Annotated in this window: 41 protein-coding genes and 2 tRNA genes; 23 read left to right on the top strand and 20 right to left on the bottom strand. The window is 42.3% G+C overall.

Annotated elements, in window-relative coordinates; genetic code table 11:
- Positions 1-174 precede the first annotated feature (174 nt).
- Positions 175-1,377, top strand: a complete 1,203-nt coding sequence (locus D6D85_RS08350) for a saccharopine dehydrogenase family protein (RefSeq protein WP_125671601.1) — start codon at positions 175-177, stop codon at positions 1,375-1,377.
- Between the two features lie 71 nt (positions 1,378-1,448).
- Complete coding sequence (locus D6D85_RS08345) at positions 1,449-1,652, top strand: ribbon-helix-helix domain-containing protein (RefSeq protein WP_125671600.1); 204 nt, start codon at positions 1,449-1,451, stop codon at positions 1,650-1,652.
- A 6-nt stretch (positions 1,653-1,658) separates the two neighbouring features.
- Here the strand turns inward: D6D85_RS08345 and D6D85_RS08340 are convergent, their stop codons facing one another.
- Positions 1,659-2,270: an MBL fold metallo-hydrolase gene (locus D6D85_RS08340; RefSeq protein WP_237558799.1), complete on the bottom strand. Its 612-nt coding sequence runs from the start codon at positions 2,268-2,270 to the stop codon at positions 1,659-1,661.
- A 134-nt stretch (positions 2,271-2,404) separates the two neighbouring features.
- On the opposite strand from D6D85_RS08340, the gene D6D85_RS08335 reads away from it, so the two are divergent.
- The 3 genes from D6D85_RS08335 (at position 2,405) to D6D85_RS08325 (ending at position 6,192) form a co-directional block, all read left to right on the top strand.
- The gene (locus D6D85_RS08335) at positions 2,405-2,845 is read left to right on the top strand and encodes an Lrp/AsnC family transcriptional regulator (RefSeq protein ID WP_125671598.1); all 441 of its coding nucleotides are present in this window, start codon (positions 2,405-2,407) and stop codon (positions 2,843-2,845) included.
- Between the two features lie 9 nt (positions 2,846-2,854).
- Positions 2,855-4,717: an APC family permease gene (locus tag D6D85_RS08330; protein ID WP_125671597.1), complete on the top strand. Its 1,863-nt coding sequence runs from the start codon at positions 2,855-2,857 to the stop codon at positions 4,715-4,717.
- A gap of 107 nt (positions 4,718-4,824) precedes the next feature.
- Positions 4,825-6,192: a RuvB-like helicase gene (locus D6D85_RS08325; protein ID WP_125671596.1), complete on the top strand. Its 1,368-nt coding sequence runs from the start codon at positions 4,825-4,827 to the stop codon at positions 6,190-6,192.
- Here D6D85_RS08325 and D6D85_RS08320 read toward each other — a convergent pair.
- From D6D85_RS08320 to D6D85_RS08310, 3 genes are read right to left on the bottom strand one after another with little or no spacing between them, the layout of a single operon-like run.
- On the bottom strand, positions 6,189-6,611 hold the full coding sequence (locus D6D85_RS08320; protein ID WP_125671595.1) for a universal stress protein: 423 nt from the start codon (positions 6,609-6,611) through the stop codon (positions 6,189-6,191). The genes D6D85_RS08325 and D6D85_RS08320 overlap by 4 nt on opposite strands.
- Entirely contained in the window at positions 6,611-6,880 is a 270-nt protein-coding gene (locus D6D85_RS08315; protein WP_125671594.1) for an Lrp/AsnC family transcriptional regulator, read from the bottom strand. The genes D6D85_RS08320 and D6D85_RS08315 overlap by 1 nt, the downstream gene beginning before the upstream one ends.
- A gap of 41 nt (positions 6,881-6,921) precedes the next feature.
- Positions 6,922-8,055: an RNA-guided endonuclease InsQ/TnpB family protein gene (locus D6D85_RS08310; protein ID WP_125671593.1), complete on the bottom strand. Its 1,134-nt coding sequence runs from the start codon at positions 8,053-8,055 to the stop codon at positions 6,922-6,924.
- A gap of 199 nt (positions 8,056-8,254) precedes the next feature.
- Between D6D85_RS08310 and D6D85_RS08305 the strand changes: the two genes are divergently transcribed.
- Together D6D85_RS08305 and D6D85_RS08300 are read left to right on the top strand one after the other, a co-directional pair.
- Positions 8,255-9,388, top strand: coding sequence for a M24 family metallopeptidase (locus D6D85_RS08305; RefSeq protein ID WP_125671592.1), 1,134 nt, complete (start codon positions 8,255-8,257; stop codon positions 9,386-9,388).
- Positions 9,389-9,398: 10 nt separating this feature from the next.
- Complete coding sequence (locus D6D85_RS08300; RefSeq protein ID WP_125671591.1) at positions 9,399-10,559, top strand: class I SAM-dependent rRNA methyltransferase; 1,161 nt, start codon at positions 9,399-9,401, stop codon at positions 10,557-10,559.
- Between the two features lie 72 nt (positions 10,560-10,631).
- Here D6D85_RS08300 and D6D85_RS08295 read toward each other — a convergent pair whose 3' ends face one another.
- The 6 genes from D6D85_RS08295 to D6D85_RS08270 form a co-directional block, all read right to left on the bottom strand.
- Entirely contained in the window at positions 10,632-13,232 is a 2,601-nt protein-coding gene (locus D6D85_RS08295; protein WP_125671590.1) for an outer membrane protein assembly factor BamB family protein, read from the bottom strand.
- 75 nt (positions 13,233-13,307) lie between these two features.
- On the bottom strand, positions 13,308-15,062 hold the full coding sequence (locus D6D85_RS08290) for a glutamate--tRNA ligase (protein WP_125671589.1): 1,755 nt from the start codon (positions 15,060-15,062) through the stop codon (positions 13,308-13,310).
- A gap of 55 nt (positions 15,063-15,117) precedes the next feature.
- Positions 15,118-16,524 carry an NADPH-dependent glutamate synthase gene (gene gltA, locus D6D85_RS08285; protein WP_125671588.1) on the bottom strand — a complete coding sequence of 469 codons (1,407 nt, stop codon included), beginning with the start codon at positions 16,522-16,524 and terminating at the stop codon, positions 15,118-15,120.
- Entirely contained in the window at positions 16,525-17,445 is a 921-nt protein-coding gene (locus D6D85_RS08280) for a sulfide/dihydroorotate dehydrogenase-like FAD/NAD-binding protein (protein WP_125671587.1), read from the bottom strand.
- A gap of 20 nt (positions 17,446-17,465) precedes the next feature.
- Positions 17,466-18,764, bottom strand: a complete 1,299-nt coding sequence (locus D6D85_RS08275) for an ABC transporter permease (protein ID WP_161969770.1) — start codon at positions 18,762-18,764, stop codon at positions 17,466-17,468.
- Entirely contained in the window at positions 18,748-19,488 is a 741-nt protein-coding gene (locus D6D85_RS08270; RefSeq protein WP_125671585.1) for an ABC transporter ATP-binding protein, read from the bottom strand. Before D6D85_RS08270 ends, D6D85_RS08275 begins: the two co-directional genes overlap by 17 nt.
- Before the next feature lie 48 nt (positions 19,489-19,536).
- On the opposite strand from D6D85_RS08270, the gene D6D85_RS08265 reads away from it, so the two are divergent.
- Both D6D85_RS08265 and D6D85_RS08260 read left to right on the top strand, forming a co-directional pair.
- Positions 19,537-20,748 carry a hypothetical protein gene (locus D6D85_RS08265; RefSeq protein WP_125671584.1) on the top strand — a complete coding sequence of 404 codons (1,212 nt, stop codon included), beginning with the start codon at positions 19,537-19,539 and terminating at the stop codon, positions 20,746-20,748.
- Positions 20,708-21,439 carry a hypothetical protein gene (locus D6D85_RS08260; protein ID WP_125671583.1) on the top strand — a complete coding sequence of 244 codons (732 nt, stop codon included), beginning with the start codon at positions 20,708-20,710 and terminating at the stop codon, positions 21,437-21,439. The genes D6D85_RS08265 and D6D85_RS08260 overlap by 41 nt, the downstream gene beginning before the upstream one ends.
- A 14-nt stretch (positions 21,440-21,453) precedes the next feature.
- Here D6D85_RS08260 and hisD read toward each other — a convergent pair whose 3' ends face one another.
- From hisD to D6D85_RS08240, 4 genes are all read right to left on the bottom strand, one after another.
- Positions 21,454-22,740 carry a histidinol dehydrogenase gene (gene hisD, locus D6D85_RS08255; RefSeq protein ID WP_125671582.1) on the bottom strand — a complete coding sequence of 429 codons (1,287 nt, stop codon included), beginning with the start codon at positions 22,738-22,740 and terminating at the stop codon, positions 21,454-21,456.
- 389 nt (positions 22,741-23,129) lie between these two features.
- Positions 23,130-23,576, bottom strand: coding sequence for an NUDIX hydrolase (locus D6D85_RS08250; RefSeq protein ID WP_125671581.1), 447 nt, complete (start codon positions 23,574-23,576; stop codon positions 23,130-23,132).
- On the bottom strand, positions 23,577-23,978 hold the full coding sequence (locus D6D85_RS08245; protein WP_125671580.1) for a hypothetical protein: 402 nt from the start codon (positions 23,976-23,978) through the stop codon (positions 23,577-23,579).
- A 13-nt stretch (positions 23,979-23,991) separates the two neighbouring features.
- Complete coding sequence (locus tag D6D85_RS08240) at positions 23,992-25,158, bottom strand: DUF1512 domain-containing protein (protein ID WP_125671579.1); 1,167 nt, start codon at positions 25,156-25,158, stop codon at positions 23,992-23,994.
- A gap of 224 nt (positions 25,159-25,382) precedes the next feature.
- On the opposite strand from D6D85_RS08240, the gene D6D85_RS08235 reads away from it, so the two are divergent.
- Both D6D85_RS08235 and D6D85_RS08230 read left to right on the top strand, forming a co-directional pair.
- On the top strand, positions 25,383-26,045 hold the full coding sequence (locus D6D85_RS08235; RefSeq protein WP_125671578.1) for an HAD-IB family phosphatase: 663 nt from the start codon (positions 25,383-25,385) through the stop codon (positions 26,043-26,045).
- 36 nt (positions 26,046-26,081) lie between these two features.
- A complete protein-coding gene (locus D6D85_RS08230; RefSeq protein WP_125671577.1) occupies positions 26,082-26,681 on the top strand; it encodes an ArsR/SmtB family transcription factor in 600 nt (199 codons plus the stop codon).
- On the opposite strand, the gene D6D85_RS08225 is transcribed toward D6D85_RS08230, so the two are convergent.
- The gene (locus D6D85_RS08225) at positions 26,682-26,924 is read right to left on the bottom strand and encodes a hypothetical protein (protein ID WP_125671576.1); all 243 of its coding nucleotides are present in this window, start codon (positions 26,922-26,924) and stop codon (positions 26,682-26,684) included.
- 48 nt (positions 26,925-26,972) lie between these two features.
- On the opposite strand from D6D85_RS08225, the gene D6D85_RS08220 reads away from it, so the two are divergent.
- The 7 genes from D6D85_RS08220 (at position 26,973) to D6D85_RS08190 (ending at position 32,904) form a co-directional block, all read left to right on the top strand.
- Positions 26,973-27,656: an HAD family hydrolase gene (locus D6D85_RS08220; protein WP_125671575.1), complete on the top strand. Its 684-nt coding sequence runs from the start codon at positions 26,973-26,975 to the stop codon at positions 27,654-27,656.
- Positions 27,653-27,952 (top strand): Trm112 family protein, encoded by a 300-nt coding sequence (locus tag D6D85_RS08215; RefSeq protein WP_125671574.1) that lies wholly within the window; start codon positions 27,653-27,655, stop codon positions 27,950-27,952. The genes D6D85_RS08220 and D6D85_RS08215 overlap by 4 nt, the downstream gene beginning before the upstream one ends.
- A 51-nt stretch (positions 27,953-28,003) precedes the next feature.
- A complete protein-coding gene (gene nrdD, locus D6D85_RS08210) occupies positions 28,004-30,025 on the top strand; it encodes an anaerobic ribonucleoside-triphosphate reductase (RefSeq protein WP_125671573.1) in 2,022 nt (673 codons plus the stop codon).
- Positions 30,025-30,645, top strand: a complete 621-nt coding sequence (locus D6D85_RS08205; RefSeq protein WP_161969769.1) for a radical SAM protein — start codon at positions 30,025-30,027, stop codon at positions 30,643-30,645. The genes nrdD and D6D85_RS08205 overlap by 1 nt, the downstream gene beginning before the upstream one ends.
- Before the next feature lie 54 nt (positions 30,646-30,699).
- Positions 30,700-30,813 (top strand) — tRNA-Tyr (locus tag D6D85_RS08200).
- Between the two features lie 24 nt (positions 30,814-30,837).
- Complete coding sequence (locus D6D85_RS08195; protein WP_125671571.1) at positions 30,838-31,851, top strand: transglutaminase-like domain-containing protein; 1,014 nt, start codon at positions 30,838-30,840, stop codon at positions 31,849-31,851.
- Entirely contained in the window at positions 31,852-32,904 is a 1,053-nt protein-coding gene (locus tag D6D85_RS08190) for a hypothetical protein (protein ID WP_125671570.1), read from the top strand. It abuts the gene before it with no gap.
- On the opposite strand, the gene D6D85_RS08185 is transcribed toward D6D85_RS08190, so the two are convergent.
- Positions 32,901-33,842, bottom strand: a complete 942-nt coding sequence (locus D6D85_RS08185; protein ID WP_125671569.1) for a DHHA1 domain-containing protein — start codon at positions 33,840-33,842, stop codon at positions 32,901-32,903. The genes D6D85_RS08190 and D6D85_RS08185 overlap by 4 nt on opposite strands.
- 62 nt (positions 33,843-33,904) lie before the next feature.
- Between D6D85_RS08185 and D6D85_RS08180 the strand changes: the two genes are divergently transcribed.
- Together D6D85_RS08180 and metG are read left to right on the top strand one after the other, a co-directional pair.
- Positions 33,905-34,366, top strand: a complete 462-nt coding sequence (locus D6D85_RS08180) for an adenylyltransferase/cytidyltransferase family protein (RefSeq protein WP_125671568.1) — start codon at positions 33,905-33,907, stop codon at positions 34,364-34,366.
- Positions 34,367-36,052 carry a methionine--tRNA ligase gene (metG, locus tag D6D85_RS08175; RefSeq protein WP_125671567.1) on the top strand — a complete coding sequence of 562 codons (1,686 nt, stop codon included), beginning with the start codon at positions 34,367-34,369 and terminating at the stop codon, positions 36,050-36,052.
- A gap of 1 nt (position 36,053) precedes the next feature.
- Here metG and D6D85_RS08170 read toward each other — a convergent pair whose 3' ends face one another.
- A complete protein-coding gene (locus D6D85_RS08170; RefSeq protein WP_125671566.1) occupies positions 36,054-36,746 on the bottom strand; it encodes a hypothetical protein in 693 nt (230 codons plus the stop codon).
- 133 nt (positions 36,747-36,879) lie between these two features.
- On the opposite strand from D6D85_RS08170, the gene D6D85_RS08165 reads away from it, so the two are divergent.
- The 3 genes from D6D85_RS08165 to D6D85_RS08155 are packed head-to-tail and all read left to right on the top strand — an operon-like array spanning position 36,880 to position 40,817.
- A complete protein-coding gene (locus D6D85_RS08165) occupies positions 36,880-37,992 on the top strand; it encodes a sn-glycerol-1-phosphate dehydrogenase (RefSeq protein WP_237558798.1) in 1,113 nt (370 codons plus the stop codon).
- A 30-nt stretch (positions 37,993-38,022) separates the two neighbouring features.
- Positions 38,023-38,988, top strand: coding sequence for a mevalonate kinase (gene mvk, locus D6D85_RS08160; protein ID WP_125671565.1), 966 nt, complete (start codon positions 38,023-38,025; stop codon positions 38,986-38,988).
- On the top strand, positions 38,985-40,817 hold the full coding sequence (locus tag D6D85_RS08155) for a threonine--tRNA ligase (protein ID WP_125671564.1): 1,833 nt from the start codon (positions 38,985-38,987) through the stop codon (positions 40,815-40,817). Before mvk ends, D6D85_RS08155 begins: the two co-directional genes overlap by 4 nt.
- 25 nt (positions 40,818-40,842) lie before the next feature.
- Here the strand turns inward: D6D85_RS08155 and D6D85_RS08150 are convergent, their stop codons facing one another.
- The 3 genes from D6D85_RS08150 to D6D85_RS08140 all read right to left on the bottom strand — a co-directional run.
- Positions 40,843-42,027: a nicotinate phosphoribosyltransferase gene (locus tag D6D85_RS08150; RefSeq protein ID WP_125671563.1), complete on the bottom strand. Its 1,185-nt coding sequence runs from the start codon at positions 42,025-42,027 to the stop codon at positions 40,843-40,845.
- A 396-nt stretch (positions 42,028-42,423) separates the two neighbouring features.
- A tRNA-Asn gene (locus D6D85_RS08145) sits at positions 42,424-42,497 on the bottom strand.
- A 73-nt stretch (positions 42,498-42,570) separates the two neighbouring features.
- The coding region (locus D6D85_RS08140) for an ATP-binding protein (RefSeq protein ID WP_125671562.1) at positions 42,571-43,363 on the bottom strand (793 nt) is incomplete at its 5' end.

Here is a 43,363-nt window from a genome sequence, read left to right as displayed (position 1 = left end):
ATCTTGCCTCCCTCACGGGCTCGGAACATCCGAACCATTGATTTCAGGGAGGTTTGTATTTAAGCTTTGCCATTCATCCCAAAGCTAAAGCACTGGGTTTTCTGGACATCCATTTTTATAAGGAGAAAGCTTGTGAAAATTAACTTTTTAAGGGATGATTAAAGACGGTAAGCGATGTCAATGAGGGTATTACTTCTCGGAGCAGGCTTAAGTTCATCTTCAGCTGCCCTAGATTTGGCAGATGATAGACTTAGTCCCGATGTGGAGGAGATAGCAATAGCAGATATTTCGATTAAAAGAGCTGAAAAAGTTGCCAGAAAAGCGTTAAGGCTGACCAAGAGGAAGGAGATCAAGACAATGCATGTAGATGCATCCTCCGATGACCTAGTCAGTTTGATAAAGAATTATGATATTGTTATAAATGGCTTACTTTATACATACATACCCAAGGTAATGAATTCTTGTCTAGAAGCAGAAGTCAATTATGTGGATCTGGGAAGCGATGTAGAGACTGTTAAAATGCAGAAAAACCTTGACGAGAAGTTCAGGGACAAGGGAATCACCGCAATAATAGGTATGGGATGCAGCCCTGGGATGATAAATATAATGGCAAAAAAAGCCGCAGAAGAGCTTGATTATGTTGAAAAAATAATAATGAGGGAGGGCTGGGTGGATTTAACCGATTACGGACCGGTGAACATACCTCTGCCTGTTCCTTATTCTTTTGACACAATCGCAGATGAATTTGAAGACAAAGTCGAGATATGGACTGAAAATGGTATTGTCCTGGTGGAAGCGCTCTCAGGGGTTGAAATAGTGGATTTTCCTGAGCCTGTGGGAAGGCAAAAAGTCTATTATGTGGAGCATCCAGAGACATACACAATAGGGGAGTACCTGAGAAACAAGGGCCTCAAGTTAGTTGATTATAAGCTCTCATTTCCTGACGAGCTAGTGATGAAATACAGCATGCTTAGAGATATGGGTCTTCTAAACGAGGAGGAGGTATTTTATAGGGGAAGAAGGATGACGATGAGGGACCTCATTAGAGAAAAAGCCCTCGAAAAAATAGAGGCAATTGATATAACTCCGGATGACTTTGATGCAATAATAGTTTCAGCTTACGGCTTGAAAGGTGGAAGATCTGCTATCTGTAGGGTAATTTCTCTGACAAAAAGCAATAAGAAATGGGGAGTTTCAGCTCAATCCTTAGCTGTTGGAGTTCCTGCTTCCATAGCAGCACAGATGATAGGATATAATAGAATTGAGAAAGGAGTTCACAATCCCGAAGAGGTGATAGAGGCGGATGAGTTCATCAAGCTTGCATCCAGAAGAGGAATAGAGTTCAGGGTTAATCTAGAGATTAAATTAGACAGTTGACGTAAGTTATATAGCTGCTATACTAATGCTTAAATATCTCAGCTTCCTTGGGTTGGTTAAGGCGAGCGAAAATGGCTGAGTTGGCAGTACAACTGGACGACGAGCTTGTATCAACTATAGATGCATTGGTAAAGGAGGGGAGATTTTCAAGCAGATCGGAAGCTATAGAGGCAGCTGTAAAGGGAATGATCAGAAATGAACTTGCCGAGAGATTAAGATTCCTCCTAGATCAAGCTGTAGAAGAGATTGTATCTATCAGGAGATCTGGTAGGTAACCCTACCTACTTTTTTGATATTATTTCCATCATCATGCACCGTTCAGCTCCTATCGTGGTCCCATCACCGTGACCGGGAAAAACCAATGTCTCACTTGGCAAATCGAGCAACTTTCTCATGGATAAAACGAGATCGTCATAGCTGCCTCCCGGGAGATCAACCCTGCCAAAAGCCCCCCTAAACAGAGTATCTCCCGAGAAGAGCTTTCCCTCCCAGAGAAGGCATACACTTCCAGGAGTGTGACCGGGGGTGTGAATCACTTTTATCGGGCTGTCGTTCAATCTCAGCTCATCTCCGTCCTCTATAAACCCATCAGGTTCTATCTCTACATATTCCTCAATTCCAAATCTTGATAACTGATATCTTAGTGACTTTAGCAAATATAAATCCTTCCTGTGAATCAAAATTCTAGCATTCTTTGCTTTTTTAAGCGTATTTGCAGCCATTACATGATCGAAATGTCCATGTGTCAGGATCACTGCGTTCAGTTTTGCATCTCCCACTTTGCCCAGTATTCTCTCTCCTTCCCATCCGGGATCTATAACAACAGCCTCATTCGAGGACATCAGAATGTAGCAATTTGTCTTCAGAGGCCCGACTACAAGCCTTTCCAGCATAAGGAACATCGATTCAGATGTATTAAAATTTAGCTCATGAACTCGATTTAGAGGCTTCTATTTTTATTTGTATCCAAGTAGCTCAAGCACTGCTAATTTTATTAAGAGTGTCTTCTATTGCTGTTGGGTAAAATATGAGAAAGGACCGCTTCATCGATGAGAAGGACATGGAAATACTAAAAATGCTCAAAAAAGATGCAAGAATTCCGCTCACAGAAATATCAAGGATAGTCGGAATAAGCGATGTTGCAGTGAAAAAGAGGATATCAAAGCTCGAGAAGAGAGGGGTAATAAGAGGATACACCGCACTTATCGATCCCTCTCTTTTAGGGTATAACTCCGTCTCCCTCACAGGAATTGATACGATGCCTGAATCTATATTCAAGGTAATAGATATATTAAAGAAGAAAGACTATATAAATACGATTTATGTTACCACGGGCGATCACATGATCATCGTTGAGATATGGGCAAAGGATAATCAGGAGATGAGCGATATATTAAAGGAGATAGAGTCCATTGAAGGTGTTAAGAGGGTTTGCCCTGCAATAGTTCTGGATGTAGTGAGGAAATAGGGGTCCTGTATGGAGAAGAAAGCTGCCCTAAAGAGAGAAGTTGGATTACTTGGCTCCTTTGCAATGGGATATGCTGATGTTGGTGCCGATGTGTACATAGCCTTGGGTGTAGTTGCCCTTTATGCAGGGGGGGCAGCTCCCTTAGCATTCGCTTTTGCTGCTATAGCCTATGTATTCACAGGACTTGCATACGCAGAGCTAGCAAGCACCTACCCTTATGCCGGAGGAGCTCACGTATATTCCATGAGAGCTCTCAACGATTTTTGGGGATTTGTAGCGGGATGGGCCCTTCTTTTTGATTATACCGTGGATATAGCTCTTTTTGCTCTTGCATCTGCTGGATATATGTCATTTTTCTTCCCACAGTTGTTAAGCATAAGCTTCTGCGGAGTAAATGGCCTTTCCCTCTTTGCCTTTTTCATAGTATTATTTCTAATTATTGTAAATATAGTAGGCATAAGGGAGAGCTCAGCCCTCAACATAGCACTCGTGATGCCAGATGTCGTGCTTGAAGGAGCAATTCTGCTGCTTGGCTTTGCTCTTGCATTTAATTTTAATAGTTTTATATCCCAGATATACCAGATTGGGAATCCAGCTATATTGCTTGATGTTGGATATGTAAACTCCTGTAATATAAGTTTGCAAAACTTTATTTATGCTCTTACCCTAGCTATGATGTCGTATGTGGGCATAGAATCCATAGCCCAAGCAGCGGAGGAGACAAGGAGACCGGATAGATGGATCCCCAAGGCGACAAAATTCTCAATACTAGCTGTTGCTGTGTTTGCAATAGGACTTTCCACATTGGCTAACGGTTTAATGAGCTGGAAAGAGCTTGTGGCCAATATGAACAAACCTCTAGTAGCTATTGCATCCAAAATACCTTTTCTAGGGAAGGTATTATCCATAGTGACTGCATTTACCGGATTTATAATAACTCTTGCATCTGCTAACACTGGAGTAGTGGGAGTTTCCAGAGTTGTTTTCTCCATGGGAAAGTTTAAGCTGTTACCTGGATGGTTTTACCACGTCAACAGGAGATTCAGAACTCCAACGAGGACAATAATAACCTTCGGCATGCTGGGAGCCTTAATGTGTCTCTTTCAAGGATTAGAGCAGACTGCAGGAATGTATGCTTTTGGGGCGCTCTTGTCCTATATTTTGGTCAACATATCTCTGATAAAGTTAAGATTCATAGACAGAGATGCTTACAGACCTTGGAAACTTCCAGGATCCATAAAAATCAGGAGAAGGGAGTACCCACTAGCTGGAATTATGGGAACAATAACCACCTTAATAATGTGGATCTTAATAGTAATCTTTCATCCAAGTGCTAGACTTTTGGGTGTAGCTTGGATTCTGTTTGGCATTTCCCTATATGCACTTTTCAGAAGAATGATGAAAATGCCAATAATGGGAAAATTAGGAGGAAAGGATATTTTGCCCGGCGGATTTCACCTTGATGCTTTGATAGTAGTTAAAGAGGGCGATCCTCTGGATCTAGTGGCTGATAAGATAGTAGAATCTCTAGATAATAGATTTAGACTGAATTTCTCAATGCTTATTGAGATTCCAAGAGCAAAGGCTGAAGATATCATAAGGTATAGAGAGGAAAGCATGAAGAGCCTGAGATGGCTTGAGAATAAGTTAAAAGAGGAAGGATATTATGTTAGATACAACATTGTAATAGTCGATCCATTAAAAGAGGGAAGTATAATGGAAAACCTGAGGGAGGAGCTTGATAGAGCAGATGTAATAGTGCTCTTCTCCACTAGGAGGAGGAGATTCGGATTAATGGGAGAAGCTCTTCCTGAGGCACTCTCCGAGAGATACCCCGGAAAGATTATGATCATAACTTTAGGAGAGATCTGAGTAAGGGTTTAAGTGCAAGCGGAATTATAATTTAAATATATTATTTCACAGAAAAGCTTAAATTTTCGCTCGATAAGTTAGATTATCGCTCTTGGGAGGTGGGAATCTTGTCCGAGATAAGAGAGATATCAGGACCCACACCCAAGAGGCTGGAGAGGGTTGGAGCTCATAGCCATATAAGAGGCTTAGGAGTTGATGAAAACCTGAGAGCAAAGCTCGTTGCTGATGGAATGGTGGGACAGACAAGAGCTAGAGAAGCTGCATATCTAGTTGTGAAGATGGCTAAGGAGGGAAAGCTCAGCGGAAAAGGAGTTCTGGTTGCAGGACCACCTGGAACTGGAAAAACAGCACTGGCAGTGGGAATAGCTAGGGAGCTTGGGGAGGATGTCCCCTTCATAGTGCTCTCTGGCTCTGAGATATATAGCGCAGAGAGAAGAAAGACCGATGTTCTAATGGAGGCAATGAGAAAGGCAATAGGTGTTAGGCTGCATGAAATGAGGAAGATCTACGAGGGGGAGGTCACTAAACTTGATGTTAGATATGCTTCAAATCCATATAATCCCTACTATCAGATACCTAGAAGTGCCAGAATAACCTTGGAGACGAAGAAGCAATCCAGAACATTTGAAGTCGGGGAAGGTGTAGCTGCTCAGCTTGTTGAGCTGGGAGTTAGAGAGGGCGATGTGATACAGATAGATGCTGAGACTGGAAGAGTGGCTAGAGTGGGAAGATCCAGCTCAAGCAAGGAGTTATATGAAATAGAGACTGAAAAAACAGTTCCAAAGCCGGATGGAGATGTGATGAAGGAGAAGGAGTTCATATATACGATGACTCTATATGATCTAGACGAGCTTTTCGCAAGGAGAAGAGGATCGGGCATAGCCTCCCTGCTTTTCGGCTTCTCAGCAGAGAAAGAGATAAGTTCGGAGATCAGAGCATCAGTTGATGAGCAGGTCAGTGAGTGGGTGAAGGAGGGAAGAGCTGAGATAATACCAGGGGTGCTATTCATAGATGACGTTCACATGATGGATATAGAGGCGTTGAGCTTCTTAGCAAGGGCTATGGAGGGAGAACTTGTCCCCATAATAGTCATGGCCACAAATAGAGGGATTACCACAATAAGAGGAACTGATGTAAAATCCCCATTCGGCCTTCCTCTAGACCTCTTGGATAGGCTTGTCATAATAACAACAGATAAATACAACGAGGAGGAGATAAGGGAGATTTTGAAAATAAGAGCAGCAGAAGAGAAAATTGAGCTTGAAAAGGAGGCATTTGATTCTCTTGTAAAGATAGGAGCTGAAACATCCCTTAGACATGCTGTTCAGCTTCTCAGCATGGCTGGAGTGAGAGCTAGATCGATGTCAAGAGATAAGGTGCTTCCTGAGGACGTAGAGGAGGTGAAAAAGCTCTATACAGATGTAAAACAGGCAATGGAGCACCTCAGGAAGTATGAATCCGAGTTGTTATCCTAAATTTTATCAACTAATAAAGTTATAACAGGTTTCCTCGAGAGCTCTGATACCTTGGATGAGATGCTCCTCTGAAAAATCCTCTTTAAACTTTTTCTCCTCCTTTTAAGCATGAATATTACGTCATGATTTTCCTCTTCTCCTTCTCTAGCTATTGCCTCAGCTATATCCCTTGACATCACAACTCTTGTCCGAACATTCAGACCTTTATCCATGAGCTCCTTTGCCATCTCCTCAAGCCATTTATTCGCCTCCTCAAGCTCCTTTGAGAAGAGCTCTCTATCCATCGCTGTTGTTATCGGTACCTGAATTACATGAAACAATGTTATCTCATCCTTTTCCGATAATACCGGCATTATCATGTGAAAAAATACATCCAAGTCTATCTTTCTGTACAAAGGCACTAAAATCCTTTTTGCCATTATTCCTCTACTACCTCCCCGTTTCTCTTACTTGTATGGAGTATTACCACAGTGTTAGTTCCTCTTATCCCCTCTAGAGATAGGATCTTCTCCTTGAGGAACTTTCTGAAGCTAGCTGGATCCTCTGTTTTAACGAGGGCAACTAAGTCATAGTCTCCAGTTACCTCATAGAGATCTATCACTTCCTCCATCTCCTGAAGCTTTTTCGATATCTTGTCGATGCTTTTGCTCTCTGTGTATATATTGATCAACGCATATATGCCAGGCATACGAGAAAAATCTCGAGCAAAATTTAACCGTTGTCGGATAGTTATATAACTACCCGTTCCATCTCGGATAGCAATCTGTTGCTATCCTCATTGATGGCTTTCAGGGGCAACGGGGCTCCCCTCATCCTGAGCATATTAATGCCTGCGGTCACATCCCTATCACTTTCATAACCGCACCGCAGGCATCTCACAAGCCTGTGCCCATTCGGAGCTAGTCTTCCCCCACATATCGGGCACAGGCTTGAAGTTCCCCTCGGGTTAACATATATAACTGGCAGACCGTTAAGCTTAGCCTTATAATCAACATAGAACTGAAGCATTCTGAAGTTCCAGTTATGCAACCTTCTGTTCAGCATTCTTCCCCTTTTTATGCGTTTTCTTATCCCCTTCAAGTCCTCCATCAGTATTCCTAGGTTGTGCTGTTTGGCAAAATCCACAATCTTTTTTGAAATTTTGTGGCATAGATCCCTTGTCCTTCTTTTCTCCCTGTCGGAGTACTTCTTCATCAGCCTCTGTGCAGTCTTAGGCTTGTATCTGACAAGCTTCTGAATATTTCTCCTGATGATAAAATAGGTTGTGTGGATCGTTCTTAGCTCATGATCTACCCTTAAAACATGGGGATTTGAACTTACCGCTGTTATGTTAGATTCATTTATATCTATCGCTATCCATTCCTTTGGATTCTGCAGATCCACTTCTTTTCTAAATGGAATTATTATCTTGTCCTCATTTATCGTTACCTCACCGATCTTAAGCTTCCCCTCTTTCCATGCATCTATAAACTTCTTCTGATATTCCCCGAATTTCAGGTTTATGAACAGAAACTGCCTCGGCCTGACCGAGATCCTGATCTTATCTCCATAAAACCTGTAGAGCTGGGGATCTAACTGCATGAATAACTTCTTGGCCTCAGGCTTCCCCTCTCTGTGTTTCTTCCTGTATTTCTTGAGCATAGCTAAAGCTATCTTGCATGCTGAATGGCAGAAATGGGTTGAGTAATCCCATCTCTGCTTCCACTCCTCATAGACACCTTTCCTCAGCTTTGCATAAGATGTTATCCTTCTTTTATAAGCATAATCTATGCAGAAGTTTATCATTTCCCTGAAGTCCTCTAGAAGTTTTTTGAGCTCATCATTAGGCTCATATCCGAAGGGGACTCCTAAAACAACTTCCACAATCTGAATATACACATAAGAATTATATAAAGGTTAACTATCTGGAAACTGCCGACGAACCCTATCTCACATACAGGAGTACACTAACTGGATATCACCAATAAAAAAGCTTAAAGTTACTGATAATACAAATATATAAGTAATATATTGAGCACTGATAACCTGTCGAGTTTATCAATTATCAGCAACATGATAGCAGATGTTCCCCAAGGAGGAGTATGACTCAAGGATATCCAAGCTTAAGAAGTGGATGGACAGCAAAAGAGTGGATTTATGCGTGATTAGATCGGGCGCAAATATGTTCTATCTTTCCGGAACAAACACAGCATCTGCATTAATAGTGCCAATTGACGAAGAACCTTTTCTAATAGCTAGATATGCATTCGGGGATAAAATAGCTGAGGAGCAGGCTGTGTATGAGGTAGTCACTGTAAAGCCATTTTACGGTCTTGACAGGGTTGAAGACAAGAAAATAAGCCTTTTGATAAAAGAAGAAATTAAAAAGAGAGGAATAAGAGCTAGAAAGCTTGCTTTTGATGGAAACAAAAAAGAGGAAGAGGAACTGAGGAGGACCTTTAGAAGAGGAGGAAGAAGCCTTCCTGTTCTGAATTTAAGTCAGGAAATTCTTAGGATTAGGGCCGTTAAAAGCGAAAGAGAGATTGAAACAATGAGAAGAAGTGCTGATATATCTGTGAATGCTTTTTACAATGTAATCCCGGAGATAGTGCCGGGAGCAACAGAAAAAGAGATAGCAGGTAGGATAGAGTTAGAAATGAGAAGGCTTGGAGGAGATGGTCCGGCTTTCCCCACAATAGTCTGTTTTGGAGAGAATTCATTTAATGCCCACCATATTCCAACAGAGAGGAGGTTAAAAAGTGGAGATATCGTGCTCATCGACTTTGGATCGAGTTATCACATGTACGCTAGCGATATGACAAGAACGTTTACAGTGGGAAAACCGGAGAGGAAACTGGAAGAGATGTGGTATTCTGTCTATGAAAGTCAGGAAAAAGCCATAATGAAGATTAAGGCTGGGATAAATGCTGAGGATCCAGATAAAGAGGCTAGAGATGTGTTAAACAAAAGTGGATTGCTTGAGAACTTCGTCCACAGCACAGGTCATGGAATAGGCTTGGAGGTTCATGAGCCTCCTAGACTTCTTGTAGGTGTGAAGGAGAGGATAGAAAGCGGCTATGCTGTGACAGTGGAGCCCGGTGTTTACATAAAAGGATGGGGTGGCATCAGAATAGAGGATACCATGATAGTGAGATCAGATGGAGCTGAAATATTGACAAAAAGACTGATCAAGGAGATTGAGCTGAAACAACACTGAGGGTTGAGTCATGAGCTGGCATCCGACTGGAGAGGTTATTGTTGACAAAAGAGGAACCTCTCTTATCCTCTCAGGCAGATTTAACATAGGCTTAAATATGATAAAAAAGCTCATCGGACCGGTATCAAGAGGAGATGTTGTCATAGTGAAGGATGAGAATGGAGAATTCCTTGGAGAGGGCTTTTATGAGGAAATAGGATCCGTGGGAGTGAGAATGTTGGCATTTAAGGATAGGATAAGCTTAGATCTTATAGATGAGAGGATGAAAAATGCCTTGGATATGAGAAAGAGGATGAAGCTTGGAAATTATTTCAGATTAGTGCACAGCGAAAGCGATCTCCTTCCAGGGCTCATAATTGATTTTTATAATGATATAGCATCTATAACTAGCACATCTGTCGGATTTGATGCAAGGATAAAGGATATAGCTAATATATTAATTAAGTTGGGCGCTAGAGCTGTTTTTGCAAGGAACGACAGCAGAACTAGGAGACAGATAGACCTCCCATTATGGAAGGGAAAAATAGCTGGAGAAGGTCCATCGGACACCATAATAGATGAAGAAGGTGTCTTATTTCATGTAGATGTCTTAAAAGGGCAGAAAACAGGGTTCTTCATAGATCAGAGGATAAACAGAATAAGTTTGAGGAGATATATATCAAAGGGAGATAACGTACTGGATCTCTTCTCATATACAGGAGGATTTGGCCTACATGCAGCAGTAGAGGGTGCAAATGTCACTGCTGTCGATGAATCCGATTATGCGGAGGAGGAAATTGTTAGAAATGCTGAGCTTAATAAGGTTAAAATAAATTTCATAAAAAGAAATGTAAAGGAACTTAAGATAGGAGGAGAGTACGATGTTGTTATAGCAGATCCTCCTGCCCTAATTCCTTCTATAGACAGGAAAGATGCAGGAAAGAAGGCCTATTTAACGTTAAACACAAAAATAATGAACATAGTGAGGAAAGGGGGGTTTATATTCACTTTTAGTTGCAGCCAGTTTTTATCTCAAGAAGAGCTAAAGGGAATAGTGATCAAGGCTGGAGATAAATCCGGAAGGAGTATTAAACTGCTGGATGGAGTGCTAGGCCAATCACCCGATCATCCAGTGGATCCAAAGCATCCATGGACGGGATATCTCAAGGGTTTTATCGTGAATTGCACGTAGATTATGAAATCGAGGAAAAATCCTTTGCATAGAGGCTTATAGCAGAATTTATTATGTTTACCGGAAATTATCTCATTCAGCTGATTCCTTCTTTCTTATCTCATCCCCAACTATCTCCACATCCCCTCTCTTTTTGGCGTACATCTTAAGGGCTACCATCCTGAGCTCTGGAGGAACCATTGTGAGCATCGATGAGGGAGCTCTGCCCCATATTCTCAGCATTATGTCTATTCTCTTCTCCACAACGTCCCAGTTGTTTATTAAGACCTGTCTAGCTGCAATAACCCTCTTTTTCAGCGAAGATACGGTCTCCGCTAACTTGTCTATCTCGTTTGCTGCTTCATCTAATCTGTTGGATGAGAGAAGTCCCTCAACCTCAGATATCCTCTCCTCCAGCTCGGATATCTCATCGTGAAATACCTCCTCTCCTACTTCTCCTTCTATGCTCTCATTTAGTGACTTTACATCCAACAACTCGCTTTTCACTCCCCCTATTCTGTCTTTTATCTCCTCTATGTTAACTTCAGGCCTCATAAGCTCCCTTGGTTTTTCTTCCTCTGGTTTTTCTAGTGCAACCTCCGGCAATCTCTCTGCTTCAGGAACTTCTGTCTCAATTTTCTCCAAAGATGGGACAGTAGCAGGAGGTTTTGGAGGTAGTCTAGCTGCATAAGCTGGTTTTTTCCTTCTTCTATAGACTAGAAGACCCCCTATGCTGGCTAACGCTATGATGAAAGCAGCAAGCAAATAAGGAATGTTTGCCAGAGAAACTTTGCTTGTTTGAGTGCCCAGACCAATCTGTATGCCACGAGAGACCCTATCTATTACTATTCCATCTGCAGAAACTACTGCACTAAGAGAGTGATTTCCCTGAGCCAATTTTACGGGCATTGCAAATCCCTTCGACTCTCCCTTATTTGCAAAGTAGATATTTGTCTGATTTACCTTGATCCCATCCAAGTATATTTCGAGAACCATGTTTATTTTGTCGCCGATTCTATTTGTGAGATTGGCGAGTAGGAAGAAATTATTATCTCTCTGAACTACATTTAAGTTATCCAAAACTTTTACGGGAACTATCTTAAGCTGAGTTTTTCCCTCAGCTAACACCTCTCCTTTTGACAGTATCTTCACATGCAGAACAGAGCCTCCCTCTTGTTTGCCAAGTATTTTAATATAAACTTCTGTTAATTTATTCTTTTCTATCTTTATTTTGTTAGGAAATGAAAGAACCACACCCTCTGCTTCCGCTGACAGATCAAACTCCTCTGTGTCCATCGTGTTATTTATGACTAGGCTTATGTTTTCCGTGCCTCCGAGCGGAATTGATACGCTGTCTGGCATCTTCAGCTTTATCTCCCCAGCAGTCACTACTTGAGGCTGATATTTAGCTGATATTATAGGAGAAAGCTTATGGCCATCTATCACAAAGCCGGCAATCAGATATGTCCAGTTTTCTGGAACGGATGCAGAAATTGAAATTGATTTACAAAATCCGGGCGATATTACAGCAATTTCGGATATCTTCATACTACCTGTGCTGTTATCAAGCATATATAGCGACACCCTTTTCTCCGAATTCGTCAGAAGGCATATATCCCCGTATATGTTAACAACCCTGTCCTTCACATATTTCTCTCCAAAAAACAAAAGAAGGTCTATTTTATCTATTATCAGATCGCCTGAGCTGGATATACTAGCCAAATAGGCCTCTCCTGATTCGGAAAATCCCCTGAAAGAGGCCACGCTGGATAAGCCTCCTATGCTCTCCTTATATATAGTTGTTCCAAATATATTTTTAATTATAATACTGTTTGATCCAAGTGCTACTATTGCACCCTCGGATATAAGAGGTTGGCAAAGAGGCCACATATCCAGCATCTCAGATGAGATGGATCCATCAACCACATTTATTCTAATAAAACTGCCACCTCCAGTCAGAATATACACATTATTCCCTGCGGACACAAGTTGTCCAGCTGGAATGAAACCCGATTTTATACTTGTAAGAACCTTGATGGATCCATCCTTGTCTATCAGCACAACATCCCTGCTGTCAGTTATTCCAACAACCTTTCCGGCAACGGAGCCAATGTTCATGAGAGCTATATTTATTGGAATGATATAACTGCTTGAAAATATCAGATAGGTGTTCTTGCTAGTCGCAACAGCAACACCTCCTGAAAATGAGGTCAGCAACCTAGGTACAGAGTCCAATTTGATGCTCCACGCTCTCCTAAGACTAAGCAAGTTCAAAGTAATCAGATTTCCTGAGCTTAATGGAACATATATCATTCCACTGCTTATTATCGGCTGTGTAGATACCTCACCTCCCAGTGAAATGGAGTCTAGAACATTGCCATTGACCGCATCAACTAAGTAGAGGGATCCTCCTTCTGAAAACACTAGCAAAGACGAATCTGTCTCCAGAAGAAACTTTACCCTGTACGGTATGGAGGAGGTCCAGATCTCCCTCCCATCAAAGCATATCTTTTTCAGAAGGTTGTTGATCGCCACAACCACTCCATCCGATAGTATTAGAGGAGATGGGGTTGATTTCACGTTATCCGGAGAAATTCCCAGTTTTACTACAGTAACATTGCTGTCAACTGCAATAACATCAGTATACTGCAGAAAGAGGATCATTATGAGAAGTATCGCGATTTCCCTGCGCATCAGAAGTTTCCTCCTAAAGCAGTTATAAATTTGCCTCCTGAAAATACAGAGCCATATTAAATTAATAAATTTATATCATTCATGAGAGAATATTAAGTTTATAGTTCTATCCAGCGAGTCCACCCTAGCGAAGCCATATCTTATCAGCTGTATTCTATCACCGGGCCTCAGTTCCTTCATAGCAGGCTCCCCAAATCCTCCCACTATTGATATGGAGTAAGGAGATAGGGGTTTTATCACTTTAACCGGAACTGCTTGATCTGCTGGAACCCACTGGATCACCTTTTCGGATTCCTTCCTCTCAGATATGTGCTTGAGGGAGATTTCATCGGGCATTATACTTCTAACGGTTGCTGTTGAGAGACCCCTCAGCCTTATCGTGTCGCCTTCTTTTAGCACTTTCTTGTCCTCACTGGATATGTACAGTGTAGCTATCCCCTTTTTCACGGAAATCTCTATTTCCCTGTACCCCATATCCTGCCTGCTTGGATGCACTTGGACTTTCGCCTTAAGCCCTTCAGGAAAGTTTTCTATAACTGCTCTTACAGGATCAGGAACGAACATATACCTTGGAACTATCGGATCCAGTATCTTCCTGTTATAAGCAGCTATAGCATCCATTGATATGGTAGAATCCACCTTGCTTGGGCCTAGATCGTAGAAGAATCTGGATATCGCTTCTGGAGTTATTCCTCTTCTAAATAGGCCTCTTAAAGTCGGAATTCTGGGATCATCCCATCCCTGAAGTATTCCCGACTCTATCAAAGGCCTTATATACCTCTTAGATAGGGGAACTCCCTCTACAGTAACCCTTCCAAATTGTATCATCTCGTACTTCCTCAGATTCAATTTTTCCAAGATAGTTCTCTGAACCTCCACATGAGGCTCAAACTCCTTGCTTCTGAAGGCATGAGTAACTCCTGTCAGAGAATCCATGACACTTATGGAGAAGTCATATGTGGGATAGACTCTGTACTTCTTTCCCTGTATAGGATGCTCTGCTTCCACTATCCTGAAGATCCCCGGATCCCTCATGGTACGATTAGGATGGTTCATGTCAGTCTTCAGCCTAAGATGTGCCTCCCCTTCTGGTATGCCTCCGTTTATCATTTCATGCCATAACTCCATGTTCCTCTCGATGGAATTCCTCCTGTGTTCGCATTCTATTCCTTCAGCCCTGAGCTTTCTCACTTTTCTCGCATCGCAAGTGCATACATAAGCATCTCCTTGTTCTATCAGTTTTTCAGCCAATGAATACATATGGAGCAGATAATTTGACTCTATTATCTCCTCATCCCAGATTCCTGGGGAAAGACCTAATTCTCTTTCAGCTCCCTCAAGTATCGCCTTGAATTCCTCTCTTATCGCATCATAGAACTCCTTTCTCTCAACTCTTGGATTTGTGTCCTCAAACCTCAGGAGGAATTTTCCTTTGTAGATTCTAGCATATATAAATGGCACGAGAAGTCCCTTTGCATGACCTAAAGTAGGGTACCCATTCGGTTCCGGGGCAACTCTTGTTACCACTAACCCAAGCTGAGCATTCTTAAGCTCTGGCCATTTTCTCTCCCCCTCTGGCTTTTTCCTCTCCAAGGTAACTCCTAGCTTTGAGATTATATCCTCTAGATCGCTTTTCTCCATATTATTTACTCTTTCCACAATCTGCTCGACTATTCTCTTTATCTCAGACGCCTTGCCTTTATATTCAGGCAATTCTGCCATTATTTTAGCCATAACAGGTTCCACTCTAGCCTTTCCGTACTTCATAGCATTTTGAACAGCATATTTCATGGCAAGCTCTTCGATCCTATTTCTCTCTATATCGCTCATCGGCTATCACTATAAAGCCTACTTAATAAACTAATTTCTGGTTATATGAAGGAACTTATTTTTGTCTCAGGTAAGAATCTATGCTTTTTGCTGCTTTCCTTCCATCCCCCATGGCAAGTATAACTGTTGCTTCCCCTCTTATAGCATCTCCTCCAGCAAAGACACCAGGTATACTTGTCATGAGGTTCTCGTCTACTACTATTCTGCCTCCCTCATCAACTTTCAGCTGAGGAACGCTCTGAATAAACGTCTTATTTGGAGTCTGTCCTAGGGCTATGATGGCATTATCAAACTCCATTATCACGGTTTCCCCTGTTGGAACAGGCCTTCTTCTTCCCGACTCATCAGGTTCACCCAACTCCATCTTCTCAAGCTCTATAGCCTTGAGGTTCCCACGATCATCTCCTATGAAGCGTTTTGGAGAAACTAGGAACATAAACTTCACACCCTCTTCTTCAGCATGATGTATTTCCTCTATTCTCGCTGTCATCTCAGCTTTCGTTCTTCTATAAAGTATCCATACCTCAGCACCAAGCCTAAGAGCACTTCTCGCAGCATCCATAGCAGTGTTTCCACCGCCTATAACTGCTACTCTCTTCCCTACTTTGATAGGCGTGTCGTACTCTGGGAAGGAGTAGGCTCTCATTAAGTTAACTCTAGTCAGAAATTCATTTGCAGAATATATACCATTTAAGTTTATACCTTCCCAATCAGCAAACTTGGGCGTTCCAGCTCCACTGCCTATGAAGATGGCATCAAAATTCTTCTTCAGATCATCAAATGTTATTGTTTTTCCGACGAGAACATTAGTCTCTATTTTAACTCCGAGCTTTATCAGGTTGTCTATTTCCTTTCTTACTATTTCCTTGGGAAGCCTGAATTCTGGAATTCCATATACTGTCACTCCTCCGGGTTCATGAAGTGCTTCGAATATAACAACTTCATAGCCCATTTTAGCAAGCTCTGCTGCGCAAGTTAATCCAGCTGGTCCAGAGCCTATAACTGCTACTTTTTTGCCGTTTGGTTTTATGTTCTTTATTTGTTCCTCCAGAAGTTCTCTATCTATTCCTTTTTCCCTAGCATAATCTGCAACAAACCTCTCCAGCTTTCCAATATTTATCGGATCTCCTATCTTTCCCATTACGCAGAGCCCCTCACATTGAATCTCCTGCGGACATACCCTCCCTGTCATTGCTGGAAGCAAATTGGTGCTCCATAGCACCTCTAGGGCTCCTCTTATGTCCTCTTCCAGTATCTTTGATATGAAGAGTGGAATGTTTATGCTCACAGGGCATCCTTTCACGCACAGCGGGTTCACGCACTGGAGACATCTTTCTGCTTCTTTTTTCGCTAGCTCAAGCGTATATCCTAAATTTACTTCATTGAAATCTTTTACCCTTTCTTCAGGTTTTCTTTCAGGAGTTTGAACTCTAATCTTGTTGATAACCCGCTTCTTCGACATTTATATCATCCCCCTCTCCCTTTTCCATTTCTCGAATGAAATCGCCTCTAGATCCTTATAGTAGTCCAGCCTTCTGAGAAGCTCATCAAAATCCACCTGATGAGCATCGAATTCTGGACCATCAACGCATGCAAACCTTATCTTTCCACTTATTGAGACCCTGCAGACACCACACATTCCCGTGCCATCAAGCATTATTGGATTTAGGCTTACCACTGTTTTTATTCCATGGGGTTTAGTTAACTCCGCTATGAGCTTCATCATTATCATTGGACCGACTGCATGAACTAGATCCAGCTTTCTTCCGTCTTCGATGAGCTTCCTTAGTGCATCCGTAGTGAATCCCTTCATCCCATAGCTCCCATCGTTTGTAGTTACTATCACTTCATCACTGACTTTTCTAAGCTTTTCCTCCCAGAATACCAAGTCCTTGCTTCTAAATCCAAGTATTGATATCACCTTATTTCCTTTTTCCTTCATAGCTTTTGCAACAGGATATATCTCGGCAACACCAACTCCTCCCCCCACCATAACGACAGTGCCAAAATGATCTATGTGGCTGGGATTTCCCAGAGGTCCTAGGATATCGAGTATTCGCTGACCAACTCCATATAGCCCCAGCTCATGAGTAGTCTTTCCCACTTCCTGAGCCACTATTGTTATAGTCCCTCTGATGGGATCCACGTCTGCTATTGTCAGGGGTATTCTTTCTCCCCTCTCATGAAGCCTTATCACGACAAATTGCCCAGGCTTAGCATTTTTTGCTATAGCTGGAGCCCTTATTTCGAACAAGTTAATTTGAGGAGCCAATTTCTCTTTATGAACTATCAAGGCATTTTTTGTTCCTATATCCCCTATTACTCCCTCCCCAGCACTTCCATCACAAGCAGTCACTTTCAATGGATCACCCAGTCTATCCATACCCGTCAAATTAAAGATTTTTACGAAGAGGATATAGTCTCTCTTGAAAACATCTTGGAGCTTATCCACATGAAGAGTACAAGATATGCCACTGAAAGCAGAAGACTTTCCACTATTGGCAGGAAATCGCCAGGATTCAGCATTATGTCCCTAGAAAAAACTATCAAATTAGCTACAGGCACAAATCTAAGAGCTCCCATCATCGACGGGCTCATGTACGGAATAGCTATTATTGGTATTATAAGGCCCATTGTTATGAAACCCACATATTGTTGAGCTTCCTTAAAGCTTCTTGCAAAGGAAGCGCCGATTGTTATCAAAGCATTGCCTGTCAGAGCTGATAATATCACTGCCACTATTATCCCTGCTACCACAGCCATAGGATTATAGCCTATCCCAGGAAACATATCTTTGAGGCTGAAGTTCATGGATTCAGAGGGATAGAATGGGATAAAGGCCACCATAAGAACTAGGCTCACTCCGAGGGATAGTATCATGGTCACAGCACTTAAAAGTGCTATCATTGCCATTGCCAAGTACTTTCCCATGAGAACTGAGAAACCGCCAACGGGATTTGATAGAAGAGCCTCTAGAGTTTTCCTCTCTCTTTCTCCTGCTATCATATCTAGAGCGAAAGAACTAGCTCCGGATATCGCTATTATTCCTATGAAAATCGGCAATAGCATAGCTGAGAAGACGCTTGCTGGACTAACAGTGATTCCCTTTGGAACAACTTCTTTCATCTCGGTTTTTATCGGTTCAACGTATTCGAGGCTCATATTGATCTGCTTAAGCCTTTGATACAATATATTTCTGCTATAGCTCTCGATGACATTCGATATCACGCTGATCGCCATGCTGTACTTCATGTTATATGGATCAAAGTAATAGATTAGTGTTGCACTCTTCCCGGCAGACAGTCTCTCAGAGAAATCTCTGGGTATGAAAACTACTAGATCGGCTGATCCTTTTGCCATGACCTCGCTTATATTGATCTCCTTATTCTCCACAACAGATTTAGCTAATGCTTTTGTCAAATTTTTTACCAAATCTTGAGCCATCGGATCTAAGTTTACTATTACTATAGAAGGAGGGCTTGTCTTGGGGCTCATCATGAACAACGGAACTGCCATTGTTATGGGCATCAGTATAGCTGGCAGAAGAAACACATTTATCATTGTCCTTCTGTCCCTTATAGACTCAGTCAGCTCTTTCCACATGACTATAACCTCTGTTCTACCGGGTATTGTGTATCCCAGTTTGCCAAATGATCTAGTAAGCTTTACTTCACCGGAAGAACCCTTAAAGAGCCTCCACATGCTCATCCCTCACTAACTTTACAAATATCTCCTCAAACTCTTTCTCTCCGGATATTTTCTCAAGCTCAGCCCTGCTTCCACTGTACACTATCTTCCCCTTGTTTATTATTGCCACATCAGAGCAGAGCTTTTGGACCTCCCACATGTTGTGGGTGCTGAGCACGACAGTCCCACCTTGGTCGGCATATTCCCTTATTATCTCCCTTATCTCTCTGGCACTCATAACATCAACACCAAGAGTTGGTTCATCAAGTATTAGAACAGGCGGTTCATGTATTATAGCCCTAGCAAATGCCAGTTTTTGCTTTTGACCGCTTGAGAGCTTATCTGCCATTACATATCTCTTCTCCTCTAGATTCAACCTTTTAAGCAGTTTTTCCACTCTCCTCTCCAGATCATAACCGCTTAGTCCCCTAAGCCTTCCAAAGTAGACGAGATTCTCCTCTGCCGTCAACCTCGGATATATTCCTGTGTTCTCCGGCATGACACCTAACAGCTTTTTTGCCTCATTTTTCTCCCTGAGAGCATCGTATCCCATAACATAGATCTCTCCAGACGTCGGTCTAAGAGCTCCGTATATCATTCTCAGAGTGGTGGTCTTTCCAGCTCCATTTGGACCCAGATACCCGAAGACACTCCCTTCTTTTACAGAAAAGCTCACATTATCCACAGCCACGATATCCCCGAACTCCTTCCTGAGATTTATCACCGTTATAGCGGCCATCTGGATTAAGAGAAGATAAGCATTATAAAAGGTTCATCAAGATATCATATGAGCATCAGATGTGCATTGCTGCTGATACTTTTGGTTCTGCTGACTCAATTCATCCCCCTAAGGGCACAATATATGGGCGTATCAACAAGGCCAACAGAAGTTTATGCAGGAGGGACCATTACTGTTATGTTCAACATAGTGAAGTCTTATCCTGGAAGCCCGGAATCAAAGAACAAGCTTTTAGGCTTCCAGGTTAGATTCATACTTCCGAATGAATGGAATGCAACATCAAAGGAGATATGGGGTTATGATGTAAAGGGTAATTCCCTGTATGGCAGGGGTGTTTGGGTGGACAACAGGACCGCCAAGGTCAACAGAGGGGATGAAATTATCGAAGCTTGGGTAAGCATAATCGCAAGAGTTCCTGCGTGGGAAGCCGAGGGACAAAAAAGCATAACTGTTTTGATAAATGCAACTATTCAATATCCCAATGGAACGATAAAAGAGGTAAGAGCAGTCAGCACGGGCTATGTTTACGTAAAGGAGTTCTCGCCCTTTGTATACCTCAATCTGGACAGATATTATGTGATACCTCCTCAGATTGTTCAGGGGAATCTGACAATAGCTGTCATGAATCCTCTTCCAGCCATAAATTTGGACAATGTGAGTGTGAAGATAAGCTATCAAGGCAAAAATATACTGGAAAAATTCTTCTATGAAATTGCGCGTGCAGAAATACCCTTTCAGCTTCGAATTCCTGCAGATGCCCCCGCTGGTGATTACAGTCTGGATGTCAGCATAAGCTTTTTTGCAGACGGAAAGCAGAAGGAGATTCATATAAGCAGGAATGTATCTGTAAGAAAACCTGCTAACATATCGCTGGAGATAATATCCTTAACTGACAGGATAACTCCTTGGGAGAATGCCTCCGTAACGATGAAGATTTCCAATCCCTCCGCTTTTACTGCAAAAAATGTTCAAGTACACATAGAGGAGAATGGGATCCTCAATACATTCAGAATAGGGGATATGCCGTCTGGTTATGCAGAAAACCGGAAGATCAGCTTCAGAGTGGAAAGGTCCACGAGCATCTCCATCTGGGCATCATGGACTGATGAGGGAGAGAGTACTCCTAAGAGGACGGAGAAAATCCAGAGGAGCATATCTGTCGGATATCCCTACTATATTTACATCCTAGTGGCGCTCGTTGTAATCGGGGGAGTTATCTATGCCAAAAGAGCAGTTAAGCACAAAACTAAAGCCGGATGAAATTGAGAGACTGAAAAAGCTTCTTGAGGACATGAACTGCATCTCAAGCGGGCTGAGTGATCATGAGATCTTCAGGGCCAAGGTAAGAGATTCCCAGATAATAGTTTACAAAAGCGGTGTTGTTGTCTACCACCAAGATGTCATGCCGATAATATCATCCTCCCTTCTGGAGGATGAAGCAGTAGAAGTGGGCTCTGACGAGGCAGGAAAAGGGGAGATTGAAGGACCTATAGTCGTGGCTGCCGTTGTCCTAGATGGCAATGCCAGGAGAGAGCTTAGAACAATGGGTCTTATGGAGTCAAAGAGTATTCCAAAGAAAAGACTGTTTATAATGAGGAATCTAATAAAGAGCAAGTGCATTTCCCTTGATTTGGAGGTTATAGAGCCAGAGGAGTTTCTTTCCTCATGGAAGAGAGGAAATCTCAATGATCTTCTAGTTGAATGGCATAAGAAAGCCATCATAAAAGTCACGAAAGAAGTTAGAGTTGACAGGATAATAATCGATGCATTTGACAGGACAAAAATACTTAGTGCTGTAGAGCCAATAGCAAAGGAGATTGGCGCTTCGCTTGTTGTAGAGGAGAGAGCTGATGAGAACTACCCTACAGTAGCTGCCGCAAGCATCCTAGCTAGGGCAACTAGAGATGATCTCATCAAAGAAGGGCATACAGAGAGAAAATGGAGACTTTAGATTATCCTGTATGTTCAGAACTCTCTTATAGCTTTCGCATGTAGTGGAAACCCCTCCAATGATGCCATTCTCTCGACAATTATTTTTATATCATCAATTCCATTATTATTTAGCTCTATCTCGTATAATGATTTCATGAAGTCTAGTACTGTCAAAGCACCAAAACCTCTGGCAAACCCGTTTGATGGAAGCTGTTGATTCATCCCTATACCATAATCGCCGAATGCACTTGGCGTGTTTATGAATATAGCTCCTGTATTTCTTATTTTCTCAACAATAGGCTCAGATTTTGATGTAAACACCGACACCCTCTCTGGAGAGACCACATTAACTGCCTCCACTATATCATCGATGTTATCAAATACTAATATATAAGTATTCCTTATATTGTCAAAAACTACTGGATGATTGATCTCAACTGAGAACCTCTCAAGTCTATCGATAACACTATTTGCTAAATCCTCGCTGTCAGTCATAAGAATAACCGTGGAATCAAAGTGTTCTGCCTGAGATATGAGCTCTAGTATTACCTTTTCTAAGTCAGATGATTCATCCGCTATTATTAGGCTCTCTGATGGACCGGATGGCATATCAATTTTTGTATCTTGGGCAACTAGCTGCTTTGCGGCCATGAAATAGTTATCACCAGTACCGAATATCTTATCGACAGCTTGTATAGACTGAGTTCCATACGCCATTACTGCTACCGCTATCGGCCCGCCTACTCTGTATACTTCTCTTATGCCAAGAAGTTTTGCTGCTGCAAGCAACAGAGGATTAACCTCCCCATTTTCAAGAGGAGGTGTGAAAACAGCAATTTCATCAACTCCTGCTATAATTGCAGGAACAGCATGAGCGATCAGAGTGGATATATAGGTCGCATCTGAATATTCAGGTATATGAATGCCAATTCTGCCTATAGGAACCCATCTTAGTCTAATTTTTCCATAATTGCTCAGTTCAACAATATCTTGAGGCTTTTGCTTCCCATGAAACATCTTAAAAATCTCTATCTCTTTTTCTATAACCCTCTTTTCCTCTTCCCCTACTTGGGCGAAGGCATTTTCCACCTCTTCCCTTGAGACCATGAACTCATCCGGCGGTATATCAACCCCATAATATTTCATGGTGTATTCCCTTACTGCCTCATCTCCATTATTTCTCACAGCTCTTATAACTTGAATGACAGCCTCTTTAAAGATCTCTATATCCATTGTTCTGTTCTCAAGAGAGGCGACAAATTTCCAAGCCTCTTTCCCCTTTAAAACTCTAGGAATAACTTTGTTGTTCTCTCTCTGCATAAGAACTGATTAGAACGTCTTCCATATTAACCGTTGCTGGATAGTTATATAACTATCCATTCCATCTCAGCATTAGCCTCATGGGCGGCTTTCAGGGGCAACAGAAACTCATCCTGTGTATAGTGCCCATTCAATGCTAATTTACCACATATCGGGCACGACAGGATTTTCCAATTTACAAATTTATCGTGCGAGATATACATACAAGGGTTAAAAGTTAACTTTTGGAAACTGGGGATGAATCTCAATTATACAATTATATATGGATTTTCAGGAGATGCTTAAGAACACCAGCTGAAAAATATCTTGGGATGAAGTTACCACCCCAGATTGACCAAGGGGAGGGATGATGTTCCCAGGGGTAGCTGACCTTTTAATTTCTGCTAAAATTAAATTCCAAGTTTTTCTAAGGTTTCTTTTGCCGATTTCGCCATGAGGTAGGTTCCCTTCATTGTTTCAGATTTTAGTTCAAGTTCTCTAATCTCATCTAATGAGAACCATCCCCAATCACTGTGTTCCTCGGGGCTTAACACAGGATCTCCGTCCACTCTTACTGCGTATAGGGGTATTATGAACTCTACTCTATCCCTATAAGTTATACCAAATGAATCTACTGGTATTAAGTCGGAGTATCTTGGAGCGAACCCGGTCTCCTCCCACAGCTCCCTGAGAGCTGCCTGTTTTGGAGTTTCCCCAAATCTTATTCCACCTCCGGGCACTTCCCACTTTCCTTTGTTCGTCTTTTCCTCTCCTCTTTTCAATAGAAGGATTTTTCCATCCTTGTTGAATACCACGACACATGGAACTACAATTATCTTCTTTCTTAAGCTGAACATTCAGTCCACCGACTGCTCCAGCGGAGTTTTACAGTATATAAAGCGTATTATCATAGAATTTGCACCACACTTCTGACATTTCTCTCCTGCCACCATCCCCACGTATTCTCCATCTCTTGTGGGCCTTTCCATTTTCGTGCCACAACTTCTACATTGAAGGACTGTCACTATGTCGTATTTGTGCTCCTTTTCCTTCTTCTTTGTCTCCATCAGATCTGACATCATTTTTGCAGCTACTGCTATTGTTGTTATTCCGAGTAGAAATTGTATCATTGAGTTCAGGCTTCCAGATGAGGCTCCTTGAAGACCCACCCATATTAAAACTACTCCCAGCAACACCGATATGGATATTATAAAGAAGAACACTATCATGTAGCTTTCTCCGTGTTTCTCCTCCGACATAGAGATCTCACCTCTATGCAGCTACTCCTCCTTCTTGTCCCACTTCGCTAGGGGAGATCCTCATTTCCTCCTCTCTGTTCGCAATTCCTATTGAATTCCCTATTCCTGCAACTATTACGTAGTCTCCCGGCCTAGTTCTAGTAACTACGGCCTCCTTCACCCTTTTTACAACCTCCTCAGTTGTTTTAGCTATTTCAGGCCTCATGACCGTTATCGCCTCAAGTTGATCCATTTTTATCACTATAGAATCTATTGGTATGCCGTATTTTGTGGCCACTTGCTCTATTTTCCACTTCTCTGGTCCTGGATCCCCTATGGCTGCCCCAACCCCCTCAGCAATCTCTCCTGTTGGCTCTCCTTCAAGTTTTGCAGCAGCATCTATCATTATTATCCTGGCTATATTTCCATTTCTGGACTCTATTACCCTTTCTATGGCCTCTCCAGGTTTGCCCACATTTCCTCCGGGTCCTTTAGCTTTTACTACAAGAACCCTCCTTCCTTCTATATCTATCTCTGCCCCGACAACATCTGGAGCTATCTCCTTCACTTCTGCGTTGCCTATCAGGTTTAAGGCCACTAAAGGACCTATGCTGTCTCCTATTGGCAACCCTCTCCTGAAAGCCTCCCCAGCTCTCCAGTAGGCCTTTGCTATCCTAAGAATCTCGGGCAGCATCATCTGTATTTGTGCAATGTATATCCAGTTTTGCGTTCTCTTTCCCAGTATGAGATAATGCCTCACCACACGATATATCTGATCTAGGACTATTATCCCCTCAACTTGATCCCTAAGATTGGCTTTTTTATTTTCATCAGCTTTAGGTGCCATTCTTGATACCTCCCTCTGCAGGAAATCCTGATAGCCATCTATTATGTGTTCTAGTCTCTTTATCAACCCAGTTGGATCAAGGCTCACTGGTTCTATCACGAAGAAACTTCTCAGCTTGGATAGTCCTTTATCCGCCTCCTCTCTTGACACACCAAGCTTTGATGCTTCCTCTATAAACATATTAGATGCGTCGTTTACATAGGATTTAAGCCGAGAGAGAGCATTGCTAATATCGTTCATCCATTTCCATATCTGGAATTTTTGGGCATAGAGCTGGAGAATTGTTATGAATACAAAGAATAAAATCCAAGAGAGCCAGTCCTGTTGTCCTCCTAGTTGCATCAAGCTTACCATGCTTAGTCACCCGTACATCATGAGGTGATTCCTTATCATAAAGATAAGTTTTTCCTTTCATAACGGCAGGGCTTTTATCGTTTTCTGAGAAATTTTTAGGAAATTCATGGGAGACCTGCTCTAAGAATAAGGCTGAGGCAAGTGTTTTACTGGATTGACCTAAATTCCCGATCCTTCTTTTTCAACAGGAAGGTTGATATATAACGGGCTATCTAACTACTGGCATGCAGGAGAAGAGAGCCGTAGCCGTATTCGATCTAGACGGAACGTTTATCGATGTAGACAGCTCATGGAGATTGGTACATAGGATACTGGGGACTGAAAAAGCTGCTGAGGAAAATATGAAGCTCTATGCTAGAGGAGAAATCTCATACGAGGAATGGGCAGAGAGAGACGTAGCCCTCTGGATCGGGGTCAGCATGAAAGATCTTGCAGAGAAAGTTAAGGCTACCATTAAACCTATGAAAAATGCGGATGTGGCTGTCAATTTGCTGAGGAGATCTGGTATAGCAGTAGGTGTGATAAGCTCAGGGATAGACGTGGTCCTGAGCTCATTGGAGAACATAGAACTAGATTTCATAAAAATAAATAGAATGATACTGGAGAATGATTTGATAAAAGGAGTTAAGGTGGAGGTAGGTTTTGATAAAAGAGACATCCTTGTAAAGATGTCAAGAGATATGGCTGTTCCATTGGACAAAATTGCAGTTATTGGGGATGGGGAGAATGATGTGAGCATGTTTGAGCTTCCCGTGGGTTTGAGAATAGCTTTCAACCCGAGATCTAGAAGGCTAGTGGAACTGGCAGACTATATAGTGGCTTACAAGGATCTTTTGCCCGTTGCTGAGATCATTTTAAATTGGTTCAGGAATTTTGGAAACAAATAAAAAAGGTTTTTATTCGCAACAACATGCACTAAATCAATGGAGGAGATATTTCATATAGAGGATGACAGATTAAGCGCTCTAGCATCAGTGCTCTCAAGTGAGACCGGAAGGACTATACTATTGGCTCTATCGACTGGACCTAAAAGTGCAGGGGATATATCGGAGTCAACAGGCCTGCCTATAAGCACGGTGATGTTTCATCTATCCAAGCTTGTTGAATCCGGTTTTGTCAGAGTAGCAGGAGATATTCCAGGAAAGCATGGAAGAAAGAAACTCTATGAGCTAACCTCAAATCGCTTCGTGATATCAGTGGCTCCTAGGGTTGAGGAAGCTGTTCCTAGGAGAAAAAAGGTTGAGAGGCACAGAATTTTTGATTATACCAAACCTGTTTTAGTCTCGCTCATGATAACCATTGCCATAAGCGGAATATTCCTTTACAGCACTGCGTTTCTCCCTAGAGCAGAGCTGACAAGAGCCCCGAAAGCTCTTGTGATCCCTTCAGGGGAGAATGTGACCCCAGCATATCAGGAGGAAGCTAACCTTTACTGGAAAACAGTATTTTACATAATTATTTTAGCTGTAATGATAGCCCTAGCATCCTCCATAATCTCAGTATGGATCTCGAGAAGAAGGTAATCAAAGAGGCATTCCTTTGCAATGTACAGTTCCCTTAAATCTTCTGACAAAGTTTTTACATCCCAAGCATATGAGAAAGCTCACTTCCTTTTTCATTATCGGACATTCCAAGCTGTCCTTGGAAAACTTAGAGATGAATTTATCTCCATAAATTGACTTGAGTTTTTCCTTGTACTCCTTATCCACCTTAATCGCTCTTTCAGATTTTTTAATGGGAACCTCATACATGTGGTCGCTTGTCATAGACGGGCCTAGTTAACCGTTATATTTATCCTTTTCCATGTCTTAGGGATGATAAAGGGGATCCTGATAGATTTCTGGAACACTCTTTACGTCCAAATAGTGGATGAGAGATCGTATCAAATAGAAAGAGCCAGAAGAGTTGCAAGAGCTTCAGGAATAGAGGCTGATGAAAATGCCTTGAGGATTTTTCTCGAGATAAGAAGTAAGATGGATTACAGAAGGAGTACAGAGCTGAGGGAAGTGCCAGCAGAAGTTGAGATAAGGGAGTTTTTAAATGCACTTGGAGTAAAAGAGGAGGTTTCTGAGAAACATTTAGAAGGATATTCCTGGCCTTTCATCAACTTAACTGTAATGAGATGCCATGCTAAGTCTGTTTTGGAGTCTTTAAGCAGAAAATATCTTCTAGGGATAGTATCTAACTGTACCTACAGTCCGATGATAGTGGAAAAACTCAGAAGAGACGGAATTCTTCCTCTATTTCGAGCAGTCTTAACATCCCAAGATATTGGATGGATAAAGCCTGACAGAAGGATATTTTTAGCAGCTCTTGGACAAATTGGTCTAAGACCCGAGGAAGCTGTCATGGTAGGAGACAGCGAAAAAGAGGATATTGAAGGAGCGAAAGCTATTGGAATGAAGGCTATTTTATTCGGAGAAAGCAGATCAGGAATGGCCGATGCTGCTGTTAAGAGTTGGAGGGAAATACCAGCTGTACTGGAGATGATTTCATGAGAAGATGGGCTTTAGACTTGCTTGTTTGCCCAAGATGTGGTGAATTTCCTCTCCTGCTGGTAGAACATGAAGTGAGAAACGTGGAAACTAAGATGAAAATAAAAGCTCCTCCTTGTAGCTCTTATTGTTCCCTGACAAATAGTAAGGACATCTCGTTGGATAAATGCGTTAGATGCATTCAAGAGGAAGTAGTTTCTGGGGAGATATTGTGTGAAAAATGCGGATTCAGAACGAGCATACGCTCTGGAGTTCTGTTTATCACAGACTTTCAGTCACCTGAAGAACTTCAGACCTGAAAGATAAAGAAAACACTTAAATATTGGATGGATAATCCATCCATGATTTTTATGAGATCGGACGAGCTTGAGGCTAAGCTCTTCTCTATTATAGAAGAATACCTGAAAAAAGATGATGTGAGTAGACATAATGCAAATCTCATATACTCTCTCCCCTCTCTTGCTGGCATACTCTCAGGCTTTGTTCAGAGAGAGTTCTACCTGAAAAGAGTTATATCCGAGGAGGAGCGAATGCTTCACGAGGAGGGCTGGTGGTACCATCATCAGATGAGCCAGCTCAGCCCATATTGTGCCGGGTTCTCAGCCTTGGATATAATGAAACATGGTCTTCAATCCTTAAACAATTTCTCTGTGAAATCAAGACCACCCCGCCACCTAAGGACATTTCTCGATCAAGCAGCAAACTTTATACTCAAGATAAGCCAAGAGGTATCCGGTGCTGTTGCTCTTAATGATTTAACAACAGTTGCTGCTGCTTATGTCTGGTATGAAAGGGAGAAGCTGGGAAAGGATCTGAAATACGAGGATGTTAAGAATGCATTTCAATCATTTGTTTATAATGTGAACTTAGATTTCAGGAGTGGAAACTCTCCATTTACAAACGTGACTGTAACAATAGGAGGACCTGCTCCAGCTCTCCTAGAGGAACCAATAATTATAGGAGGGAGTTTTGAGCCAAATCCTAAGACTTTTGGCGATCTTCCAAAGGAGCTGTATGATGAAGTGAATATGGCCTTCTTCGAGGTGATGTCAGAGGGAGATGCAGAGGGAAAGCCATGGACGTTTCCCCTCATAACACTTTATGTGACAGATGATCTTAACTGGGAATCAGAGGTGCTGGACAGACTTCTAGATCTTATGGATAGTTTTGGAGGAATCTACTTTGAGAACTACTTAAAAAGACCTTTTTCCGATGAGAAATGGAAGAAGAAAGTGAATAATCTGGAAATAAGGGATCCAAGACTCCAAAGATCCTTCTGCTGCAGATTTCAGGTGGATTTAAAGGAGCTCATGAAAGTTCCCCATACAGGTTCCATATTCGGAAATGTATCTGGAGTTGGTTCCATCGGCGTTATAACACTGAACTTCAACAGGCTTGCATACCTTCACAGAGGTGATCTGGGCTCCCTGCTTGATCACTTGGATTTACTGCTGGACATGGCCAGAGATGCCCTTAACAGGAAAAGAAAGTTCATACTGGAGCATAAGGAGCTATATCCTACATTCTTTTACTATGTCGATAAGTCACTGAACACGTATTTTAACACTGTATCGCTGGGAGGAGGACACGAGGGGCTTATAAACTTCGGAATAAAGGAGGGGGTTATGTGCGAGGAAGGGCTTGAGATTGCGAGAAGAGTCGCAAGTCACATTCTGGAGAGGTTAAGGGAATTCCAAGAGACGGATGGCATTGCGTGGAACCTTGAATATGCCCCAATGGAGACAGCTGCTGGTTACCTAGCAAGAAAGGATCTTGAGTTTGTGAGATGGTTGAGAGGAGAGAAACATCATGAGTTTAAGATGTTCAGGGATATTGTGAGCAGGAAGATAAATGAATGGAATAGTATACCTGATATATATGTATCAGCATCGGAAAATCGACCGATACTCACCTCAGGATTCCAGCCTCCCTTCAGCGAAAGGGATATATCGAGGCTGGTTTATGTATCAGCCCATACACAGAACTATGCAACCGGAGGCTCCGTCCTTCACCTCTTTCTCGGGGAAAAGATGGATCCTTTAGTCAAGAAGAAGTTAATAAAATCCATTTTCATTAATTACCCAGTAAAGTACATGACTATAACCCCTACTTTGACTATGTGCAATAGCTGTGGCAAGAGATTCGTCGGGGAACATTTAATCTGTCCCAGCTGTCACAGTGATGATACAACAGTTTATTCAAGAGTTGTGGGTTATTTCAGGCCTATTGCTAGGAGAATAAAAAGAAGGGACTTATCAGAGGGCATATATGATGGGGAGGAGAACATATGGCAGGATTCCAGGAGAGCTGATTGGGTGACACGAGGGATAATAGGAAAGGAGGATGTGGAGAGCTACCTGAGGGATTTCTGATGAAAGAGTTACCGAAGATAGCCTCTCTGTTGACATCCACAATAGATCATCCAAACAGAATATCCCTGAACATCTACCTGCCATACTGCAACTTCAACTGTATTGGCTGTCATAACAGAGACATAGCAGAGGGAAGATTTAGTGAGGTTCCGCCAGAAAAACTGCTCTGGGAGCTAGACAACAACTTCATCATCGATATTGTGATAATAACAGGCGGTGAGCCCACATTGCATGGTGTAAAGCTTCTCAATTTAATAGAGCTTATCAGGAAGAGAAGAAGCGATTTGCCCATAAGAGTTGATTCTAACGGCTCTCTTCCCGATGTCTTGGAATTAATAGCAGATCATGTGGATGGCTTTGCTATAGATATAAAAGCTCCTCCTTTTAGCAAGGATAAGTATGAAAGGACTATAAGAGCTAGATTTTGCCCTGATGACTTTATAAGATCGGTGAAAATAGCAGCAAGACTTCCTTATACAATTTTCAGAACGGTAAAATATCCTTGGCTGACGGATGAGGATCTCAAGGAGATAAGAGAATTTGTCTCAGTTTATGGAGAGGGAAAGCCTCATTTAGTTAATCCATACTTTGAAGTTATAAAAGAAAGAGCAGAGATATAGTTCTGATTAATGAAAGAAAGATATAAATATTGGCTAGATGCAGGATTAACTGATCGGGGCGTAGCTTAGAGGTAGAGCGGCCGGCTGTAGATGGACGCTAACGCGTCTCCGTCAGCGGTCGCTCCAACAGAAACCGGCAGGTCGGGGGTTCGAATCCCCCCGCCCCGACTTTTGGCATGCTGGGATGATTTGATGACTGTTGGAAAATTACATCTATTCGTCCTCATGTTAGGAGTTATTATGATCGTCTCCTCATTTACATTCAGCAGAAATGTCTTGGAAAAAACCCCTTCAGATCTCGGAGTTTCGATAGAACTCTTCAATTACACTATTAAAGAGAGCATTTTACTGGAGAACAGAAATAACAGGACTGTGAATGAGACAGTTTATATAGCGATCCCTCAGAACTCAACATATCAGAGTTCCTACATGATCAGCTTTATTCCAGCTCCTATAATGATAAGAGACAATAATAACAACACAATTGCATATCTGAGCTTTTCTATGGAGCCGAAGGAGAGAAAGTGGATAAACTCCACTTTTAGAGTTGTAGTAAAATCCTATAAAATAAACTTCAACTATAATATTGCCAAATGGCCGAGCTTGGACATATCAGAGAAATACACAGGAAAAACTCTCTACTGGGATACATATAACAGCACTCTTATCGAGTTTCTCAGAAGTATAGTAGGAAATGATGACAATCCTGTCTCAATATCTCAAAAAATAGCAGAAAAACTTGCATCCATGATAGATTATATCCCGCTGCCAGTCAGATTGGGATCTGATAGAAGCTTAGTATATGAGGGAGGGAGAATTGTGTTAAAAGGCGATTGCAGCGAAGTAGCTGATGTGTACATAACTCTGGCTAGAATAGCTGGAATCCCTGCAAGAATGGCCTTCGGCTTCCTGCTGGAGAACATGAGTAGAACTGTTTACTGGCTGAATGAGACAAGAGAAAACTTTACTGAGGCTTTACCTCATTGGGGAGGACATGCATGGTCTCAGGTCTACTTAAGACCATGGGGATGGGTGGATGTTGAACTCTTAGAGGGATTTAAGCCAAAGCTTGGAGACTACTCTTGGAGGCATATAGTTTATGGAACGGAGAGCACTAAGTTTGGAGGATCTGAGCTTGAGGATTTTGTATTACCGAGCTTTTCCGATGTGCTTTATGTGAAGTTTGAATTCATAGGGGCGGGATAAATGAAAAATCTTCTCATGTTTCTCATGCTTATCCTGCTGATTTTTCCAAGTATAGTCCAAGTGAGAGCACAGCCTAGGTTTTGGACTGCATTAAACTTTGAGCTGGAGTTCAGAGGGGATGGAACCGTCCTTGTTGAGGCAAAACAACATCCTTTTGACTATGAGGGAAGAAGCCTCATGGATAATGCTACGCTGGTCAACCTGATGAAGGAAGATGAAAGCGATATGATACAGTATATACTTCTCATGTTCTCAAAAAGACCTGATTCTGTTATATATAAAGTTATAATGCATTCTACTTTGCTCAGAAATGAGAGTGTAGTGTGCGACCCTCTTAACACCGGAAGGCTTTCAGAATACAAGGGGTCCCTCTCAATTAAAGTCCTTGTTTACCTGAACTCCACCGATTTTGTGAGGAAAGCCAATGATACATATGAAATAACAGTTATGGATAGCTTCACTGAAAGGGATCCTAGGAGCTGGATAGACTATATGGGATTCAGCTTCTCCGAAGGAGCTGAGCTCATATCCTATAGATGGGAACCTAGCTTTGCAAAGGGTCCGACCAATGCCAGCAGAAACCACCTATCGTGGTACAACTATAATGAGAGGGATGCTCCGGATAGATACATCTTTGAGGTTAAGATGACAATAAAGAAGGAGATTATGCAGAGGGTATCTGCATCAGCCATTTTCAGCGGGAACTGTATCTCAGTCACCCTAGAAAACAAGGGGGATAATTCATATTTTTATGTAAATATTGGGGACCAAACTAGGAAGGTATATGTAAAAGGGGGCTCATCCGAAAATATAAGGATATGTAATATTTCTGCCAGTCCAATAGAGATCTACGGAGAGGATGGCCTTCTCCTTGAAAACTTGACTCCAACCTATTCTCCTGCAGGTCTTCCTACATCAACAGAAGATTACTGGTACCTCGGTTATGTATTCCTCTTAGTCGGATTGTCATTTGTTGTGGCTTCTTTCTTCATCAGAAAGATGGAAAGAACAATTCCGGCAGGAAAGGAGAAACTTTCATCAGGTAGCCTCTAGAAGGATTCCTGCTGAAAAGCGGGGGAGATCACCTTTATTGAAATGCCCCTCTCTCCCAGCAGTCTAGCTATGTTCTCGATATCACTCTCCCTTATGAGCATCCCTGAAGCTCTTTCGTGACCACCTCCACCGAACCTAGAGGCCAGTTCCAAGGCAGATATGAGGGATCCATCAGAACTCCTTACAGAAGCCCTTATGTTTGAATTTTTCCCTTCTGTCATTGTTATAACAAGATCGGAGGAGTTTCTAGCCTTATAAAGAAGATATGGTATTATATATCCTGGATACCCCCTTAAATCCATTATCAGAGCTGTTTTCTCCAGCCTTAATTCCTCAAGTATATTCGCCCAGTTTAAAAGCTCTCCTACTTCTCTTTCCACAGCTCTCCACTCGTTCTCAAATATCCTGAGCGATAAAAGATCATCACCAGATGAAGGAAGCTTTTCAAGCAATTCCTTTGCCATATCTCTCAGGAGTTTTCTCCTTGTTCTGAAGATCCTTCTTATTACAACGGAGAACTTCGCTACATTTTCGTCCATCTCACCCCTATCAACTCTGGAGACAAAATCTACAGATTTTTCAAGACGATCTGATGGAGAATAATCTTTAAGGAGACTTATTTTAACGAGATAGGCAGAAGATGGGGCAGAGGGATCAAAAATAGAGATATCTGCCCTGTCGAGCAGGTTAGAATTTGATGCATGATGATCTATAAATAACGCTGTCCTTCCCGCTGGCGGAGGGAGATCCATGGTAACATCAAATGTTCTCATTGAGTTTTTGCTCTCATCTGGGGCCATGAACTCCAGCTCTACTTCCCCATTAAATGCAGCTATTGCCAGTGACCCGGAGAAAACACCATCTAAGTCTTCTCCATGAGTAAGTATCTTAAAGGGCGGTTCCCTCAGGCTTTGAAGCCATGATGTCAGATCATCCATCACATGAGTCTTAGTGTAACCATTTATTAACGATTGCTCCTATTGAGAAGGTGGAGAGGTGTATGGGGAGAAAAGTACTAACAGCAGGCACATTCGACATAATCCATCCAGGTCACATAGCCTTGTTGATCGAGGCGAAGAAAATAGCCGGTGAGGAAGGAGAGCTTGTTGTGATAATTGCAAGGGACTCTAATGTCGTGAAATTTAAGGGAAGAAAGCCAATCTTGAGGGAAGATGAAAGGCTTTTTGTTGTAAAAAATCTCAAGCCAGTGGATAAAGTAGTACTAGGGGATGAAAGAGATCCCTTAAAGCCTGTAATTGAGGAGAAACCCGATATAATAGTGCTTGGATACGATCAATGGGCTGAAGAAGAATGGCTAAGAAAAGAGCTTGAAAAGAGGGGATTAAGCACGGAGATAATCCGTCTTGGAAAGTTCTCCAGCGAAAACGACTCAACAACAGATGTGATAAATCGTGTGATAAAGCTTTTCTGTCAAAAGAACCAGCAGGAGGAGGGTGATTAAATGGGAAGATGGATAGTGACATGCGCATGGCCCTATATAAATGCAGTTCCTCATCTGGGAACTCTTGTGCAGCTTTTATCCGCTGATGTATATGCAAGATACCTCAGAAAGGCTGGTGAAGAGGTGGTTTTTGTATCAGGCTCTGATGAGCACGGAACTCCGATAGAAGTGGAGGCCATGAAAAAGGGAATCAGCCCGAAAGAGCTAACAGATAAAATGCATAACTACTTTCTGAAATTGATAAATGAATATGGAATAAGTTTTGACAACTATACTAGAACAGAAAGCTCAACGCATATAAGCTTTGTCAGAGAATTTTACATGAAGGTCTACGAAAACGGATACGTCTTTGAAAGGGAGAGCGAGCAACTCTTCTGTCAGAAGGATGGGATATTCCTGCCTGATAGATTTGTGGAGGGAAAATGTCCCTATTGTGGATATGAGAGAGCTAAGGGAGATCAGTGTGAGATGTGCGGAAGGCTGTTGAATCCAACTGATCTAATAGATCCAAGATGTGCAATCTGCGGGGAGAGACCTGTTATAAGATCCACGAAGCACTGGTACTTCGATCTTCCCAAGCTAGAGAAGGAACTTGTTGAGTACATAAACAGCACTAGCTCATTGCCGGAAAATGCAAGAAGCATGTCCCTATCCATGATAAGAGAGGGACTAAAACCCAGAGCCTTGACAAGAGATAACAAGTGGGGTATACCCTCTCCGTTCCCTGGATCAGAGGGCAAGACTATATATGTATGGATGGAGGCTGTTCTTGGCTATATCTCTGCAACAAAGGAGTATTTTGAGAGAGCTGGAAATTCGGATGAGTTTAACAAGTTCTGGAAGGAGAAAAGCACGAAATCTGTTTACTTCATAGGAAAGGACAACATACCATTTCATGTAATCATACTACCAGCTCTGATAATGGCATCTAAGGAGGGATATGTCCTGCCATTCAATGTGAGCTCAACCGAATTTTTAAACTATGAAGGAGACAAATTTTCCAAGTCAAGAAGATGGGGTGTTTGGCTCGATGAGGCCATCTTGCTGCTTGAGGCCGATTACTGGAGGTACTATCTTATCGCCATAAGACCGGAGACAAGAGATTCAAACTTCTCTTGGAAGGATTTTGTTATGAAGATAAATAACGAGTTAAACGACATACTTGGGAACTTTGTCCACAGAGCCCTGATATTTCTCAGGGATAGATATGAAAGCAGGGTTCCAGAGGCTCCTCTTGATGGCATAATGGAGGAGGTTTATAAAACTGCAGAAAGATCTTTGGAGGAACTCTCGTCCTTCAAATTGAGAGATTCCCTTAGATCGGTTATGGACATAGCAAGAATAGGAAATAAATACCTAAATGAGAGCGAGCCTTGGAGGAAGTACAAGGAGAACAGAAAAGAAGCTGACATCATTATGAAAACGGCTATTCAGATAATAAAGACTATAGCAATATACATAGAACCGTTTATGCCATTTACCGCTGAGAAAATATGGAGGATGCTTAATCTGGAGGGAGATGTGCACAAAGTCGGATATGAGAATGCCTTCGATGAAGTTCTTGGAGGGCATAGGATATCGGAGGTAAGGCCTCTTTTCAGTAAGGTGAAGGAGGAGGAACTGAGAGAAAAATTAGATGCAATAAGAAGAGGGGAATTCGGTCCTCTAATGTCGCTTGAGCAGTAGTCTATTCTTTTTTAACCGTTATCTCGATTTCAAGCATTGCTGAGGCCAGATGATGACCGGGTTTTGCTACATTAAACTTTAGGTGAAAAGTCTTGTTCTCCGTCAGGTTTGCAGTGCTCCATCTGAGAACTGCTATACCTGATTTGTTGGTTTTTGCTGGAAATGGTGATATATCCTGATTAGGTTCCACAGAAAATGCCCAAACTGTGGCATCCTCGACAGGAGATCCATTCTTCAGCTTAACTTCAACAAAAACATCAGCTGAGTAATTCCCTTTTTCTACTCTGATAGGTCCATGGAATGCGTTCACGCTCAGATTTTCTCCCCATATCACTGAAAATGTGTTCTCAGCCAGAAACTTTCCTTCAGAAGATTTTACTCTGACGATATATAATCCTACTGAATATGCCCCCTCTGAGGCATTCAGAGAGAGAACAGTACTGCCGCTTATAGCCCTTGAGTACATCAATTTCTCCGTAGGGCCAAAGACGATCTCCACAGTCCCACTCATCCCCGCAGGGCATTCTATGTTCACAGTGTAAATAGAGTTAAGAGGAACCACATCAGGATCTACCTTTATTTTCACAGGAGACGTGCCATAAATTAGGGGAGAAATCACTAGAAATGCCAGTATCAGATCTACTATTATGGCTATTATCAACTTCCTGTCGCTGATAAGACTTCCAGCCGACATCATTTCACCTTTTGACCGAGAATGTTTATTCAGGATTTAAACTCTATCTAGGGCACAAGTCGTGTTATTTATTATCATTAGTTTAGATATAATGTTTTAAAAGCATTCTCTCCAGAGATCCGGGGAATTGATATTGAGCAAGATAATGAGAATAAGCAAGATTGAGGATAGGCTAGAGGTAATAGAGAGCCCAAGGTATATATTTTTCGGACCAGGAGCGATTAAGAAGATTTCCAATGTCCTTAGCTACTTGACCCTTGGAAAAAGAATTTTTTTGGTAACAGGAGGGGAGATTACAAGAAAGATAGCCGATGATGTTGCCTCTACTCTGGAGCTTGATGGATTTTTTGTTGACATATTTTCCGCCAAAAAAGGGGATATAGAGGATGTTTTGAGGTGTGATCAGAGGTTTAAGGAGTTCAGAGGAGATATAATACTGGGAGTTGGTGGTGGAAGACCTCTTGATGTTGCCAAGATCACAGCTGCTTGGAATGGCGTGAGATATATATCTGTCCCAACATCTCCCAGCCATGATGGAATAGCTTCGCCCTCTATAAGTTTTCTTCTCTCCAAGAAAATAGAGGAAAAGATGGGAGAGGAGTGGGCTAAGACAGAATCTCCCACTGTTATAATAGCTGATACTAATATAATAAAGAATGCTCCTAGTATCTCATTTAAGTCCGGTTTCGGGGATCTTATAGGAAAGGTAACTGCTGTCAGGGACTGGGAGCTAGCGTACAAGCTGAAAGATGAGCCTTATAGCGAGTATGGAGCTTCCATGGCCCTTCTTAGTGCAGAGATAGCAATGAATCACTCAAGAGAGATAAAACCCGGTCTTGAGGAGTCGACGAGATTGCTTGTGAAGGCGCTCATAGGGAGCGGGGTGGCTATAAGCATAGCAGGAAGTTCTAGACCTGCAAGCGGAAGTGAGCACCTTTTCAGCCATTCTTTAGACATAATAGCAATGGAGAAGGGAAGAAAAAGTGCACCTCACGGAATACAGGTCGGAATTGGAGCTATAATGATGGCCTATCTGCAGGGTCAAGACTGGAAAAAGATAAGAAATAAGCTAGTTGAGGCAGAGGCTCCTGTGAAAGCTTCTGATGCTGGGATAGAAAGGGAAGATGTCATAAATGCATTAACAATAGCTCACAGAATAAGAAACAGGTATACAATACTGGGAGAGAGCGGACTAACTAGAAGTGCAGCAGAGAAACTTGCTAGAAACACTGGGGTCATAGAGTAGAATTTTAATTTCATGGTGCTATGCTAGTGTATGCCCAAATTCTCAGAGGCAATTGCACCCTCTCAGGCATTCTTATATGGGGAGCATGCTGTCCTGTATGGATCTCCAGCCCTTGCAATGAGTGTAGATGTCAAAACAAGAGCAAGAGTAACTGAGGTAGAGGATAGGATCATAGAGATAAGATCCGACAGATTCCCTGAAGGTCTGAGATGGAGATATGATGAAGAGCAGCCTGAAGAGAACCCTCTTCTCCCATTAGCATATGGGCTTAGAGATCTAATGAAAAGGTACGAGTTTAATAAAGGGCTTATAGTTGAGATATCATCTGATGTCCCAGTTAACAGTGGAATGGCGAGTTCTGCTAGCGTATCAGCAGCTATATCTGCAGCTTTCCTTAGTTTGGTAGGAGAAAGTCCGGAAAAATATCTTCTACTTGACATAGTCTATGAGTTTGAGAGAAGGATTCACGGAAGAGCCAGCAAGACTGGTCCCGCTTGTGCTGTTCTAGGAGGGCTGGTCTGGATTGAGTGGAGAGATGGCAACATGGAGGTAAGCAGGATAGATTCAAAGGATGACCTCTCAATTGTAATATCCTGCTCTGGACTGCTAAGCGAAACTAAGAAACTTGTATCAATGGTATCCAAGAGATATAATGAGATCAGAGATGTGATGGATAGGATAATGCATGCCATCTCTGCTTTGACAGTAGAGGGAAGAAAGGCCATAGAGAAGAGAGATCTAGTGAGGGCTGGTGAGCTTATGAACATAAATCATGGTCTTCTGAGTGCTATTGGAGTGTCAAATTATGTGTTGGATGAGATAGTTTGGACCATGAGAAGGCTTGGTGCATATGGTGCTAAGCTATCAGGAGCAGGTGGTGGAGGATGTGTTATAGGTCTGTCAGAGAATCCTGAAGTACTGGCGAAAAACTTATCAGCAAGCTACCCTTCCTTTGCAGCTAAGGTCTCACTAGAGGGAGTAAGGGTGATTAGGTGAGAATACTAGCACTTCATAGCGATTTCTTCAGATTTAGAGTTAGGCAAAAAGCTGTTGAGGCTGCTGAGGAACCTGAAAACAGAGAAGGAGAATTCTCAGATCTTTTAGTGCTTTTCACATCGTTTGAAAAAGGGGATTCTGAGGAAGAGATTTCTCTTGCCATAGAGGATATAAAAGATGTCTCCTCTAGAGTTGGAACCACATCTCTGCTTGTTTATCCTTGGGTTCATCTGACAGAAAATCCGCTTCCATTTTATGAGGCAAAAAGATTAATGAATCTCTTTGCAGAATCATTGAAAAAGGAGAATTTTTCTGTAGCAATTGCACCAATTGGTTGGTATAAGGAGTTTGAGATAAAGGTGAAAGGACATCCACTCTCCGAATCTCTTCGAGTGATAAGAGCCGGAGAAAGAAAAGCTGAGAGGGAGAAAGAGGCAGAAGAGCATGGAAGATTCGCCATATTGCATCCTGATGGAAGAGAGGAGGAGATAGGAGATCTGGATAGCATCGCAGATGAGGAATTAAAGATATTCATCAGAAATGAAGTATTTGGGAAAGTTCCATCCGGTGAAAAACCCCGCCACATAGAATTGATGAGAAGACTTGAGCTTGTGGATTATGAGAGATCTTCTGATATAGGACATTTCAGATTTTATCCCGCAGGAACACTAGTTAAGAGGTTGATAGAGGAACTCGCCTTGAATGTCGCTATTTCAATTGGAGCAATGGAGATAGAGACTCCCCTCATGTACAGGCTAGATGTGCCAGCTATAGCTGAACAAGCATCTAAGTTCAGGGAGAGAATGTACACAATACAGGTGGACAACAACCAGCTTATACTCAGATTTGCAGGGGATTTTGGACTTTTTGAGATGATGAAGGACATGAACATAAGTTATAGGCATCTTCCAGTTAGCTTTTACGAGATATCCCCATCTTTCAGGCTTGAGCAAAGGGGAGAAGCTGTGGGCTTGAGAAGACTCAGAGCATTTACAATGCCAGATATACACACGTTTGCAAGAGATATGAAGCAGGGAATCTCGGTCTACAAGATGTATTATGAAAAGTACCATAACTTGTTGAGAGAATTGGGGATAGAGTACGTTGTTGCCTTCAGAGTAGTTGAGAGATTTTATGAGGAGCTCAAGCCTGAGATAATTGATATGCTTAGAATATCTGGAAAATCAGCTCTTATAGAGATACTTCCTGAAATGAAACATTATTGGGCAATGAAACATGAGTTTCAGTTTGTGGACTCGACAGGAGGGAATGCACAGCTCAGCACAGTGCAGTTGGATGTGGAAGATTCTGCCAGATATGGCATATTTTACATAGATGAAAAAGGTGAGAGAAGACCTGGGATAATAGTGCACACATCAATGGGGAGCATTGAGAGACTCATATATGCTGTTCTGGAGACGGCAGCAAAAAGGGGAAAGAAAGGGAAGAAACCCATGCTCCCGTTATGGCTGTCGCCTACGCAAGTGAGGATAATCCCTGTCTCTCAAGAGCATTTAGCATATGCGGAGAAGATTCTGGATAGCATTAAGGATAGGGTCAGAGCAGATCTAGACGACAGGGAGATGACTTTATCCCATAAGATAAGGGATGCTGAGAGAAAATGGATACCCTATATCGTAGTTGTTGGTGCCGCTGAGGAGGAGATGTCAAAGATAAGGGTTAGAAGAAGATCTGATGGGGCTGATTACTACACAACTCCTGATGATCTAGTAAAAGAGATACTGGAAAACACAGAAGGCATGCCATTCAGGCGCATCAATGTCCCGGAAAGACTGAGCAAAAGGCCCATATTTGTTGGAAGCAGTTAAACTATTCTGTTTCATTGCTAGCTATCTAGAACCCTCTTCCAAGCTCTCTGAGTTTCCTTAGAATCTTCTTAGTTTCCTCCCTTATTTCTATTGCTGGTCTTAAGTCTACTGTTATTCTTCCGTTCTCCATTGCCTTTACATATGAGTATCTCATCTTTTCTCTGCAGATAGGACAGGCTGGAGGATGCTCTCCTCTGGGAACAAATCTGTAGACCAAATGCTCATCGCATATGTACAGATCTTTTGAACCTGATAATATTCCTCTCTTTGATATAGGCTTCCCTTCGACCTCTACGATATCCATTCCAAAATCCACTGGTTTTGCACCTGATATCCTAGTACCAACTCCAAAAGCATCTGCACCTGCCTCAGAGAACTTCTTCACAGTCTCTTCATTCAGACCTCCTGATACAAATATTTTAACATTATGGAAACCCCTTCTATCCAGTTCCCACCTGACCTCTCTTATTATCTCCTCCATGTTCCCTCTTCTCGACCCGGGAGTATCCAGCCTAACCCCATTTAATCTACTTCCTAGAGTTTCAGCTGCAAGTATTGATTCAGTCTTTTCGTCCCAGAAGGTATCCACTAATGCTATCCTCGGAACGTTTTCAGGTATTATCTCATCAAATGCCCTCCAAGCATCCTCTTGGTTTCCAAATAGAATTATCATAGCATGAGGCATTGTGCCTGAGGGCTCTATTCCGAGTTCTTTTACCAGTATGCCAGAGGAGCCATCCAGCCCACCTATGATCCCGGCCCTCTCTATGGCCAAGCTTATAGCGGGATGGTTTCTTCTTATCCCAAAGTTGATAACAGGTTTCTCTCCAGCGGCCATCTTCACCTTTGCCGCTGCTGTTGCCACACCAGATAAACTACAGAGAAAGCCAAGTATGCTCGTCTCCAGCTCACCGAACTCCTCGTAAGGGCCCTCTATTCTGGCTACTGGCATCTCCTTTTCAAAAAGACTTCCATCCAGCAACGTATATACATCCACATTTCTCCCCTCTAGAAGTCTCAATACCTCTTCCACACCAGCAAGAATCCCCCAAGACCAGTTGTTGGGAAGAGATCTGGCTGAGATCTCCATGGACACCCTTTTTGAGGCCAGACCTTTTTTCTTAAGGACTTCCATTGTTCTCACAAAGTAGACATCTGTAACCTTACCCTGTTTTATTTCATCCTCACTAACTACATAGAATTTTCTCATAAGGATCAAGAGAGGTGTGATTTGCTAAAAATATTAACCCTCCCTCACGGGCAATTTTTACCGTTGTCGGGTAGTTAGCATCCCGCTACCTGTTCCATCTCGGCAAAAGCTTCATTGATGGCTTTCAGGGGCAACGGAAACTCCCCTCATCCTGTGTACAATGCCCATTCGGTGCTAATATACCACCACATATCGGGCATAATAGGACAAGATCTTTCAATTTATAAATTTATCGTGCGAGCGCCACACCAAAAGTTAACTTTTTGGAAACTGCTGACAAACCTGAAAAATTAGGGCTGAGGCCAAAGAATACCGCATATACCAAGGAGAACAGGGATAAGATCAGATTATTGCATCAAAATTGTCTTCAGGAAAACTACAAGCACAAAAATTCGACGGCGGGGGTGGGATTTGAACCCACGACCTACCGGTTAACAGCCGGTCGCTCTACCGAGCTAAGCTACCCCGCCATTGCTTTCCTGTAATGTCCCACATAAAGGCTATATATATGCTTTTTGTCATGAGGTGATTTCTTAAATAATGCTAGATCATATATCCTAAACTTCTCTGCTCTCCCTGAGCAATAGCCCTCATCGCTTTTTTGACCTCCTCGAAGTAATTTAGAATCTCCTCTGTTAAGCTTGGTTTTACCACATCTAATGCACTCTCGAAGTGTCTCATACTCACTTTATCTGCATCTATGTTCTCTCTCATTGCATTAAGTGCTGCCTCTCTCACCAGAGCTGCAAGATCCGCTCCGCTAAATCCATTTGTTCTCAGAGCAATAGCCATCAGATCCACATCCTTCGCAAGGGGTACTTTTCTCGTCAAGACTTTCAATATTTTGTGTCTTCCTTCCAAGTCAGGAGGTGGCACATATATAAGCTTCTCCAATCTGCCCGGTCTGAGAATAGCTGGATCCAACAGATCTGGCCTGTTTGTCGCTCCTATAACTATTACATTCTTTAAGGCCTGTATTCCATCTATTTCCGTAAGCATCTGGCTGACAACCCTCTCAGTGACACCTGAGTCAGCATATCCTGCTCCCCTTCTCGGAAACACAGAGTCTATCTCATCTATAAATATTATACAAGGAGCAACCTGTCTGGCCTTTCTGAATATCTCCCTTATCGCTTTCTCGCTCTCTCCAACCCACTTGCTCATTATCTCAGGTCCTTTAACGCTTATGAAGTTTGCACCGCTCTCATTTGCAACTGCCTTTGCCAACAATGTCTTCCCAGTTCCAGGAGGTCCGTAAAGGAGGACTCCCTTTGGAGGCTCTATTCCAAGTCTTTTGAATGCATCTGGTCTCTTAAATGGAAGTTCCACAAGCTCT

The sequence above is a fragment of the Candidatus Methanodesulfokora washburnensis genome (assembly GCF_003947435.1).
Taxonomy (GTDB): Archaea; Korarchaeota; Korarchaeia; order Korarchaeales; family Korarchaeaceae; genus Methanodesulfokora; species Methanodesulfokora washburnensis.
The sequence above is the reverse complement of the archived record's forward strand: the minus strand, read 5'-3'. Positions and strand labels throughout refer to the sequence as shown.

Bases quoted from the DNA above. Each gene is read 5' to 3' on its own strand.
- D6D85_RS08180 (WP_125671568.1), top strand. From the start codon at position 33,905: ATGGGGAGAAAAGTACTAACAGCAGGCACATTCGACATAATCCATCCA.
- metG (WP_125671567.1), top strand. From the start codon at position 34,367: ATGGGAAGATGGATAGTGACATGCGCATGGCCCTATATAAATGCAGTT.
- D6D85_RS08225 (WP_125671576.1), bottom strand. From the start codon at position 26,924: ATGACAAGCGACCACATGTATGAGGTTCCCATTAAAAAATCTGAAAGA.
- D6D85_RS08270 (WP_125671585.1), bottom strand. From the start codon at position 19,488: ATGGCCGCTATAACGGTGATAAATCTCAGGAAGGAGTTCGGGGATATC.
- D6D85_RS08305 (WP_125671592.1), top strand. From the start codon at position 8,255: ATGTTCCCCAAGGAGGAGTATGACTCAAGGATATCCAAGCTTAAGAAG.
- D6D85_RS08340 (WP_237558799.1), bottom strand. From the start codon at position 2,270: ATGCTGGAAAGGCTTGTAGTCGGGCCTCTGAAGACAAATTGCTACATT.
- D6D85_RS08240 (WP_125671579.1), bottom strand. From the start codon at position 25,158: ATGGTAAGCTTGATGCAACTAGGAGGACAACAGGACTGGCTCTCTTGG.
- D6D85_RS08290 (WP_125671589.1), bottom strand. From the start codon at position 15,062: ATGAGCGATATAGAGAGAAATAGGATCGAAGAGCTTGCCATGAAATAT.
- D6D85_RS08205 (WP_161969769.1), top strand. From the start codon at position 30,025: ATGAAAGAGTTACCGAAGATAGCCTCTCTGTTGACATCCACAATAGAT.
- D6D85_RS08260 (WP_125671583.1), top strand. From the start codon at position 20,708: ATGCCAAAAGAGCAGTTAAGCACAAAACTAAAGCCGGATGAAATTGAG.
- D6D85_RS08195 (WP_125671571.1), top strand. From the start codon at position 30,838: ATGACTGTTGGAAAATTACATCTATTCGTCCTCATGTTAGGAGTTATT.
- D6D85_RS08330 (WP_125671597.1), top strand. From the start codon at position 2,855: ATGGAGAAGAAAGCTGCCCTAAAGAGAGAAGTTGGATTACTTGGCTCC.
- D6D85_RS08335 (WP_125671598.1), top strand. From the start codon at position 2,405: ATGAGAAAGGACCGCTTCATCGATGAGAAGGACATGGAAATACTAAAA.
- D6D85_RS08245 (WP_125671580.1), bottom strand. From the start codon at position 23,978: ATGTCGGAGGAGAAACACGGAGAAAGCTACATGATAGTGTTCTTCTTT.
- D6D85_RS08250 (WP_125671581.1), bottom strand. From the start codon at position 23,576: ATGTTCAGCTTAAGAAAGAAGATAATTGTAGTTCCATGTGTCGTGGTA.
- D6D85_RS08235 (WP_125671578.1), top strand. From the start codon at position 25,383: ATGCAGGAGAAGAGAGCCGTAGCCGTATTCGATCTAGACGGAACGTTT.
- nrdD (WP_125671573.1), top strand. From the start codon at position 28,004: ATGAGATCGGACGAGCTTGAGGCTAAGCTCTTCTCTATTATAGAAGAA.
- D6D85_RS08280 (WP_125671587.1), bottom strand. From the start codon at position 17,445: ATGGATAGACTGGGTGATCCATTGAAAGTGACTGCTTGTGATGGAAGT.
- D6D85_RS08300 (WP_125671591.1), top strand. From the start codon at position 9,399: ATGAGCTGGCATCCGACTGGAGAGGTTATTGTTGACAAAAGAGGAACC.
- D6D85_RS08170 (WP_125671566.1), bottom strand. From the start codon at position 36,746: ATGTCGGCTGGAAGTCTTATCAGCGACAGGAAGTTGATAATAGCCATA.
- gltA (WP_125671588.1), bottom strand. From the start codon at position 16,524: ATGTCGAAGAAGCGGGTTATCAACAAGATTAGAGTTCAAACTCCTGAA.
- D6D85_RS08230 (WP_125671577.1), top strand. From the start codon at position 26,082: ATGGAGGAGATATTTCATATAGAGGATGACAGATTAAGCGCTCTAGCA.
- D6D85_RS08295 (WP_125671590.1), bottom strand. From the start codon at position 13,232: ATGCGCAGGGAAATCGCGATACTTCTCATAATGATCCTCTTTCTGCAG.
- D6D85_RS08275 (WP_161969770.1), bottom strand. From the start codon at position 18,764: ATGTGGAGGCTCTTTAAGGGTTCTTCCGGTGAAGTAAAGCTTACTAGA.
- D6D85_RS08315 (WP_125671594.1), bottom strand. From the start codon at position 6,880: ATGCCTGGCATATATGCGTTGATCAATATATACACAGAGAGCAAAAGC.
- D6D85_RS08350 (WP_125671601.1), top strand. From the start codon at position 175: ATGTCAATGAGGGTATTACTTCTCGGAGCAGGCTTAAGTTCATCTTCA.
- D6D85_RS08220 (WP_125671575.1), top strand. From the start codon at position 26,973: ATGATAAAGGGGATCCTGATAGATTTCTGGAACACTCTTTACGTCCAA.
- D6D85_RS08190 (WP_125671570.1), top strand. From the start codon at position 31,852: ATGAAAAATCTTCTCATGTTTCTCATGCTTATCCTGCTGATTTTTCCA.
- mvk (WP_125671565.1), top strand. From the start codon at position 38,023: ATGCCCAAATTCTCAGAGGCAATTGCACCCTCTCAGGCATTCTTATAT.
- D6D85_RS08320 (WP_125671595.1), bottom strand. From the start codon at position 6,611: ATGGCAAAAAGGATTTTAGTGCCTTTGTACAGAAAGATAGACTTGGAT.
- D6D85_RS08215 (WP_125671574.1), top strand. From the start codon at position 27,653: ATGAGAAGATGGGCTTTAGACTTGCTTGTTTGCCCAAGATGTGGTGAA.
- D6D85_RS08185 (WP_125671569.1), bottom strand. From the start codon at position 33,842: ATGGATGATCTGACATCATGGCTTCAAAGCCTGAGGGAACCGCCCTTT.
- D6D85_RS08265 (WP_125671584.1), top strand. From the start codon at position 19,537: ATGAGCATCAGATGTGCATTGCTGCTGATACTTTTGGTTCTGCTGACT.
- D6D85_RS08345 (WP_125671600.1), top strand. From the start codon at position 1,449: ATGGCTGAGTTGGCAGTACAACTGGACGACGAGCTTGTATCAACTATA.
- D6D85_RS08150 (WP_125671563.1), bottom strand. From the start codon at position 42,027: ATGAGAAAATTCTATGTAGTTAGTGAGGATGAAATAAAACAGGGTAAG.
- hisD (WP_125671582.1), bottom strand. From the start codon at position 22,740: ATGCAGAGAGAGAACAACAAAGTTATTCCTAGAGTTTTAAAGGGGAAA.